Annotated in this window: 46 protein-coding genes and 8 pseudogenes (2 of these 54 running past the window's edge); 17 read left to right on the top strand and 37 right to left on the bottom strand. The window is 68.3% G+C overall.

The window, feature by feature from the left end:
* A protein-coding gene (locus IOD14_RS21985; RefSeq protein WP_212671265.1) for an alanine racemase crosses the window boundary here: on the top strand, positions 1–368 show its 3' end. The gene continues 739 nt to the left of window position 1, outside the view; the window shows 368 of its 1107 coding nt (coding positions 740–1107); the start codon falls outside the window, past its left edge; it ends in the stop codon at positions 366–368.
* 1501 nt (positions 369–1869) lie between these two features.
* Positions 1870–2508, top strand: coding sequence for an HAD-IA family hydrolase (locus IOD14_RS21980; protein WP_212671264.1), 639 nt, complete (start codon positions 1870–1872; stop codon positions 2506–2508).
* A 92-nt stretch (positions 2509–2600) separates the two neighbouring features.
* On the opposite strand, the gene IOD14_RS44920 is transcribed toward IOD14_RS21980, so the two are convergent.
* The 12 genes and pseudogenes from IOD14_RS44920 to IOD14_RS21930 form a co-directional block, all read right to left on the bottom strand.
* A complete protein-coding gene (locus IOD14_RS44920; RefSeq protein WP_349252436.1) occupies positions 2601–2846 on the bottom strand; it encodes a GNAT family N-acetyltransferase in 246 nt (81 codons plus the stop codon).
* Between the two features lie 46 nt (positions 2847–2892).
* Positions 2893–3102 (bottom strand): GNAT family N-acetyltransferase, encoded by a 210-nt coding sequence (locus IOD14_RS44915; RefSeq protein WP_349252435.1) that lies wholly within the window; start codon positions 3100–3102, stop codon positions 2893–2895.
* A 118-nt stretch (positions 3103–3220) separates the two neighbouring features.
* Positions 3221–3615: pseudogene (locus IOD14_RS21970) on the bottom strand (TetR/AcrR family transcriptional regulator); the annotation flags it as partial.
* Positions 3616–3718: 103 nt separating this feature from the next.
* Positions 3719–5071 (bottom strand): NAD-dependent succinate-semialdehyde dehydrogenase, encoded by a 1353-nt coding sequence (locus tag IOD14_RS21965; RefSeq protein ID WP_212671263.1) that lies wholly within the window; start codon positions 5069–5071, stop codon positions 3719–3721.
* Complete coding sequence (locus IOD14_RS44790; protein WP_282959525.1) at positions 5072–5206, bottom strand: hypothetical protein; 135 nt, start codon at positions 5204–5206, stop codon at positions 5072–5074.
* A gap of 235 nt (positions 5207–5441) precedes the next feature.
* Positions 5442–6209, bottom strand: coding sequence for an amino acid ABC transporter ATP-binding protein (locus IOD14_RS21960; RefSeq protein ID WP_249126014.1), 768 nt, complete (start codon positions 6207–6209; stop codon positions 5442–5444).
* Positions 6206–7159, bottom strand: coding sequence for an amino acid ABC transporter permease (locus IOD14_RS21955; protein WP_212671262.1), 954 nt, complete (start codon positions 7157–7159; stop codon positions 6206–6208). The genes IOD14_RS21960 and IOD14_RS21955 overlap by 4 nt, the downstream gene beginning before the upstream one ends.
* 7 nt (positions 7160–7166) lie before the next feature.
* On the bottom strand, positions 7167–8123 hold the full coding sequence (locus IOD14_RS21950) for an ABC transporter substrate-binding protein (protein ID WP_212671261.1): 957 nt from the start codon (positions 8121–8123) through the stop codon (positions 7167–7169).
* 196 nt (positions 8124–8319) lie between these two features.
* Positions 8320–9054 carry an SDR family NAD(P)-dependent oxidoreductase gene (locus tag IOD14_RS21945; protein WP_212671260.1) on the bottom strand — a complete coding sequence of 245 codons (735 nt, stop codon included), beginning with the start codon at positions 9052–9054 and terminating at the stop codon, positions 8320–8322.
* 1508 nt (positions 9055–10562) lie between these two features.
* Positions 10563–10652 (bottom strand): annotated as a pseudogene (locus tag IOD14_RS44450) (FAD-dependent monooxygenase); the annotation flags it as partial.
* Between the two features lie 145 nt (positions 10653–10797).
* On the bottom strand, positions 10798–11202 hold the full coding sequence (locus tag IOD14_RS21935) for a TIGR03618 family F420-dependent PPOX class oxidoreductase (RefSeq protein ID WP_212671259.1): 405 nt from the start codon (positions 11200–11202) through the stop codon (positions 10798–10800).
* Positions 11199–11891: an NAD(P)H-binding protein gene (locus IOD14_RS21930; RefSeq protein ID WP_212671258.1), complete on the bottom strand. Its 693-nt coding sequence runs from the start codon at positions 11889–11891 to the stop codon at positions 11199–11201. The genes IOD14_RS21935 and IOD14_RS21930 overlap by 4 nt, the downstream gene beginning before the upstream one ends.
* Positions 11892–11967: 76 nt before the next feature.
* On the opposite strand from IOD14_RS21930, the gene IOD14_RS21925 reads away from it, so the two are divergent.
* A complete protein-coding gene (locus IOD14_RS21925; RefSeq protein WP_212671257.1) occupies positions 11968–12624 on the top strand; it encodes a TetR/AcrR family transcriptional regulator in 657 nt (218 codons plus the stop codon).
* A gap of 799 nt (positions 12625–13423) precedes the next feature.
* Here the strand turns inward: IOD14_RS21925 and IOD14_RS21920 are convergent.
* Together IOD14_RS21920 and IOD14_RS44445 are read right to left on the bottom strand one after the other, a co-directional pair.
* On the bottom strand, positions 13424–14551 hold the full coding sequence (locus IOD14_RS21920; RefSeq protein ID WP_212671256.1) for an amidohydrolase family protein: 1128 nt from the start codon (positions 14549–14551) through the stop codon (positions 13424–13426).
* 348 nt (positions 14552–14899) lie between these two features.
* A pseudogene (locus IOD14_RS44445) lies at positions 14900–15232 on the bottom strand (transposase); the annotation flags it as partial.
* A gap of 224 nt (positions 15233–15456) precedes the next feature.
* Between IOD14_RS44445 and IOD14_RS21915 the strand changes: the two are divergent.
* From IOD14_RS21915 to IOD14_RS21905, 3 genes and pseudogenes are all read left to right on the top strand, one after another.
* A pseudogene (locus tag IOD14_RS21915) lies at positions 15457–15766 on the top strand (transposase); the annotation flags it as partial.
* 128 nt (positions 15767–15894) lie between these two features.
* Positions 15895–16578, top strand: coding sequence for a response regulator transcription factor (locus IOD14_RS21910; RefSeq protein ID WP_282959524.1), 684 nt, complete (start codon positions 15895–15897; stop codon positions 16576–16578).
* Positions 16575–18026 (top strand): HAMP domain-containing sensor histidine kinase, encoded by a 1452-nt coding sequence (locus IOD14_RS21905; protein WP_212671254.1) that lies wholly within the window; start codon positions 16575–16577, stop codon positions 18024–18026. Before IOD14_RS21910 ends, IOD14_RS21905 begins: the two co-directional genes overlap by 4 nt.
* A 391-nt stretch (positions 18027–18417) precedes the next feature.
* Here the strand turns inward: IOD14_RS21905 and IOD14_RS21900 are convergent, their stop codons facing one another.
* A complete protein-coding gene (locus IOD14_RS21900) occupies positions 18418–20568 on the bottom strand; it encodes an MMPL family transporter (protein ID WP_212671253.1) in 2151 nt (716 codons plus the stop codon).
* 686 nt (positions 20569–21254) lie between these two features.
* Between IOD14_RS21900 and IOD14_RS21895 the strand changes: the two genes are divergently transcribed.
* Positions 21255–21842: a TetR/AcrR family transcriptional regulator gene (locus IOD14_RS21895; protein WP_123986534.1), complete on the top strand. Its 588-nt coding sequence runs from the start codon at positions 21255–21257 to the stop codon at positions 21840–21842.
* A gap of 239 nt (positions 21843–22081) precedes the next feature.
* Here IOD14_RS21895 and IOD14_RS21890 read toward each other — a convergent pair whose 3' ends face one another.
* Entirely contained in the window at positions 22082–22273 is a 192-nt protein-coding gene (locus IOD14_RS21890; RefSeq protein WP_123986533.1) for a hypothetical protein, read from the bottom strand.
* A 113-nt stretch (positions 22274–22386) separates the two neighbouring features.
* On the opposite strand from IOD14_RS21890, the gene IOD14_RS21885 reads away from it, so the two are divergent.
* Positions 22387–23013, top strand: a complete 627-nt coding sequence (locus IOD14_RS21885) for a TetR/AcrR family transcriptional regulator (protein ID WP_123986532.1) — start codon at positions 22387–22389, stop codon at positions 23011–23013.
* Between the two features lie 265 nt (positions 23014–23278).
* Here IOD14_RS21885 and IOD14_RS21880 read toward each other — a convergent pair whose 3' ends face one another.
* From IOD14_RS21880 to IOD14_RS21865, 4 genes are all read right to left on the bottom strand, one after another.
* Complete coding sequence (locus IOD14_RS21880) at positions 23279–24589, bottom strand: DUF3533 domain-containing protein (RefSeq protein WP_212671252.1); 1311 nt, start codon at positions 24587–24589, stop codon at positions 23279–23281.
* Positions 24590–24710: 121 nt separating this feature from the next.
* Positions 24711–25205: a hypothetical protein gene (locus tag IOD14_RS21875; protein ID WP_212673538.1), complete on the bottom strand. Its 495-nt coding sequence runs from the start codon at positions 25203–25205 to the stop codon at positions 24711–24713.
* Between the two features lie 449 nt (positions 25206–25654).
* Positions 25655–25927 carry a transposase gene (locus IOD14_RS44780; protein ID WP_280846405.1) on the bottom strand — a complete coding sequence of 91 codons (273 nt, stop codon included), beginning with the start codon at positions 25925–25927 and terminating at the stop codon, positions 25655–25657.
* 495 nt (positions 25928–26422) lie between these two features.
* Complete coding sequence (locus IOD14_RS21865; protein WP_123986530.1) at positions 26423–27310, bottom strand: LysR family transcriptional regulator; 888 nt, start codon at positions 27308–27310, stop codon at positions 26423–26425.
* 162 nt (positions 27311–27472) lie between these two features.
* On the opposite strand from IOD14_RS21865, the gene IOD14_RS21860 reads away from it, so the two are divergent.
* A complete protein-coding gene (locus IOD14_RS21860) occupies positions 27473–28357 on the top strand; it encodes an alpha/beta fold hydrolase (protein ID WP_212671251.1) in 885 nt (294 codons plus the stop codon).
* A gap of 262 nt (positions 28358–28619) precedes the next feature.
* Positions 28620–29120: pseudogene (locus IOD14_RS21855) on the top strand (hypothetical protein); the annotation flags it as partial.
* Here IOD14_RS21855 and IOD14_RS21850 read toward each other — a convergent pair.
* The 3 genes from IOD14_RS21850 to IOD14_RS21840 all read right to left on the bottom strand — a co-directional run bounded on the left by IOD14_RS21850 (position 29077) and on the right by IOD14_RS21840 (position 31828).
* The gene (locus IOD14_RS21850; protein WP_123986527.1) at positions 29077–29982 is read right to left on the bottom strand and encodes a LysR family transcriptional regulator; all 906 of its coding nucleotides are present in this window, start codon (positions 29980–29982) and stop codon (positions 29077–29079) included. The pseudogene IOD14_RS21855 and the gene IOD14_RS21850 sit on opposite strands and share 44 nt — an antisense overlap.
* 92 nt (positions 29983–30074) lie before the next feature.
* Positions 30075–31010, bottom strand: coding sequence for a dihydrodipicolinate synthase family protein (locus tag IOD14_RS21845; RefSeq protein WP_212671250.1), 936 nt, complete (start codon positions 31008–31010; stop codon positions 30075–30077).
* 32 nt (positions 31011–31042) lie between these two features.
* Positions 31043–31828, bottom strand: coding sequence for an SDR family oxidoreductase (locus tag IOD14_RS21840; RefSeq protein ID WP_212671249.1), 786 nt, complete (start codon positions 31826–31828; stop codon positions 31043–31045).
* Between the two features lie 250 nt (positions 31829–32078).
* Between IOD14_RS21840 and IOD14_RS21835 the strand changes: the two genes are divergently transcribed.
* On the top strand, positions 32079–33179 hold the full coding sequence (locus tag IOD14_RS21835; RefSeq protein ID WP_123986524.1) for a zinc-binding dehydrogenase: 1101 nt from the start codon (positions 32079–32081) through the stop codon (positions 33177–33179).
* Positions 33172–34347: a DUF3500 domain-containing protein gene (locus IOD14_RS21830; protein WP_280846401.1), complete on the top strand. Its 1176-nt coding sequence runs from the start codon at positions 33172–33174 to the stop codon at positions 34345–34347. Before IOD14_RS21835 ends, IOD14_RS21830 begins: the two co-directional genes overlap by 8 nt.
* 114 nt (positions 34348–34461) lie before the next feature.
* Here IOD14_RS21830 and IOD14_RS21825 read toward each other — a convergent pair whose 3' ends face one another.
* The 5 genes from IOD14_RS21825 to IOD14_RS21805 form a co-directional block, all read right to left on the bottom strand.
* Positions 34462–35016, bottom strand: coding sequence for a TetR/AcrR family transcriptional regulator C-terminal domain-containing protein (locus IOD14_RS21825; protein WP_212671248.1), 555 nt, complete (start codon positions 35014–35016; stop codon positions 34462–34464).
* A gap of 127 nt (positions 35017–35143) precedes the next feature.
* Positions 35144–36469: an amidohydrolase family protein gene (locus IOD14_RS21820; protein ID WP_212671247.1), complete on the bottom strand. Its 1326-nt coding sequence runs from the start codon at positions 36467–36469 to the stop codon at positions 35144–35146.
* The gene (locus IOD14_RS21815) at positions 36466–38064 is read right to left on the bottom strand and encodes an FAD-dependent oxidoreductase (protein ID WP_212671246.1); all 1599 of its coding nucleotides are present in this window, start codon (positions 38062–38064) and stop codon (positions 36466–36468) included. The genes IOD14_RS21820 and IOD14_RS21815 overlap by 4 nt, the downstream gene beginning before the upstream one ends.
* On the bottom strand, positions 38061–38966 hold the full coding sequence (locus IOD14_RS21810) for an alpha/beta hydrolase (protein WP_212671245.1): 906 nt from the start codon (positions 38964–38966) through the stop codon (positions 38061–38063). The genes IOD14_RS21815 and IOD14_RS21810 overlap by 4 nt, the downstream gene beginning before the upstream one ends.
* A gap of 19 nt (positions 38967–38985) precedes the next feature.
* Positions 38986–39819, bottom strand: coding sequence for an alpha/beta hydrolase (locus tag IOD14_RS21805; RefSeq protein WP_212671244.1), 834 nt, complete (start codon positions 39817–39819; stop codon positions 38986–38988).
* Between the two features lie 83 nt (positions 39820–39902).
* Here IOD14_RS21805 and IOD14_RS44910 point away from each other — a divergent pair.
* Both IOD14_RS44910 and IOD14_RS44905 read left to right on the top strand, forming a co-directional pair.
* A pseudogene (locus IOD14_RS44910) lies at positions 39903–40037 on the top strand (hypothetical protein); the annotation flags it as partial.
* A gap of 154 nt (positions 40038–40191) precedes the next feature.
* A complete protein-coding gene (locus IOD14_RS44905) occupies positions 40192–40572 on the top strand; it encodes a TetR/AcrR family transcriptional regulator C-terminal domain-containing protein (protein ID WP_349252434.1) in 381 nt (126 codons plus the stop codon).
* A gap of 319 nt (positions 40573–40891) precedes the next feature.
* Here the strand turns inward: IOD14_RS44905 and IOD14_RS21795 are convergent.
* The 6 genes and pseudogenes from IOD14_RS21795 to IOD14_RS21770 form a co-directional block, all read right to left on the bottom strand.
* Positions 40892–41491, bottom strand: a pseudogene (locus IOD14_RS21795) (alpha-L-arabinofuranosidase); the annotation flags it as partial.
* Positions 41492–41577: 86 nt separating this feature from the next.
* The gene (locus tag IOD14_RS21790; protein WP_212671243.1) at positions 41578–42465 is read right to left on the bottom strand and encodes a carbohydrate ABC transporter permease; all 888 of its coding nucleotides are present in this window, start codon (positions 42463–42465) and stop codon (positions 41578–41580) included.
* The gene (locus IOD14_RS21785; RefSeq protein ID WP_212671242.1) at positions 42462–43442 is read right to left on the bottom strand and encodes a sugar ABC transporter permease; all 981 of its coding nucleotides are present in this window, start codon (positions 43440–43442) and stop codon (positions 42462–42464) included. The genes IOD14_RS21790 and IOD14_RS21785 overlap by 4 nt, the downstream gene beginning before the upstream one ends.
* A 100-nt stretch (positions 43443–43542) precedes the next feature.
* Positions 43543–44850, bottom strand: coding sequence for an extracellular solute-binding protein (locus tag IOD14_RS21780; protein WP_212671241.1), 1308 nt, complete (start codon positions 44848–44850; stop codon positions 43543–43545).
* Positions 44851–44916: 66 nt separating this feature from the next.
* Complete coding sequence (locus IOD14_RS21775) at positions 44917–47883, bottom strand: glycoside hydrolase family 2 TIM barrel-domain containing protein (protein WP_212671240.1); 2967 nt, start codon at positions 47881–47883, stop codon at positions 44917–44919.
* 91 nt (positions 47884–47974) lie between these two features.
* Complete coding sequence (locus IOD14_RS21770) at positions 47975–48985, bottom strand: LacI family DNA-binding transcriptional regulator (protein ID WP_348540917.1); 1011 nt, start codon at positions 48983–48985, stop codon at positions 47975–47977.
* A 450-nt stretch (positions 48986–49435) separates the two neighbouring features.
* On the opposite strand from IOD14_RS21770, the gene IOD14_RS21765 reads away from it, so the two are divergent.
* Both IOD14_RS21765 and IOD14_RS21760 read left to right on the top strand, forming a co-directional pair.
* Positions 49436–52240, top strand: a complete 2805-nt coding sequence (locus IOD14_RS21765) for a DNRLRE domain-containing protein (RefSeq protein ID WP_212671238.1) — start codon at positions 49436–49438, stop codon at positions 52238–52240.
* 177 nt (positions 52241–52417) lie between these two features.
* Entirely contained in the window at positions 52418–55315 is a 2898-nt protein-coding gene (locus tag IOD14_RS21760; RefSeq protein ID WP_212671237.1) for an RICIN domain-containing protein, read from the top strand.
* 265 nt (positions 55316–55580) lie between these two features.
* Here the strand turns inward: IOD14_RS21760 and IOD14_RS21755 are convergent, their stop codons facing one another.
* Positions 55581–56315 (bottom strand): glycoside hydrolase family 16 protein, encoded by a 735-nt coding sequence (locus IOD14_RS21755; RefSeq protein ID WP_212671236.1) that lies wholly within the window; start codon positions 56313–56315, stop codon positions 55581–55583.
* Positions 56316–56690: 375 nt separating this feature from the next.
* Positions 56691–56921, bottom strand: a complete 231-nt coding sequence (locus IOD14_RS21750) for a hypothetical protein (RefSeq protein WP_212673537.1) — start codon at positions 56919–56921, stop codon at positions 56691–56693.
* On the opposite strand from IOD14_RS21750, the gene IOD14_RS44440 reads away from it, so the two are divergent.
* The gene (locus IOD14_RS44440; protein WP_282959523.1) at positions 56912–57151 is read left to right on the top strand and encodes an ATP-binding cassette domain-containing protein; all 240 of its coding nucleotides are present in this window, start codon (positions 56912–56914) and stop codon (positions 57149–57151) included. The genes IOD14_RS21750 and IOD14_RS44440 overlap by 10 nt on opposite strands.
* On the opposite strand, the pseudogene IOD14_RS21740 reads toward IOD14_RS44440, so the two are convergent.
* Positions 57135–57671: pseudogene (locus tag IOD14_RS21740) on the bottom strand (IS256 family transposase); its annotated part runs 665 nt beyond the window's last position; the annotation flags it as partial. The gene IOD14_RS44440 and the pseudogene IOD14_RS21740 overlap by 17 nt on opposite strands.

The following is a 57671-nucleotide window of genomic DNA, read 5'->3' as shown; positions in this document are numbered from 1 at the left end:
ACACCCGGCTCGGCGCCTGCACGGACGACCAGATCGCACTGTTCGTCGCTGCCACCGTGGTCAGCGACTGGGTCCCCGACCAACTCATCCTCGATGCGGGCACCAAGGCCCTCAGCCGCGAAGGCAGTCCCGAACTCGGCTACGGAGGCGTCGCCGGCACGAAGGCCGTCCTGTCCAAGCTCAACGAGTACCACGGTTTCCTCCCGCTGACAGGCGGTGACTTCCGCCCCAGCGTGGGCACCGTCATACCGGTCGTGCCGAACCACGTATGCCCGGTCGTCATAAATTTCGAGGAACTGATCGTCACCGACAGCACGGGCACATCGCTGCAGCGGTGGCCGGTCGACGCCCGCGGATTCCTCAACTGACCGGCCAGGGACGGCACCCCAGAAAGCAAGGACAACAACGGCAACAGCCGCACCGAGATACTTGAAACACCGGGACGGTAGAGGATGACCAGGACAACGGTTGGGCAGGGCCGCGGGCCACTGAATCCTCGCACCGCCGCCGCGGTGGACGGGGTGGCAGCAGCGGCGGTATCTGACCGCGTCATCGGCCAGGATCTCGGTTACCAAGCCACCTTGCCGAATGCACTGGAGCACGCTACGGGTAGCCAGCCGGACCTGGCTGAGCCGACTGCGAATCTCACCCGCTCGTCAGGCGGCGGGCCGAAGCTCGGGGCAGACTTCCACGCGGTCTTCACCGCAGAGCAGGTCACGCCCTGCCATCCACTCCGGACCCGTCCCGCGCTGGCCTCGCTCGGGCGGCAACGGCCCCGAGCGGCGGCGGAGTTGTGTGGTCGGGGCAGCGCCTCGGAGCCGCGTACCACGAGGATTGAGCCCTGGTGATGCGGTAGGCCCACCGCCGCCATGGCGGAACACCTGTCGTTCCTCCTGGAAGGAGCGCCGGCGCGGGCTGGCCTGGAGGGCGCGGGATCAGCCGCGATGTCACCTCCAGCGCGGCGATGGTGCCCGTCTTCGGGATCGCCGGGCTGCTGCTGATGCCGGTGCTGTTGGCCACCGGTGCCCCGCTCCTGGCCTCCTGGTCCAACGCGGCCGTCGGCACTTACATGGCTCTGGTCCCCATGTTCGCCGGCTGCATCCTGGTTCGGCTGGGGGCGGGCGCCCGTGCCGGCCAGCACCGTGACCACCCTCTCGCTGCTGGAACCTGCCGTCGCGGCCGTCCTGGCTGTCCTCGTCGTCGGTGAACGTCTGCCCTGCTGGAGTGGGCCGGCATCGGCCTGGTCGTCGGCTGCCTCGCCGTACTCACCGTGCCGACCCGCACCACAGCGAGATCCCGGTAACTCCCAGAGGGTCGGCCACAACCGCCCAAGGGGACGCCGTCTCCGTGGCCGGGCCCGGCGTATCACCCTGACCCAGGCACTCTGAGGATCGAGCGCTATGTCGACGAGCGCCGCCTCACGCGCCGCTGGATGACCGGCGCAACTCTGGTCCTGTCCGGGCCCGGGTTCCTCGGGCCGCCCGGGCGGCAACTCCTCAAGATGCCCGGCGAGCAGACGGCGGTGGGCTGCCCAGGGCATCAGGGCGTAGGTGAGCCCGGCCATCAGGCCGAGTCCCACACCGAACACGGTCTCGCCTGGGGAGCGGGCGCCAGGGCCGGAATGGGAACCGACGGCTTCGGCCGCGCACAGCAGGACCGTCCTCCTCAACCTCCTCCTTGTGCCGACGCACCATGGCACAGTCGTGCCGATTGGCTCAGTAGGTACTTTTGAACATCCCGTTCATGATCAGCGGATGCGTCATCCAATAGAGTTGTGCGTGGGCCGTGACTGGAGCTGAGGTGGAATGACGCCGGGGAGCGGTCTGAGACGGCACGCCTGGCCGCCGCGGCCGCCGGAAGGATGAGGCCGTGAAGAAATACATACTTTTCGATCATGATGGCGTCCTGGTCGACACCGAGTTCTGGTACTTCAAATCCGCGGAACGCGCCCTGGCGGAGGCCGGTTTCACGCTGGACAAGGATCAGTACCTCCGGGACATGGCCCGGGGATCAGGCTCCTGGGTTCAAGCCAAGGAGGCTGGCATCGAAGGCCGGACCCTCAGCCGGGTTCGCGAGGCCCGCAATGGCTACTACCAGGAGTACCTGCGGGCCGAGGCCATCGAGATCGACGGCGTCGTCGACACTCTCGCCGAACTGTCGGCTTACGTCCGCATGGCCATCGTGACGACCGCGAAACGAGCCGACTTCGACATCATCCATGAAAAGCGCCAGATCAGGCAGTTCATGGACTTCGTCATTGTTCGCGAGGACTACGAACTCGCCAAGCCGCACCCGGAACCGTACCTGGCCGGGCTGAAACGGTTCGGCGCCGCCAGGGAAGAGGCCCTGGTCGTGGAGGATTCGGCCAGAGGACTGGCTTCGGCTGTGGCGGCCGGTATCGACTGCGCTGTTGTCCATAACGAGTTCACAAAAGACAACGACTTTTCCCAGGCAAGCTACCGGATCGACAGCCTGAGCGAATTGAAGGGCATCCTCCAGTTAAGCTGACGGCCTTGGCGCGCCTCACCCGCAAAAGCCCCCGAACGAGCCAGTGGGCGAAGAAGCCACGTTGACTTGCGAGAACCAGAGACATACGTGCTTCACAGTGAGGTCGGCTTGTCCATCGAGTACACCGTGACTGGATTCCCGAAGAGCTCGTCCTGACGCAGCGAGGCAAAGCCGAGCCGTTCCGCCACGCGCACCGAGGCGGTGTTCCCGGGACGGATCAAGGAGATGAAGTAGGGCTCGTCCAAGGTCACGAACCCCCAGTCCAGACATGCGCGGGCTGCCTCGGTCGCATAGCCGTGGCCCCATGTCTCGGCCTTGAGGGTCCAGCCAAGTTCCACCTCATGAAAGTTCTCCCAGTAGTTCAACCCGACCCGGCCGATGAACTCACCAGTCAGTGGACTTCAGCTTGACGGCACACAGTCCATGCCCCCGTTCGGCCCACTGCTGCTCGACTGAGGCCAGCCGGTCCAACGCCTGCTGGTGTGAGTAGGCGCCGACGAACCGGTTCACCCGCTCATCGGCATGGAGTGCAATGAACGCGTCGACATCCTCAACCCGAAGAGGGCGCAGCAAGAGCCGTTCAGTCTCGATCACCCGACCAGCCTAGCGACGCGGCCATCGGCACACTCCGGCATCCGGCCTCCGGCAACAGCCCGAACTCATCAGCTCGAAGAAGAAAAACACCTACTCAGCCCGTCTTGCCTCGGCCCTGTGCCCGCCCTTCGTCACCGGCAGGCGGCTCGGCGGCGGCGTTCAGCAGGCCGCGGCCCCGGAGAGCGTGCTCGTGGGCGAAGGTCGCGTGGTCGGCGTACCCGTCGAAGACGGCCAGCACGCCTTCGCGCCTGTCCTGCACCCCTTCCGCCCGCCTCCGATACAGGCCCAGCCACTCCTCATGCCGTGCGCCGAGGCAGGCCATCACCAACTCGGCCTTGGAGGGGAAGATGTTGCTCAGGCCCATCTTCGCCACGCCTGCCTCGGCGGTGAGCGTGTCGATCCCCGTCACCGCCACACGTCCGCGTAGAAGCGCCGGGCTGCGACGGCGAGCAGCTTTTCGCGCGCCGTCCCCCGCTGCCTGGGACGCTCCGCCGTCGTTCCGGGTTCGCTCATGACCCTGCCCCTTACAGCCAGAAGTGCGCCTGCTGCATCAGCCCCCTCTCTCAGTCCCACAAGCCCCTGAGCAGCGATAGAGAGGTGTCGGCCCCGACATGGGTCACGCGGTGGGGCGCAGTTGGAGGTTGTAATAGCGGATCTCCTCGTATTCCTCGAGTCCTTCGCTGCTGCCCTCGCGCCCGAGGCCGGACTGCTTGAGACCGCCGAACGGCGCGGCCGCGTTCGAGGGGACGCCCTGGTTGATGCCTACCAGGCCGGTGGCCAGTTGGTCGGCCACGTTGAAGGCGCGGTCGACGTTCTCGGTGAAGACGTAGCCCGCCAGGCCGTGCTCGGTGTCGTTGGCGCGGGCGATGGCCTCGTCCTGGTGGGAGAAGCGCTGGATGGCGGCGATGGGCCCGAAGATCTCGGATCGGGCAAGGTCGGCGTCCGACGGTACGTGGTCCAGCAGCGTCGGCTCGAAGAACGTCCCGGGGTGGCTGGGAGCCGAGCCACCGGTGAGCAGATGTGCACCGCGGCGAGTGGCGTCCTCGACCAGGCCGGTGAGCCTGGTCACGGCGTTGTGGTCGATCACGGGGCCGAGCCCCACGCCGGGTGCTAGTCCGTTGCCGACATTCAAGGCTACGAGCCGGTCGGTCAGGGCGTCGACGAAGGCGTCGGCGATGCCGTCCTGGACGAGGATGCGGTTGGCGGCGATGCAGGACTGGCCGCCGTTGCGCATCTTGGCGGCGAACGCCCCGTCAACGGCCCGCTCCAGGTCGGCGTTGTCGAAGACCAGCAGCGGGGCGTTGCCGCCCAGCTCCATGGAGCTCTTCAGGACGTTGTCCGCCGCCAGACGCAGAAGGACCTTGCCGACCGCGGTCGAGCCGGTGAAGGACACCTTGCGCACCCGCGGATCGGCCAGCACGGCGCTGCTGAAGGCGGGGGCCTCGGTGGTGGTGACGACCTGCACCAGGTTCTCGGGGACGCCGGCCGCGAGGGCGAGCTGGACCGCGAAGATCGTGGTCAGAGGCGTGTTGGGCGCGGGTTTGATGACGACGGGGCAGCCGGCGGCCAGCGCCGGGGCGATCTTGCGGGTGGCCATGGCGAGGGGGAAGTTCCACGGGGTGATCAGGACCGACAGCCCCACCGGTGCGCGTCGCGTGATCAGCTGGGCCCCGCCGGCCGGGGCGTCGCGAAAGTTCCCGGCCGGGCGTACGGCCTCCTCGGCGTACCAGCGGACGAAGTCGGCGCCGTAGGAGACTTCCGCTCTGGCTTCGGCGAGCAGCTTGCCCATCTCGCGGGTGATGAGCAGGGCGATCATCTCCGCGTTGCCGAGGATCAGGTCGTACCACGCGTGCAGGATGTCGGCGCGGTGCCGGGCGGTGGTGGCAGCCCACGACTGGCCGGCCTCGTCGGCATGGGCGACGGTCTCCAAAGCATGCTGGACGCCGAGGTCGGGAACCTGCGCGATCACCTAGCCGGTCGCCGGATCATGGACGTCGAAGGTGCGGGTCACGCCAGGCACGGCGAGGTCGAGATTGGCCAGAACCTTGTCCGAATCGGCCAGGCCGTTCGGTTCGGCGTCGGGGAGGGTGCGCATGGTGGTCACTCGGCTTCCTGGGCGGAGAGGACGGTGTCGATGGCTGCCATGAGACGCCGGATCTCGTCGTGGAGGAGATGAAAGCGGTCGGCCCGGTCGCCGCCCGCGACCTGGGCATGGACCACTGGTCACAGCATCGGCGTCACCCGGTCACGGTCCACCAGCTCGCGGAAGGCGAAGGCTTGACCGGGGCAGGAGCCGGGCCGGGCGTGCTGCCGAACCGCTGCCGCAGGTCCGTGTCCTGCTACAGCACCCTTTCGAGGAACGCCTGGGTACGTTTCTCACGGGGGTTGCCCAGGACTTCGCGTGCGTCGCCGCGTTCGACGGCGATGCCTTCGTCCATGAACAGCACTTCGTCGGCGACCTCGCGGGCGAAGCCCATCTCGTGGGTGACGAGCAGCATGGTCATTCCGTTGCCGGCGAGGTCGCGCATGACGGCGAGTACTTCGCCCACGCGTTCCGGGTCCAGTGCGCTGGTGGGTTCGTCGAACAGCATGATGGTGGGTTCCATCGCCAGCGCGCGGGCGATGGCCACCCGCTGCTGTTGGCCGCCGGAGAGCTGGGCGGGGTACTTGTGGCCGCACCCCTCAAGGCCCACCTTGGCCAGCAGCTCCTGTGCCCGCTCCCGGCAGGAGGCGCGGTCCTTCTTCTGCACCAGCACCGGTCCGGACATGACATTGCTTTCGGCGGTCATGTTGGGGAACAGATTGAACTGCTGGAACACCATGCCGATACGGGCGCGCTGCTCGGCCAGCCGCTTGGGGCGGACCGCGTGGTAGGCGTCGTCCTTCTCGACGTAGCCGAAGTCCTCCCCGTTGACCCGCAGGACACCGCGGTCGACGGTCTCCAGGCCGTTGATACACCGCAGCAGTGTTGATTTGCCTGATCCGCTGGGCCCGATGATGCAGGAGATCTCCCCGGCCGCGACGGTCAGGTCGATGTCGTGCAGGACCTGGTGACGTCCGTAGCTCTTGCACAGCTTGCGTGCGACGATCGATCCGTCGGCGTTCACAGCAGGGACTCCCTCGTGGTGGGAACTGGCTGGCCCGCCCCGGGCTCGGCCGAGCCGGCGGCCGGGGTCAGCTGCGCCCGGGTGGAGCGGGAGAAACGGCGCTCGATCATGGACTGCGGCACGCTCAGCACCAGCGTCATGATCAGGTACCAGAGGCTGGCCACGATCAGCAGCGGAATGGTCTGGTAGTTGCGGGCGTAGATCGCTTGTGCGCTCTGCAGCAGGTCGGCGACGCCGAGCACGCTCACCAGCGAGGTCTCCTTGAGCATGCCGATCACCTGGTTGCCGGTGGCCGGGATGATCGCCGGCATGGTCTGCGGGATGATCACGTGCCGGAGCTTGGTGAACCCCGACATGCCCAGGGATTCCGCGGCCTCGTGCTGTCCGCGGCTGACCGAGGCGAACCCGCCGCGGATGATCTCGGACATGTACGCGGCCTGGTTCAGCGTCAGCCCCACGACGGCCGCGGTCATCGGCGTCATGATCGCGTTCACGTTCACCGGTGTGGAGATGTCGGTGAAGGGGATGCCGATCGAGATGTTCGGGTACAGCGCCGCGATGTTGAACCAGAAGACCAGCTGCACGAGCACCGGGGTGCCGCGGAAGAAGGTGATGTAGAGCTGGGCGAGCCCGGAGACGGGTCGCTGGTGCGACATGCGCATCACCGCCAGCACCAGCCCCAGCAGCGTGCCCAGAGCCATGCTGGCCACGGTGAGAAGCAGTGTGATCAGCAGGCCGTTGAGGATGGTCTCGGTGGCGAAGTAGCTGAACACCACCGGCCATCGATAGTTCTCGTTGGTCACCGCGGTCCATACCAGGCCGGCGACGATCGCGATCGCGACGGCCCAGGCGACAAAGTCGCGCGGACGTTTCGGCGTGATCCGCTTCTTTTCTTCGGCCAGTAGTTGTGGCACCGGTCGGCTCCTGGTCGTCGTCTCGAGCACGTCCATGGGTATCTCAGTCCTGCGGGACGGCCATGGCCGCAGTCTTGATCCCGAGGTCATCGAAACCCCAGCGGCCCAGCGCCTCGGCGTACTTGGGGCTGTCGATGATCGACTGGATGGACGCCTGCACCGCGGGGGTCAGCGGCGAGTCCTTCTTCAGCGCGACGGCCACGGTCTTGGTGGCTACCAGGGGCTTGAGGACGTCGAATGTCTTCGGCTGCTGCGTGGCCGCCCACTGAAGCCCGGTGAAGTCGTACATCACCGCGTCGATCCGCTTGGAGACCAGCTGGGTGAGTGCGTCGTTCACGCTGGGCAGGGTCACCGCCTTGATGGCGGGCTTGCCCTTGCTCGTACAGTCCTGCTTGGACAGCTGGGGCAGCCACTGCAGCTCCGCGGTGCTGCCGGACTGGACAGCGACGCGGTGCCCGCACAGCGTGTGGGTGGTCAGCTTCTGCGGATTTCCGTAGGGGACGGACACTCCGGTCCCGGCCTTGAAGTAGTCGACCATGTCGAGCACCTTCAGCCGGTCCTTCGTGGCGCCCATGGTGGAGGCGGTGAAGTCGTACCGGCCGGCCTGCAGTCCGGTGATGATGGTGTCGAACTTGATGTTGTTGATCTGCAACTTCAGGCCGAGCTTGGCGGCGATCAGCCGGGCCATGTCCGGGTTGAACCCGATCGGGGTCTTGTTGTCCGATGCCATGAACGTGGTGGGCGGGCTGGTCAGGTCCATGGCCGCCGAGAGCGTGCCCTTGGCCTTCACCGCGGCCGGCAGCAGCTTCACCGCCTTCGCATCCGGCTTCACACCGACCGAGATGTCGTCCGTGTGTTCGGCCGACGAGCCGGATCCGCCGCCCTGCGCCGTGCTCTTCGCCCCCACGTTCTGGGCGGTGCCGCCCGACCCGCACGCGGCGAGCGCGAGGGCCAGGGCCGACGTGATGATCGTGACGCTCACGTTTCTGCTGACTCGCATGGGTCTGCTCCTTGCTCATAGGGAAGGGCGCTGGGAGCGCACAGATCCCGGATGGGTGGTGTTTCGAATTGGCTGGGAATGGTCAGGAACCCGTCGGACTGGGCGCTCGGCCCCGTGGGGTGCCGGATGGCATCCGCTCATCGCGTCGACCGGACCCGCGGTTCGCGACCTTCACCTACGACGGAAGCGTGGGTGCTCAGAAGGCGGTGTATCCGCCGTCAACCGGGAGAACCGCTCCGGTGATGTACGACGACTCTGATGACGCGAAGAAGAGGACCGCGTCGGCGACCTCTTCAGGGGTGGCGAGGCGTTGCAACGGGATCTGATCCTCGCGCTCGCGGCGGTAGGCCTCGGGATCGGCGCTGCGCTGGATCGCTGCTTCGATGATCGGGGTGGCGGTCAGGCCGGGAGCGACGACGTTGACGCGGATGTTGCGGGGGGCCCATTCGATCGCTGTGCCCTTGGCGAGCATGATGAGACCGCCCTTGGCGGCGGAGTACAGGACTTCCCCGGGCTTGCCGACCATGCCGAGCCGTGAACTGACACAGACGAACGAGCCACCTGCGGACGGCATCAGCGGCGCGAAGTGCTTCATCACCAGGAACGCGCTGAGCAGGTTGCTGTCGAGCACATTCTTCGCGTCGTCGGTGGCCATCTCGACGAGCGGACTGCTGGCCTGCAGGCCGTGGTTGAGGACGACGACGTCGACGTTGCCGAGGGACTTGGCGGCCCGCTCGGCCAAGTCCTCGACGAACGCCTCGTCATTGAGGTCTCCAGGGACGTAAAGGTCGTCGGGCTCAACGCTGTCGAGCTGCTCCCTGCGACCGGTGAGCAGCAGCCGCGCGCCCTCACGGCGGAAGTGGGAACTCACCGCCTGCCCGATGCCACTGCTGGCGCCGGTCACCAGGGCCGCGACGTTCTTGAGTCTCATGTCAGGTATTCCTTCACAGGGGGCGGTCGATTCGCGCTCGGCCAGGGGGAGTCGTCCCGGGGCCAGTCAGCCGAGTAATGCGCGGGTGTCGACCGGCCACCGCTGCAGCGACGGGCAGGTCCTCGAAATCGAGGACGCCGGGCATACGCGGTTTTGCACCACCGGCACCACCCGCACCACGGTGGCGACGCCGAGGAGCAACTCGCCGATCTGCAGAGGGAGGAGTCTCGTCCAGGAACGCATGCTCCCGCGTCGAGGATGACCTGATCGGGGACCCAATCGCTGCCCACGGTGGTAGTGACCAGCAGCGCGACTCATACGTATCTCGATCATCTCTGCCAGGCTTTCCTTCTGAGCAACAGGATGGGCGGAATGCCGCGTGGTGGCTCAAACCAACCGCCAGATAGTCGTTTGTCGACCATCGGACGACCTGCTCTCGCTGCCGCGTGGTGGAAAGATAGCCGTCAGATAGTCGTTTGTCGACCATCTTGGTAGTCGTCCCTGCTGACCTGCGCTTGTTCTGCGAGTTGGGCGGCTGCCCGGGGCCTGGATGGGATGGCTTGGTGCGATGGCCGGGGGCCACGGTCGCGGACGCTGCGGGGCCAAGGCGGGGGAGGGCCAGGGCAGGGGAGGGTCAGGGCGGGGGAAAGGCGCCCTCGGGCGCCGTCACGGCCCCGACTGGCGATGCCGTCCTGTCCGTACCGGAGGCCGCCGTTGCGCCATCCCTTGCCCGTCCCGGAATTGATCCCGTTTGCAAGTTTCGGCGCTGCTCAGGCCCTGATCCATGAGTCGGAACATACTCCTCCCGCGCACGGTAAATGGGTGCTGCAACGACTCCTGGAATCCAGCGGTCCAGGTGACGCCTTGCCGTGCGGAGGCGTATCCGGGCGGCAGCGGTGATCCTGGGTGAGCCCTTCCGGTCCGGGCGCCGGACGTGGAGCGGGCGCCCGGACCTCGGGTGGGCGACGTGCCAGGGGCTGCCGTTGAGGCCTGCGGTTGTCTCGCAGGGTCAGGACCCGCAGGCCTGAGCGGCCGCCGTGTCGGCACGCGCGGACACGGTGGCCCCTCAGGCCTGCGGAGTGATGCCGGTCAGACGGTGAGCCGGTGCCGGTGGCATTGCGGTGGAGTACGACGAAGTCGGCACCCGCGTCGACGGCTACGATGGCGCCGCCCGCCACGGCGATCACCGCCAGCACGGAGCGTGAGCCGGTCTTGGCGAGGTGGCCCTGCGGGTCGGTCTCGGCCTTGCCGACGTGCTTGTTCGGCAGCGGCTTGCGGCCGCCCTGCGGCTTGGCATCACGCGGTCGGTCGAAGCGGACCTGGTCTTGAGGATGACGAACTCGTCGTAGCCGTCGTAGCCGGAGCAGACGCCCGGGCGCTTCGGCACGGACGCAGTGCGCCCGCCACTTTCACGTCACCTTGCTTAGAAGATGGTGGCCTCGCCGGTGAGACGGCGGGCCATGAGGTCGGTCATGGCGAGGTAGATCATGGCTTCGGAGCGGGCAGGGAGTGTTCATGCCCTGGCCGCCGGCGGGGCTGTGGACATGGCCGGCGTCGCCAGCCAGCACCAGGCGGCCGACGCGGCAGCGGTCGGCGACTCGATGCTGTCACCGCCGGACTCACCCTGCCCTGGAGCTCGGGCGCGGTCGAGGGGCATGTCAACCGGCGGCGGGATCTTGGCTCTTGAACAGATCGTGCGCGATGCCCCTGATGGCGGTGTCACTTCGATTCCAGGACGGGGATTCAGAGATTGAGGCTCAGGACACGGTCGACGGCGATCTCGACGACGACCAGGTCCAGTGGGGCGGGCGGGGCCACGCGGTAGCGGACGGTGTAGCGGCGGACCGCTTCGGCCAAGCGCGCCGGGTCGTCGGTGACGGCGGCCCGGCCTTCGAGGGTGACCCAGCGGAAGTCGTCCGCCTGGCAGAGCGCGACATGGGCCGTCGGGCCGCCCGCCACGATGTTCCGGGCCTTGCGTGCTCCCGCCCGGGTGGTCACCCGGAGCAGGCCGGTGGCCGCGTCGAAGGTGAAGCGGACAGGGGTGACGTGCGGTGTGCCGTCGGGGCGGAGGGTGGTGAGGGTGGCCGTGTGGGGGCGAGTGAGGAACGCCCGTGTGGCGGCCGGGAGTTCGACGGTCACCCGGCTCACTTCTTCTTCACGCCTTCGTTCCAGATCAGCTTGGCGATGTTCGGCTTCACGGCTGTGGTGATGACTCCCATGGCCGTACGGACGTACCGCCGCTCCTCCAGCTCGCGCAGCATGCTCGCGGCGAGGTCGGCACGGGCGGTGAAGACGCCGTCGGCGCTGGTCTCGGCGGTGTCGTAATCCGTGACGACGGAGTGCTCGAAGAGGCCCGAGGGCCGGACAAGGGTCCAGTCGAGGTCCGTCTGACGGATCACGGCCTCCATGCGGCGCATGTCCTCGTGGAGGGTGCGGCCGAGGCGCCGGTTCACCAGCGGGTCGAGCACGTGGTTGAAGAAGTGCGCGCCGGTGGGACGCCAGTTCGGGTCGGCGATGCTGGAGCTGACGGCGAGCAGCCGCTTGATGCCGTGGCGGGCCATGGCCCCGGTGATGGCCGTGGCGCTCGCCGAGTACGTGGTGATGGTCTTCTTGCTGAAGCGCGCGCCCAGTGCGGAGAGGACGGCGTCCGTTCCGCCGATCGCGGCGTCGACAGCGGCCGGGTCGGTGGCGTCGGCGACGGCGACAGCGAGGCCGGGCCGCGTGGGGAGGGAGCCAGGGCGGCGGGTCACGGCGACGACCTCGTGGCCGGCGGCGAGGGCCTGGTCGGTGAGGTGACGGCCGGTCGGTCCGTTGGCGCCGAAGACTGCGATACGCATGGCGTCGGGTCATCCCTTCATGTGGTTACCGGAACGCCCTTGACTGTGCCGATCACGAAAAGCAGGCTCAACGCTGATGAATAACGCTGCCCCTGCCCCCGCCCGCACCCGAGGCCGCCCCCGTGGCAACCCGCCGACCCGCGCATCGATCGTCTCGGCGGCCCGGGCGCTGTTCCTGGAGCGCGGCTACCGGGGCACCACTCTGCGCGCGGTGGCCGGGGCCGCCGGGGTCGACCCGGCGCTGATCGCGTACCACTTCGGCTCGAAGAAAAGCCTGTTCGCGGACGTGATGCAGTTCCAGTGCGCCAATGCGCTGGCGGTGGAGGACGTCCTCGGCGGCGACCCGGCCACCCTCCCCGATCGTCTGATCGACGCGGTGACGGACCTGTGGGAGGACGCCGACTTCGTTCAGCTCACCACCCAGGGCGAAGAGGCTGCCGAGGTGATCCGCGAATACCTTGAACGCGAGCTGCTGGCCCGGCTTGTTGAATTTCTCGGTGGCCGGGACGCAACCGCCCGAGCCACGGCCGTGGTGACGATCCTGGGCGGCCTCATCTACACCCGCTACCTCAACCCCCTCCCCACGCCCGCTGCCCTCACCCCATCCGAGACACGCCACATCCTCACCCCGGCGCTGCGCGCGGCACTGACCCCCAGGCCGCGCACCGCGGCAACCACCAGGGCGGGCCGTCGAGGCTCGCCAACCTCCGATGGAGGCGCCGTCCGGCCTTGACCACCTCAGCACCTGCGGTGTGGCTACCCCTGTAGTAGCGATGCAGGGAGCGAGATCCTGCTACTGCGCCCCGGCACGGCTGCCTCACCTGCCGGCGCCAGAGCCTCGCCGAGGCAGGCGGCCTCGACACCGAGCCCGCCCTGGACGCCGGGTACGGCACCGGCACCCGCCACCGGGCAATGACCGCCGTCGGCTCCGACCTTCACCTGGTCGCGCAGGGACGACTTCGCAACGACGTCTGCCGCCGGTGCGGCTGGCCAGCGGTCGTGGCGCGGACGGCATCTGCCGGGGCTGCCGCATCGCCCTGCGCCTGAGCGAGGATGATGAATGGATGCGCGCCGAGCCCGAGGGGCGCGCACTCCCGTCCGGACGGCCGCTCCAACTGGCTCTGCACATCGACGGCGTACGGCTGTCCAGCTTCCCGCTCCACCACAGCCGTCGGGGCGGCGGGTCCGAGAGCGTGTACCTCGGCGGGTGCGCGCCCCGGTGCCGGCCTCATTGAATGATCCGTGGGTCTGTATCGAGGAAGTCCCCGGGCAGCTGGGAATGTTCGCGCCGTGGCTGCAGTCCTTGTCGCGCGAGCATGGGCGCCGGCTCCGCGGTCGACGACACATCGCGGGTCTGCCGCCCCTTCTGGCAGTCCTTCAGGAGAGTGCGATCGGCCGTTGTATGAAGACCGCGTGATGCGGCAGCCGCACATCGCATGCTTTGGCTGTACTCTCGCCTTACAGCCAAAGCATTCTCCACTTCTGCCGACGCTGGCGCGTCTCCTCACGCGCATCTGGCCCGTCGGGACGTGTCAGACTTTAATTCCGAACAGTTTTTCCGCATTTCGGAACGCGATTTTTTCCTTGGCTTCGCGCGGCAAAGCGACTCCCCGGAACCAGTCGGTTTGAGTTTTCATATTGGCAAACGGGTAGTCGGTTGCAAACATTACTCGATCCACGCTTATGTGCTTCAGTAGGAGATCGAGCAGTTCAGTCTGGGGGAACGCGCTGGTTGTGAACCAGAAATTGTCATGGAAATACTGCTCGAACGGCTTGTCCAGGCTCTTCTCGGTCACTTCGCTCATCTTCTCCACGACGCGATTGTAGAAGAACGGAAGGCCCTCTCCCATGTGGCCGATGATAATCTGGAGCTTGGGATGCCTGTCGAATACTCCAGAGGTGATCATTCGGAGGATCTGAGTGACGACTTCCTGGTGCCATCCATAGGCGGAGATGCTGAGAACCTGGTCCTGGAACTCCTTCTGATATTCCGGCCGCATGTTGCTGTAGTAGATCTCGAAAACCTCGTCAGGCGGCAGGCCCGGATGGATGTATATCGGCACATCAAGGGCTTCGGCGCGCGCCAGCAGGGGCTCAAAGTCGGGATGGTCGAGAAATTTCTTCCCGATGATTCCGTTGGTCAAGCATCCCAGGAAGCCATCTTCCCGAACTGTGCGTTCCAGTTCGTCTGCCGAGGCTTCCGGGTTCTGCAGAGGCAAGGTTGCAAAGGCCTTGAACCGCCCCGGATAGGTCGCCATCGGTCCATCGACGAGCAGTTTGTTGAGACGATACGCAAAGTCGATGCCCTTCTGGCCTTTGACGTTCTGCACGCCTGGCGTATGTGCGGAGAGGATTTGAACGTTGAGGCCCGCCTCGTCCATTGCGCCGATGCGGCGCGGGCCGAGCTCGGCAAGACCAGTATCCTCGAGGAACAGCCTGTCGTTCAGCACCATCAACTCATGTGTGGAAAAGGTCTCTTCCGTGCCGATGAAGGGCAGGTCCTGGTCTCGCAGTGAAAAGTCCGTAGTTTCGTTCGCTGTCGCGCGGGAGGCAATGGCATGCGTGGACAAGCCGGCGCCAACGCCAAGTGCTGCCGTGCCGGCCAGAAAGCCGCGGCGTCCCGTCGTGAGGCGCTTCAGAGGGTTCGCGTTCGACTCCATGTCGCTTTCTCCTCAGGTGTTTGTGTGGTGCGGTATCCGTGCGGCATCCGTCTGCAAGACACGACGGGTTATCTCGCTTATCTGGATGCCTACTTCCTACCGAGCGAACCTGAGACGACTGTTAATGCGGTGCTCAGGCCGGTTGGCCGAACCGTGTGCCCAGAGCACGCACCCGCGTGGTGGCGAGGTCCTGCCCGATAGGCAAGGCCCAGGCGACACAGCCGTCGGGCCGGATCAGCAAGGCCTCGACGTCCACCCGGTCCGTGCGAGCGGTGAAGGTGTTGATCCGTCAGGTCCACGCGGCCGCGGCGTCTCGGACCTCCGCGCGGTCGACGGGGCCCAGCAGGAGTCCGCAGTCAGGTCCAGGCGACGCGAAGTGAGAAAACACAGGTCGACCGCAACGTCGTCGCCGTGAACCGGCTGAAGGTCACATCGCATGCGCGCCTGATCCGCTCCGCAATGACGAAGGCATGCTTCGTGTCCGTCTTCCCATCGCCGTGCGGCCGGGGATGTAGAGGACCTTTTGCTCGTGGTCGGTCAGCAGCGCGGTCATCAGGGCAGCCCCGCCGGCGTTGAGGTCGATCGCCCATGTCACCGGCTCACCGCCGCTCAACTCCAGCGCATGCTGATCAGTTTGAGCAATGCATTCTCGTCGTTGACCACAGGCTGCGGCAGCTCCCGCGTGCCATATCAGCCCACAGTTTGGGCACGGCCGCTTTCGAAGTCGTTCCTCTATCTGTCGCAAGACGACCCCGCCAGCGTGTCCCTACCAAGCGGTCTTTGCCGTGCATCCCAATGAGTGGCCGGGTCGGCGTGGGATGCCGGGCGGCCATCAGCCACACCCAGCATCCCTGGGTCCTCCGCTGCTACGAGTGGGCCGGAATCAGCCCCGGAAACAACGTGAGGAGACACGACCCTCACCCGGCCGGTACTTCAAGCCCCAGCGCCTACACACAGACAAGGCCTACGACCCCGTCGACCTGCGTAGATGGCTCCGATGGAAGCGGATCGGAGTTCGCATCGCCCGGAAGGGCATGTAATCGAGCGAGCGATGAGGGCGTCTGAGGTGGGTGATCGAGCGCACGATGTCATGGCTGTCCGGATACCGCAGACTCAGTCCCCGCTACGAGCGCCAGCCCCACAACTACAGTGGCATTTCTCGGACTTGCTGCCGCCTTCTGCTGCTACAAGCGCCTCGTCCGCCTCACCACGTAGGACACGATCTTGGGCATCCGTGAGAGCGCGGCCTGCGGGCACCACACCGGCGACGCTCTAATGCTGGCCTCAGGTTGATCGGAGACAATGAGCGGCAAAAGTATCGACTGGAGGGGGGGCGGGCCCGCGTGCGGATCATGATCGCGGATGACGAGGCGGCCATCCGTGAGTCGCTGGAGCGGGTGCTCCAGGTCGAGGGTTACGAAACCAGCACCGTCGCCAACGGTTTCGCCGTGCTCGACGGGGTCGGTGGCGACGCGCCGGATCTGCTGCTCCTCGACGTGATGATGCCCCGCCTCGGCGGGCTGGAGACCTGTCGGCGGTTACGGGCCGCGGGTCGTGATCTGCCGGTGCTGATGCTGACCGCCCGTGACCAGGTCTCCGACCGGGTCGCGGGGCTGGACGCGGGCGCCGACGACTACCTGCCCAAGCCGTTCGCCACCGAGGAGTTGCTGGCCCGGGTGCGGGCCCTGCTGCGCCGGCGCACGTCGACCGACGAGGAGTCGCAGATCCTGTCGTTCGCCGACGTCCGCCTCGATCCCGACAGGTTCGAGGCGTGGCGGGGCGCGCGGCCGCTGCGCCTGACCCGGACCGAGTTCTCCCTCCTGCAGGTTCTCGTGAGCAACGCGACCCGGGTCGTGACCCGCGACGCGCTGTTCGGGGCGATCTGGGGCTTCGGCATGAGCTCCACCGCCAACAACCTCCAGGTGTACGTCAGTTACCTGCGCCGCAAGATGGAGGCGGAGGGTGAGCCACGATTGATCTACACGCTGCGCGGCCTGGGATACACGTTGCGGGAGACTCCTCCGTGAGCAGGCCCGCCGGCCGGGAACCGCGTCGGCTGACCCGATGGTGGCGCCAACGGTCCCTGCGGGCCAGGCTGACGGTGATCGCGGCGACGGCCATCGCCGTCAGCGTGTTCATGGCCTTCCAGGTGGCCAGCCAGCTGATGGGCTGGGAGCTGCAGAAGACCTCCGAGAATCAGCTGCGCGCCGACTCCCGCGTCCTGGCGGCGAACGCGGAGCGCGCCGGTCTGGCGCAGGTCCAGCTACCGCCGTATCCCGGATCCGGTCAGCTGGTGCGGATCATCCTGCCCGACGGTTCGATCCGGACTCCGGCCGGCCAACCCGCGCTGCCCCCGGTCAGCGAGCACGCCAGGCGCGTGGCGCAGGGCGCGTCGGCCGACCTGATGGAGTCGAACGACAGCGACGAGGACGGCTACGCCATCTACACCCTGCGGGCGGGCGACGGCGCGGTGCAGGTGGCCCGCGTCGTCGACGACAGCCCGATCAACCGGTTCGGGTTCGGCATGCTGCTGATCGGGCTGCTCTGCGTGGTCGGCGGCGCTCTTGTCGGGCGGACCGTGGCGCGGACCGGGCTGGCGCCGATCGACCGGCTGACCGCCGCCGCGGTACGTGTCGCGCACACCCGGGATCTCGACGCCGACATCCCGGATGAGGGCGGTGGGGAGATCCGGCGGCTGATCCAGTCGATCAACGACATGCTCGCCGCGCTCCGGGACTCCCGGCAGGCCCAGCGGCTGCTCGCCGAGGACGCCGCCCATGAGCTCAAGACCCCGCTCACCAGCCTGCGCCTCAACGTCGAGCTGCTGATCCGGCTCGATCGGCGCGGCACCCTGGACAGCGCACTGCCGGCGGAGAGCCGGACCCGGCTGCTCAACGATCTCGGCGCCCAGGTGACCGAGTTGAGCACCCTTGTCGCCGAGCTGACCGACCTGGCACGTGGTGACGTCAGCGACGAGAGCACCGAGGTGCTCGACCTCGCCGACGTGGTGGCGGCCGCCGCGATCCGGGCGCGTTCCCGCGTGCCCGACATCGAGGTCGCACTTGACGTGACCTCTGTGTGGGTGAGCGGGCGTCCCGCTGCGCTCGAGAGGGCGGTGCTCAACCTCATCGACAATGCCGGCAAGTGGTCCCCTGCGGACCAGCCGGTCCAGGTCCGGGTCCGTGCAGAGGGCGGGTCGGCGGTGCTCGAGGTCGACGACGCCGGGCCGGGCATCGACGCGGCCGACGTACCGCGGGTGTTCGACCGGTTCTACCGTGCCGACAGCGCCCGGGCGTTGCCGGGGTCCGGTCTGGGGCTGTCGATTGTGCAGCGAGTCGTCGACGCCCACGGCGGCCGGGCCACCGTCGCCCGCTCCGCACGCGGTGGCGCGCTGCTCCGGGTCGACCTTCCGGCCGCGGCCCCGCCCGCCCCGATCGCGCGGCTCACCGCAGGGGAGGACACCGCGGTGCGCTGACCCGCCCCGGTGGCGTGGCCGTAGGACAAGGGACGGCGGCAGTCCTCGAGCAAGGCACCGTGCGGCTCACCGTCGGGGCAGGACACCGTGATGCGCCGGCCCCGGCCACACGGCGCAAGGCCAAAGGGCGGCGGATGTCGGGCCATGGTCCCGCGCGGCCCACCACCGGGCAGGACATGGTGCGCCGACCCCAGTCCCGGCGCCCGGCGCAGGACCAAATCGCGGGCGGCCGTCGGGCAATGGCCCCGCGCGGCTCACCACCGGGCAGGACATGGTGCGCCGACCCCGGCCCGGCGCACGGTGTAGAACCAAAGGGCGGCGATCGTCGGGCCCATGAAGAAATCCGGGACGGGCCTGGGGCCCGTCCCGGATCTCGTCCGTGCCGCCGCGCTCACCGTTGCAGCGCTGGCTCCTCCTCGTCGGTGAGCGGCTGTTGACCGTCCGGCAGTTCCACCGCTGGACGGGACAGCCGGCTCGGCCACCACATCCGCCGGCCGATCAGCAAGGTGAGGGCGGGCACCAGGACCGACCGCACCAGCAGGGCGTCGAGCAGCACGCCGAAGGCGACCAGGAACCCGACCTCGATCAGCATCACCAGCGGAAGTGTGGCGAGGACCGCGAACGTGGCCGCCAGGACCAGGCCTGCCGAGGTGATGACGCCACCGGTGGCCGAGAGGGCTTTGAGCATGCCCCCTCTGGTGCCGAGACGTCCGGTCTCCTCCCGGGCCCGGCTGGTCAGGAAGATGTTGTAGTCGACGCCGAGTGCGACCAGGAACAGGAATGCCAGCAACGGCACTGAATAGTCGATGCCCTTGAACCCGAGGATCGTGTCGAAGACGAACACGCTGCCGCCGAAGGCTGCGGCGAATGAGACGATCACGGTGGCCATCAGGATCAGTGGGGCCGCGATCGCGCGCAGCAGCAGCCCGAGGATGATCAGGACGACGGCGAGCACCAGCGGGATCACCAGCTTCTCGTCGCGCCTGGTGGTCACCTCTGTGTCGAGGTTCTCCGCGCTCGGCCCGCCGACGATCGCCTCCGCCCCGCTCACCCCGTGCACGGCGGTGCGCACCCGCTTGATCGTGTCGTACTCCGCGACGGTGTCCGGCGCGTCCTTCGGGAACACGGAGATGTTGGCCCAGCCGCCGCTGGTCTGCTCCGGGACGGCCAGGGCCACACCGCGGGTGTCCTTGACGATGTCGAGCACCCGCTTCTGGTGCGTCGGCCGAGTGAAGATCGTCATCGGCTGGCCGCCGAGCTCCGGGAAGTGCTGACGGAGAACGGTGAAGCCGGTGACCGACTCCGGTGCGGACAGGAACTGGTCCTGCTCCCGCAGGGCGCCGGTGTTGCCCGCCAGCCCGAGGGCGAGCACGCCGAGGACTCCGAGCGAGCCGAGCGTCGCCAGCCACCGGCGGCGGCTGATGGCGGTGCCGAGCCGTCCCCACAGCCCCGGCTTCTCCTCCACGGCCGTACTGAACCGCGGGATGGCCGGCCAGAAGATCCGCCTGCCGAGCACCACGAGCACCGCCGGGAACAGCGTCAGCATGGCCACCAGCGCGCACAGGATGCCGGCCGCACCGATCGGGCCCAACCCGCTGGTGCTGTTCAGGTCCGCGACCAGCAGGCAGAGCAGGCCGGCGACCACGGTGGCCGCGGACGCGACGATGGCCGGCGCCGCGCCGCGCAGCGCGTGGACCATCGCGACGCGGACGTTCTCATGGTGGTGCAGTGCCTCCCGATATCGAGCGATGAGCAACAGCGCGTAGTCCGTGCCGACGCCGAACACCAGGATCGTCAGCAGCGCCGAGTTCTGGTCGTTCACCACGATGCCGAAGCCCTTGACGAGCAGGTAGACGGTCGCCATCGAGGTCAGTGCGGCCGCGCCAACGGCCACCAGCGGGATGATCCACAACACCGGGCTGCGGTAGGTGAGGATGAGCAGGAGCGTGACGACGACGATGGTGGTCAGGAGGACCTGCACGTCGATGCCGTCGAAGACGGCATCCATGTCGCCGTCGATCGCGCCCGGGCCGGTCACGTCGAGTTCCAGGCCGGAGGGACGGTCCTTCGCGGCGTCACGCAACGGGCCGACGATGGCCTCCGGTGCGCCGTAGGTCGTGCTCACCTCGAGGGTGAACATCATCGCCTTGCCGTCGGTGGAGGGGCTCGTCGGGGAGCCCTCGTCGTCCTCGTCGGCCGCCGCCGTCGCCTTCGGCGGGTACCGCTTGGCAAGGGTGTTGTAGTGGCGCTCGACCGTCGCGCGATCGGCGTCGGTCATGCCGCCGGCGCGGTGGTACACGAAGACGAACGTGTTGTTGTCACCGCCGGGGAGACTGTCGTCCAGCACCGCCACCTTGGTGGACTCGGCACTGGCCGGCAGGGTGTCTACGGCGCTGTCGGTGGTGACCGAGCTCAACTTTCCGCTCAGCGGCACCATGCCCACTGCCAGCACCAGCCACAGGCCAATCACTAACCAGGGCACCCATCGGCCTGCCAACCGACCGGCCGGCGCTTCCCCGGACGGCGCTGTGTTGACTGCCATCACTAGCCTCCTACATACGGGTTGCATCGCTTATCTGGATGCGTACTTCGTACCGAGCGAACCTGAGGCGACTGTTAATACGGTGCTCAGGCCGGTTGGCCGAACCATGTGCCCAGGGCACGCCACGCACCAGCGTGGTGGCGTCGAGGTCCTGCCCGGTGGGCAAGGCCCAGGCGACACAGCCGTCGTCGGGTCGGATGATCAACGCGTCGACGTCCACCCGGTTCGTGCGGGCGGTGACGGTGTTGACCCGTCAGGTTCACGCGGCCGCGGTGTCGCGGACCTCCGCGCGGTCGACGCGGTCGAGCAGGAGCCCACGCCCCTCACGCAGCGGGTCCGCAGACGTCGTCACCGCGGTGACGACGTTGGGTTCGGGCCGTCCAGCGTCAACTTCATGTCCGGGCACAGGGTGCCGACGAGCCGGTGGTCGTTGCCCAGGTCGTACCGGGCGTCCATGCTCGGTTGCCGTGTCCCCTGACGCCTAAGGCTGCCGCGGGTCCTCCGGGGGCGCGCCCGCTCGGGCAGTGCCGGGAGGGGTCGCGGCAGCGCTCCGTGCGACCGGGATGGACTTGAAGTTGTTGCTGTTGCCGGGGTCGGTGCGGAGATGACCGTATGGCTCGCTTGGATCAACGAAGGGCGGCGTTGCCGTTTCGGTCACTTGTTGACCGAAACGGTAACCTTTGGTCATGAAGCCAACCGTGAGGCCCACCAGCGAGGAGATCGATCGTGCCTTGATCGACGTGGCGGCCTTAGTCTTTGCGCGGCACGGGTTCGCTCAGGGCCCCGTGCAGGCGATCGCTGACGGTGCCGGCTACTCCAAGGCGGCTGTGCTGAAGCGCTTTGGCTCGAAGGAGCGGATCCAGGACGCCGTGGTGGCTCGCGCGGAGGAACATGCCGCACGAGTGGCGGCTGCGGGTGAGGGCCTCCCGGTCGGGCTCGAGCGGGACGCCGTCCTGCTCGGTGCGCTGGTCGAGCTGATCGAGGAGTGGCCGGGGACTGGTGCGCTCATGGCCGGCGCGTTCTGGCTGACGCGAGAGCCCGAGATCATGCAGCGCCTCTCCGGGGCGCAGCGCATGTTGATGGAAGCCTTCGATCCCGATGTCTGGACTGATGAGGAACGGCATGTGCGGGTGGTGTCCGCGATCGGTGCTGTGACCGTCACGATGATGGCGAACCGTGAGGCCAGGTGGACCGAGCGCACCGATGTGGTGATTGCCGCGGGCCTTGGCGCACTGGGCCACAGGGGCAACGGTGATGCCGGCGCGGGGGATTGAGGCACTGCGGCGGGGCAGCCGGCGCTGCAGTACGGAACAACGGGCCCGGCAACCAGTGCGCAGCGCCGGCTGAGGCAATGCTGCGTCACTTGTACAGTGCGGCCGGGGCAAGGTGCCCGACGTGGCTCGAGGAGCCACTCGTCATGGCTTGCTCTGCAATGGCCAGCGTCCATGCCCCCATCTTTTTCTGTGGCAGCGCCGGTGCGTCATGACCGCACCAGCCTGGCAGTGACGACGGCTCAGGATCCCGGCTCGAAGGACTCCTTCGTCAAGAGGGTGGACTTGAGGTGCACAAGGTCGGCCTCGGGTTGGCCGGGGCGCCGCAGAGGAACACAGGCGGTATCGGAGCGGTCGCTGACCTCGGGCGAGCGGTCGTCGATGGGCTGATCGAAGGGGGCGCCGCCGTTCCGTGCCCAACCGGCGATCTCCATACTGGATACGATGTTGCTGTTATGGTGCTGGCCGAGGAGGTGGACGTTCAGTGGCAGCAGCTGGTCCTACGCGAGCGACCACGGCATCGGCTCGGCGCCCGGGGCGTCCGCCCGTGCCGCTGGAGCGCATCGTCTCTACCGCACTGCAGATCGTGGACGATGAAGGGGCCGACGCTCTCTCGATGCGGACGCTGGCCCAGCGCCTGGGCTCGGGCACGGCGACGCTGTACCGGCATTTCGACAACCGGGCAGCGCTGGTCGCCCATGTCGTGGACCGCATGTTCGGCGCCGTGGAACTGAACGGCGACGAACTCCTCGCGATGGGCTGGCAGCAAGCGCTGCGGACGGTCGCGCACACCATGTTCGAGGCCCTGGCCCGGCACCGGAACGCTGCGCGCCTGATGGTCGAAGAGATTCCCCTGGGGCCGAACGCCATGGCGCTGCGGGAGCACTGTGTCGCGGCGCTGCTCGACAGCGGTTTCCCGCCGCGACTGGCCGCGCACGCCTTTGCCACCCTCTCCCGCTACGTCCTCGGATTCGCCATACAGGTCAACGGTCATGGCGGCGGCGGGCAACTCGACGACGCACAACTGTCCGCCGTCTTTCAGAGCGTCGATCCCGCCTTGTTCCCGGCAACGGTCACCGTCGCCGGGTCGATGCCCGTTCCGATCGAGGACGAGTTCTCCTTCGGACTCGAACTCCTTCTCAGCGGGCTTGCCCACCTGCGCGACGACGCCTGACCAGCCAGGACGATGCGAACCTGAGGCCGCCCGCCCACGGAGTCATCTCGGTTGGCATGGAGCGAGGCTGTCAGGGACTCGTGATCGACCCGCCGGCCCCGGCCAAGGGTGAATGCGTCAGCCGAACCGGTCTACCGGTGCCCGCACGAGGAAAGCCGTCTGCCCCGGGCACTCAACGATGCAGTGCCCGGGGCAGACGAGTTGAACAGCCGCTCGTGGTGAGCCTACGAGGATGCTGTGGAACATCCCCAGCGGAGGCTGTCCGTCACTGACCGGCGACGGCAGGTGCGCTGTGCTTCCTGGTCAGCCCCTTGAGGTCGTAGGCACGAGTACCCAGGGTCCCGACGAGGAGGCCGAGGGCAAGCGCGATCACGGAGGCCAACACGGCACGCGCCAGCCCCGAATCCCAGGTGGCTCCGAAGTACAGGATCGAGCGCGTACCCAGATAGATCTGGTGCATGGGCTCGAACGAGCTGAGGAAGCGGAAGAAGGGGGGCATGGCTTCCAACGGTGTCGTACCCCCGGAGCTGGGGATCGACAGCACGACGAAGAGGAAGAGGTTGACCACCATGCCCAGACCGCCCAGCAGGGCGAGAATCGCCTGAGCAACCACTGCGACGGCCAAGATGCTCAGCACGCTGAACAGCCACAGCTCCCTTGGATGGTCCAGCGGCATGCCGATCCAGTCCGCGATCCCCAGATAGACACTGCTGACGAGCACCGCGATACCCGCCATGATTCCCCACTTCAAAACAAGGGTGGCCAGGCGGCTGCGACCCGAGTGGTTTTCGATGCGGTAGAGCGGACCGATCTCCGACGGAGTGAAACCGAGCTGGGAGTCGATGAGATTCGTGGCGATCAGGGAGCCCGTGAACCCGGCCAGCGCCAGCAGGAGGGCGTAGTAGAAGGCCGAGAGGCCGCCGCCGGTCCCGTCGGGAACCTCCTTGAACGGCGTGACATGCACCAGCATCGGCTCGGACAGAACGATGCGTGCCGTTCCTGTGACGGACTGGCTGCCGGATGCCGCCTTGTCCCCGGCCTGTGTCGCAGTGGCGAGCAGTTGCTTGCCCACGGTCTGGTTCGCCTCGGCCAGCGCCTGAGAAGCGAAGGAATTGACGACGGACGCGCTGGAAGTGTTCGCGAGGGGATTGGTGTGCACGTCGACCGCGGGCTGCTGTGCGGCCCCACCGGTCGCCGCGCTCGCCGTGAGAGCCACCAGCTTCTTGCTCAGGTCAGAGGGCAGAACGATCGCGCCGTAGAGCCTCCCCTTGCCCATGTCCTCCTTCGCTGCGGCGAGGCTGACGAAGCGTAGATCGAACTTGTCGTCATCGACCCCCTTGCGCAGGCCGTCGGAGATCTGCTTGCCGACGTTGATGCGCTGCCCGGATGGGCTGGTGGCTCCGGTATCGGCGTTGACGACCGCTACGGGAAAGCCGTTGAGCTCTTTGGAGGAGTTGACCGTTGACCCCAGATACAACGCTGCCAGGGCAGCCATGACCACGGTGACGATGACTGCCGGGGCCAGCCACAACCGCGGCCCCAGCCTGTTTCCTGAGGGCTCGTTGTCGTTCGGCATGGTTGCACATCCTCCTGGAGGGACCATTTCGGTTACGCTGTAACCAGAATGGTCACCCTTCATCGTGAAGTCAAATGCAAAGGTGAGCGGCGAGGGGACAGGAGGAGATAGCGGTAGTTCGTTAGACCGGGCGCAGGGTGATGGGCGGGGTGAGCCAGGTGCGGACGGCACGTAAGGCCCTGGGCCGGCAAGGCGGTTGGGGCTGGTGAAGTGCGGCGCGTCCCCCTCTCTGGCCGGTCGGCGGGCACGGATCCGGCACACTGGCATCCAACGGTCCGGGTGGGGTGAACCACTGGTCCCAGCAGAAGGAAAACGCGCTGTTCACCAGGGTCTGGTGACGGCGGATCGCGTGGTCGGAGCGGACCTGGAAGTCGGCCCAGCCGAGCTCATCGTTGATCTGCTTGTAGCTCTGCTCGATCCACGGCCGCAGCCCGTACAGCCGGACGATCTCGGTGAGATCGGCGGGCTGGTGCGCACTGGTGGCAGCGTGCGGGGCGTCGGAGTGGGGCAGGTTGGTGGCCAGGTACCAGGTGGCCTTCCGGCAGGAGGCCCGGGTCGGTGGTGGCCACGACCAGGCGGCAGGGGCTGTCGCGGCCGTAGCCACCCAGGCGGGCATCGGCGGCCCACCAGGTCTCGGTGCGCCCCCTCGCGGAAGCGGCGTTCCACCGGCCTCCAGTCGCCTGGATCGTCGGGGTCGGTCCCGGCCGGCGCGTGCAGCGTCGATCGGGGTGTGTGGCTGGTCCGCTCGGGCCCAGGTGCCGCGGTGCGGGCGGAGTGCCACCAGGTAGGGCAGGCCGGCCTCGTGCAGCGTCGAGTACCAGTCGTAACTGACGGAGTAGGCGCAGTCGTCCACCACGGCCCGGCAGGGAAAGCCTGCCTCCTTGCCTTGGGCCGCGAGGATCGCGGACAGCTGCGGTTCGGTGCGGAAGCCGGGGTCGCCTCGTCCGCGCGGGAAGTGGTGTGCGGGGGTGCAGGGCCGGGGAGCGGCGGATAGTGGACCCGCCCGTCGGCCCATACCGTGGTCACGGTGACCACGCGGTCGTCGGTCGTGCCCCACCGCCCCAGTCACTGCCGTCCCGCGTGCGCGGCGGCCGCGCCGTTCTTGCGGTCGCCGGAGTCGTCGATCACGATGACGCCGCCTTCGTGCGCAGCGGTTTCCGGCCGCTCGCGCAGGAGCTTCAGCCGCCGGTCGTTGATCCTCCCGGCATCCCAGGCCGACTCGGACAGGAAGAACTGCAGCCGCTGTACCGTCGGCGGCCCCGCACCGGCCACCGGCTCCGCCCCGGCCGGACATGTGATCGTCTTGTTCCGATCCCGCAGCGCGAGCAGCCCGGTCAAGTACTGGCGAAATCAACGGCGTTGGGCCAGCGAGACGAACAGATCGTCAAAACAGGCCGCCATTTCCTCCAACGGCCCCGGCATCAGCGGTCACAGACGTCGCTCGGTCACCTCACCCCCGAAACCCGGCACTCCACCGCTGTACGAACGCCCCGCTCGGGCGTCAACCCGACCTACCGCCCGGGTTGACGAACTACCGGCAAGTCAACGTCCCACGCTGGATGTTGCAACCGCGCGTATGGCAGTGTCCGCGGCAGACACTGCTGCGACCTTCTGCATTGAAGCCCACGCCGCAGAGCGGGGGTAGCCGATCAGGGCCTCGCCCGCACAGACGATCACCGTGATACGGCGTCGCACCCAGTCCACACTGTTGTGGCGGCGACCTGCTTCCCTGCGTGCATGGCCGCGTCCCTTCAGTCGCGGCCTTCGGTCTTCGGAGGGGTGCTTGCTCCAGTACGGTCGATCACATCGGCCGAGGGAAACCGGCTCGCGTCGTCAACACCGCGCGGCGGCGGCCACCCGGTCCCGGAACCATCGATGGGCCGGGTCGTACACCCACCGCGGAGACCACGCCATCGCGATGACGAAGGGCCGGGCAAGAGATGCGGGGACCCGGGCGGGGCGCGTACCCGTCGACCCGCACCACGCGTCTGCCAGCCGTTGGGGCACGAGTGCGGTGAGATCCGCACCCGCCACCAGCGGGAACAGTTCCACGAAGCTCTCCACCCGCACGGCGATCGACGCGGCGATGCCCTCCCTCTCCAGCAGCTGGCCCGGTGACCATGGCATCAACGGCGCGTCGTAGCAGACGGCCCACCGTGCCTGCTCGAGATCGTCGTCCTCGGACTGCCGCGTCGCGCTGACGATGCGCACCCACTGGTCCTCGTAGAGGTCGAGTGACGGCGTCCCGTCCGGGAGCGCGACCCGGGGCACGATCACGGCATCATGCCTGTCGATCTCCTCGACGATCCCCGCCCGCATGTCGTTCGTGAGCAGATCCAGGCGGATACGTGCACCGGAGTCGTGCGCCGTGACTTCGCGCACCAGTGGCGTGGCGAGCGCGCTGCATTCGGCGTCGGAGAGGAGCAGGGAGAACTCACGGTCGAGCGACCCCGGTTGGAGGCCGGCGTTGGCCGCGAAGACGCCGTCGACTTCCGCGGCCAGCAGTGAGACCCGATCGCGCAGGCGCTCGGCCAGCAGCGTGAGCTGGGTTCCCTGGCCGGGGACTCGGACCAGCAGTTCATCGCCGAAGTGCCTTCGCAGTCGCTTGAGCGCCGCGCTGCAGGCCGGTTGGGAGAGGCCGATACGGTGCGCCGCGGCCGTCACGCTCCGCTCCTGGAGCAGCGCGTTCAGCGGCACGAGCAGATTCAGATCGAGACCCATCGCGTTCCATTTTCATCCATGTCGTGAATGAAACCCATAATAAAGTTCCACTGTACAGATGTCGTGGTCGCGATGAGACTGGAACAGCGGCTGGACGGCCCTGGTGAGGACGCCCGGCCGAGACGGATCGAGCATCGTGAGCGAGTCAGAGAGGACACGCGCATGCACCATTCCTTGGACATCCCGGTGGGGGAGATCACCCTTCGCGGCAGGCTCTACCTTCCCGAGGACGCGACAGGGCCGGTGCCCGTCGTGATCGCCCACGAAGGCATCGGGAGCGTCGCGGAGATCGGCTTCCCGTACGCGCATCTGTTCACGGACGCGGGTCTCGGCGTCGCCTTCTACGACCACCGCGGACTCGGCCACAGCGACGGCGAACCCCGCCAGCAGATCGACCCGTGGCAGTTCGCCCGCGACATGCGGCATGTCATCACGCATCTCAGCCTGCGTGACGACGTCGATCCGGCGAGGATCGCTGTCTGGGGGTTCAGCCTGGGCGGCATGGTCGGCATGTTCGCCGCCGCGACCGACACCCGCCCAGCCGCTGTCGTCTCCGTCGTACCGCCGGTCAGCGGATGGTCGGCCCGCAAGCTGTTCCCGCCGGCCGAGCTCGCCGCCCTGGATGCCGCCATCGTCGCTGATCGCCTCGGTCAGAGTCGCGGCGAGCCCCCGGTCGTCCTGCAGACCAGCGGACACCGTACGCCGGACGGCCCTCCCGTGATGTTCACGGACCCGGAAGGCCTCGAGTTCATCAAGCGATTCGACGGCGTGCGCAGCTGGCGCAACGAACTGACGCTGTCGTCGCTGGACCATGTGTTCGAGATGGAGGTCACCGCGTACGCGGAGCGCATCACGGCGCCGGTTTTGATGGTGCTCGCCGATGGCGACACCGTTGCCCCGGTCGAGGACGCACGCGAGATGTTCAAGCGGATCACGGCCCCCAAGGAACTCGTCGAGTATCCCGGGCAGCACTACGGCATCCTGGTCGACCATTTCGAGGAGATCGTCTCGCGCACCACGTCCTGGCTGGCGAAGACCCTCGTGTGATGACCTTCGCACTCCACCCACATGCGGAGGCCGAGCGGCTGCGTTGGTCCGGTGGCCAACAGCCGGATGGCCAGGCTCTGTTGGCGGGCGTTCTGGTCTCGGACGGCGAGCCCGCCGTGTTCGTTGGGGGTGTAGAACACCTCAAGCCCCCGTGCTGCCATTCCCCGTCGTAGACGCGAGTCCGCTCCTCCGCATCGACCGCCAGGCCCGACGGCGTGGGCAGAACGTAGATGTCCCCCCGCCTCGCCACCATGGGGGCCGTGTCCGCGCCGCCGACATGGACGCGATGCGGCAGGTCGAGGGCATCGGCACCGAAAAGGCGCCCGCCCGCGTCGCCGAACACGCCGGCCTCGCCCCGCTCATCGACAAACTCGTCGCGGCCGGGGTGAACATGACCGAGCCCGGTGCCGTCCCGCCGATGCCCACGGACAGCGGCACCTCTGCCGCCTGCGACGCGGAGGCCGAAGGCGCGGCAGGCGGGCTGCCGCCGGGGATGACGGTCGTCGTCACCGGCGCGAAGACCGGTGTTCTGGAGAAGCTCAGCCGCAGCCAGCTGAACGATCTGATCGAACGCGTCGGATTCAAGCGGGCCAAAGCGGAAGCACAGGGCATCCGCCTGGCCACCCCGGACGAATTCGCTGCCCTGGTCGCTGACTTCACCGGCTGCCCCCGAGGGGTGTGCCGCAGTTCGTCGGCGAGCGCAGTTGGGCATCATGCCGCTAGAAGCGGAGTGCCCCTTCGGGCAGATCCCGTTCAGCAGTGAGCGGCAGCTCCAAAGAGGTGAGCATGTCCCGGTACCGCTCGGCCAGTTGGGAGGGGAGCTTTCTGCTGAACACCACCAGCTCCCGGAAACAGCCGGGCCCGATCCGCCGGGCGTGCCTCGACCAGCGCAGCGGCACCGCGTTCTCCGGTGTCACCGTCACGCCGATCCCCTCGACCGCGAACAGGAGCGCTGCGGAGACCTGGCCCGTGCGTGCGACGGCGCGCGGCGTGAACCCGAGGTGCCCTGCCAGGCGGTCCACCACTTCGCTCATGCCCTGTTCCTGCTCGTAGAGCACCCAGTCGGCAGCGGCCAGTTCGGCCGGATCGGCCGCTGTCCCCGCCGGGTGTTCGGCCGAGCCGGTCACCACCATCTCCTCGTATCCCAGAGAGATGACGGGCCCCTCCCACGGGTCGGGCCGTGGACCGACCGCGATGTCGCCCTGGCCACTGCGCATGGCCTCTTCGAGGTCCCGGCGGTGGGAGTAGTCGTGCAGTCTCAGCACAGTGGAGGGGTACGTCGAGTGCCAGCGCGCCGCGGACGGCGGCAGGATCCCCGAGGCGACGGACCGTACGGTCAGGACGTGGACATCGCCCTGACGGCCCTCCACCACCTCGCGCACCGAGTCCTGGGCGTCCTGAACCGCACGGACGACATCCTGCGCGCGGGGCAGGAAGACACGGCCCGCGGGAGTCAGCGTCACCCCTTGCCGGCCGCGCTCCAGCAGGACCGCGCCCAGCTCCTTCTCCAGGGCCCCGATCTGCTGGGAGAGCGAAGGCTGCGTGACATAGAGCCGCGCAGCCGCTCCGCTGAAGGAGCCCGCCTCCCAGACCGCGAGGAAGTACTCCAGCTGACGTAGCTGCATGTGATCAAGTTACTCGGCCGAGCGTTGCCCATCGTGCTGTGACCACAAATCAGGCGTCTTTCAGGATCAGTCGGCGGGGCGTTGTCTGTGCGTCATGCCATGAGTGCGACCCTGCTGTCCTTGCGGGTGAGCCGGGACAGCAAGTAGTCGACCTCGGTGCGGGCGCGCGCCGACAGCGCAGCCCCGGGCTTGCGCTGGGTGTCGGAGGCCAGTATTCCGCGGCGCTTCATGACGTACTTGCGCACGGCCAGGCCGATGCCCGGCTGCTGTTCGTAGCGCAGCAGGGGCAGGTGGGCATCGAAGATGTCATGGGCGGCATCACGATCGCCGGCGGCGGTGTGGCGTACGACGTCGACGAGGAGTTCGGGCACGCAGTAGCCCGTCATCGCTCCGTCGGCTCCGCGTTCGGTCTCGAAGTCCAGGAAGAGGCCGCCGTTTCCGCACAGGATCGACAGGCGGGGCATCGCTCCGTCGGCTTCGAGTTGCCGGAGTGCGCTGATCTTCTCCAAGCCCGGCCAGTCCTCGTGCTTGAGCATCACGCACCCGGGCGCGGCGTTCGCGATGCGGGCGATGACGGCAGGGGACATGACGACGGAGAACGACAGCGGATAGTCCTGGATCACGAACGGCACGTCCGCGCCGATGGCGCCCGCCGCTCCCTCGTAGTAGCTCACGATCTGGTCGTCGGTACGCAGCGTGTTCGGCGGGGCGATCATGACGCCGTGGGCGCCGGCTGACATGACGTCGACCGCGAGAGCCCGCATGGCGGCGTAGCCGGGTGCGGAGACGCCCACGATGATCGGCAGATCGGTGCGCTTGATGACGTGCTGGACGATGCGCACGCCCTCCTCGTGGGACAGCTTGGGTGCTTCGCCCATCTGGCCCAGGAGGGTCAGTCCGGTGACGCCGGCGTCTGTGTAGAAGTCGACGAGTCGGCTGAGTGAGTCGAAATCGATTGCGCCTTCCTTGTCGAAGGGTGTTGGTGCGATGGCGAAAACACCTTTGGTGTTGCGGTCCAGGGGTGCCATTGTTCTGCCTCCTCAGAAGTCCGATGTCTTTTTCAGAGGCTGGCGATGAGTCCGCCGTCGACGCGAACGACCGAGCCTGTGATGTAAGAGGCCTGGGCGCTTGCGAGGAAGGCGACGGTGGCGGCGTATTCCCGCGGTTCGCCGTAGCGGCCCGCAGGGATCGACGCGACGCTCTCGGCGGACGTCTCCGCGACGGACTTGCCCTCCCGATCGGCCTTGGCCTGGTCGAGGAACTTGATCCGCTCGGTGCCGATCCGTCCCGGAACGACCACGTTGCAGGTGACACCCTCGGCCGCGACTTCCCGGGCCAGCGTCTTGGACCAGCCGAGCAGGCTGCCCCGCAAGGCGTTCGACAGCCCAAGGTCGGGGATGGGGGCGATCACCCCCGAGCTGGCGCTGGTGATGATCCTGCCCCAGCCGCGGCTGCGCATCAGCGGCGCGACCCTGTCCGTGATCGCGATGACGGACAGCACCATGGACTGGAAGTGCTTCAGCCAGAGTTCAGGGTCCTGCCCCGCGACCGGCGAGGGCGGCGGCCCTCCCGTGTTGTTGACCAGGATGTCCACGGGACCGAGCGCCCCTTCGACCGTCGCGATGTGCTGGTCGATCGCGCCCAGGTCGGCGAGGTCCCATTCCAGGGGTACGGCTTTCCCGCCCGCGTCGGTCACCGCCTCGGCGGTGCGCTCGGCGGCCTGTGGGCTGATGTCCGCGACGGCGACAGCGGCGCCTTCCGCGGCGAGAGCCTTGGCGATCGCGCCGCCGAGACCCCCACCTCCGCCCAGTACGAGCGCGGTCTTGCCCGAAATTCCCAGATCCACAGCTTCGCTCCTTGGGCGGTGGCCCCGTTCCCCGGCCGTACGGCCGACGGCTACGTCCGTCGTTTCCACATGACACTTTCACGAGGTTGTGGTGGGTCTCCAATAGGAATTCCTCGCGACATGCATAAGGGATGCCTATGCGCCGCGCATAGGGAATAGGCGCTGCCGGCGTGCAAGATGAGGTGGGAAATAGGGCCGTTTCGGCCCGTCGATTCCCGACGCATGTTCATGGCCGTAACTGGAGGCCCCTATGTCCTTGCCGGAGACCATGCAGGCCGCGGTCCTTGCCGACCCCGGCGCCCTCGCCGTCACGACGCTGCCCGTGCCGCAGGTGGGACCGGAAGACGTTCTGGTACACGTCCGCAGGGCGTCCCTGTGCGGAACGGACTTGAAGATCCGCAGTCGGCACTTCTTCAAGGACGGCGGCCCGGCCGCGGGCGAGTTCGTACCCGGCCACGAGTACGCCGGCGTCGTCGCCGCGGTGGGCAGTGCCGTGGACGAGCTCCGGGTCGGCGACCGGGTGGTGACGGAAGCCCACCGCGGCTGCATGCGCTGCGCCAACTGCCTGGCCGGGGCCTACACGGACTGCCTCAACTACGGCCTGCGGCACACCGGGCACCGCGTTCAGGGGATGACCGTCAACGGGGGCTTCGCGGAGTACGCGCTCAACCACGTGGCGACTCTCCACCGGTTGCCGGACACCGTGGACTTCGACGCCGCGGTCGTCCTCACCACCGTGGGTACCGTGATGCACGCCTTCGACGTGCTCGACACCCTGCTCGTCGGGTCCACGGTCGCTGTGATCGGCCCCGGACCGATAGGTCTGCTCGCGGTACAGGTCGCACGTGAACTCGGGGCCAGGACCGTAACCCTGGCCGGCACGCGGGAAGCAAGGCTCGCCCTCGGCAAGTCCTTCGGCGCGGACCTGGTCGTCAACTCCCGGGAGGAGGACGCCGTAGCGGCGGTTCGGGAGGCGACCGACGGGATCGGCGCCGACATCGTCCTGGAGTGCTCCGGCGCGCCGAGTGCGGTGGACGACGCGCTGCGCATGGCCAAGCGGTCCGGGAAGGTCGTCCTCGTCGGCTTCTTCGAAGAGCCCGTACAGGCCGACCTCAACCACGCCGTGATGAACGGCATCTCGATCCGGACGGTCCGCGGCGAGGGCACCGGTTCGGTGGCCCGCGCCGTGGGCCTGGCCGCCCGGGGCCGGCTGCGAACCGCGGAACTGGTCACCCACCATTTCGGACTGCCCGACGTCGCCGAGGCGTTCGACACCTACGCCGAGCGCCGGGGCAACGCCATCAAGGTCATGCTGGACATCTCCGAGGACCCGGAGTCCACCGGTGACTGACCGAGAGGGGACCGCGCCCGACGCCCTGGCAGCCGGACGGGAGAAGGCGGCGGCCGCCATGGCCGATGCTGCCACCGCCTGGCTGAACAGCCTGAGCGAGGACCAACTCCCGCTCGCCGCCTACGACTCCCCGCTCCACCCGGATGCGGAGGCGGAGCGGCTGCGCTGGTTCTACACCCCCACCGAACACGGCGGGCTCGCCGTCCGGGACCAGAACGCCCGCCAACAGAGCCTGGCCATGCGGCTGGTGGCCACCGGACTGTCCGTCCCGGGCTACGCCACGGTCACCACCGTGATGGGACTGGAGAACGTCCTGGACCAGCTGGAAGGGTGGCGGGTCCACTGGGGCCGGCAGCGCGGACGGGACCCCGGCCTGTACTGGCTGAGGATCTTCGGCCGCCCCGGCGACCGTGTCTGGGCATGGCGGTTCGGCGGCCATCACATCTCCCTGAACAACCTCGTCGTCGCCGGACGGCTCGTCTCCACGACCCCCTGCTTCATCGGTGCCGACCCGGCCACGACCGAGCTGATCGGAGGCACCCTGCGGCCCTTGCAAGGCCCTGAGGAGACGGCCCGTCAACTGGTCCAAAGTCTGGACACGGGCCAACTCCTCAGCGCCCTGCTCCACCCGTCCGCGGTCTCGGACATCGTCTCCGGCAACCGCCCGCGCGTCGAACACGGCGACACGATGATGCACATGCAGGACCTGTGGCGCGGCCGGTTCGCCGACCCTGAGCTGGACCGGCTCGTCGACGACATCGACCGCCGGGCGGAAGCGGGCAGCGGATACACAGAGAACGATCACGCACGCGTGGCCATCACGATTCCTCCCAAAGGCATCAGCGGTCGCGACCTGAACAAGGAGCAGCGGGACCTGTTGCGCCGACTCGTCACTCTCTACACCGGACGGGCACCCGAGTTCCTCGCAGACGCCTACGACGCCCACTACGCCTCTGACACCGTCCTCGACGCGGTGCATTTCGGCTGGGCGGGCAGCACGGACGCCGGGGAACCGCACTACTACCGGGTGCAGGACCCTCGCGTCCTCATCGAGTACGACAACACACAGCGGTACGCCAACCACGCCCACTCGGTGTGGCGTGACCTGACCTCCGACTTCGGACTGGACGTACTCGCCGAACACCGCGCACACATCGCACACGAGTAGGGCGTACTCGGGGAGCGCCGTACTCACCCGTACCGCCGGTCCACCCCCCCCCGAAAGAACCAGCACCATGACCACCCTGCTGATCGTCGACGACGAGTCTTCTGCTGTGTCGGGTCAGGTACGGGCGGCAAGCCTGGCTTCGACGCCGTCGAGAAGTGACTGCAGTCCGAAGGACACATACGGGCGAGGGGTGGCTGCGAGGGCGGCGCCGATCGCGAATGTGACGACGCTCTGGGCGGCTTGTTCGGCATCCCGCCTGGTGAGGCCGGATGCCTCGCAGACCGCGAGCAGGTGCTCGTCATGACGGTCCCTGGCCGGGCCGTCGAGGGGCTGGATGGTCATGGCGGCCAGCAGCCAGGGGTGCCTGAGAAGCATCGAACGCAGGTTGTCGGCCATGGCCAGGAGGACCGGACGCCATTCGACGCCGTGGAGAGCGGGGAGAGGTGTCTGCCCCCAGACGGTGTCAGCGGCCAGCAGGAGCAGATCCTGTCTGCTCCTGACGTGCCAGTAGAGTGCCGCCGCGGTGATGCCGAGACGGCTGCCGAGTTTTCGCATGCTCAGACTCTCGATGCCGCCCTCGTCCAGAAGGGCGATGGCCGCCTGGATGATCTGCTCCTGGTGCAGGGCGTCGCGGGGCATCCCCGCAGTAGGCGGCATGGGGCTGCTCACGGGACCTTCTTGCTGGGGGAACGAGGCCGCGGTGTGCGGCTCTGAGGGCGCGTGGCCATCGCGCCGACGAGGACGGGGTGTCGTGCGCGTCGGCGCGCGGTTCATGCGTGGGGGCCGTTGCGGTAGGTCAGCCGGGAGAGCTCGCGGGCCCGATGCTGCGCAGCAGCCGCTCTCCGGACTCGCGCAGCCGGTCCTTGACCTCGTCGAGGCCGGATGCGAGCAGGGCGTGATCGCGTTTGCGCCAGGTGCCGGCGACCATCACGGCTTCGATGTTGGCGATGTCGGCGTGCAGGACCGTGGCGATGGGGTCGTGCGCCGGCCAGAGGTTGAGCGCCCGGGCGTCGACGGCGACGAGGTCGGCCTGCATGCCCACCTCGATCCGGCCCACCTTGTCTGCAAGGCCCAGTGCCTTCGCCCCTTCGACCGTGGCCCAGGCAAGCGCCTGTTTGCTGGTGACAGACGGTGTGTTGGCGTAGATGCCGGTCGTCTGCCGGTGGTGGGTGTGGTCCAGGCCGCGCTGGTGGGCCAGAGCGATCCGGGCGGCGGTGAGGAGCTTGCCGGGTACGGCGGTGTCGATGTCGGTGCCCAGGGAGGGTGCCGCGCCCAGGCTCAGCAGGGATCCGGTGATGGGTGTGCCGTGACCCTGGCCCAGTTCGTTCTCCGGGGTGGTGGTGAAGGTGACGCCCGCCTCGACCAGCGTCTTCACCCAGTCCTCGGGCAGGTCGGCTCCGTGCACGACGTTGGTCAGGGGGCTGAACAGCCTGGCGTTGCGCACGGCTTCCCAGCCGGGTGAGGGTTCGCCGCCGCTCTGGTGCATCGAGACGACGAGGCCGCGTTCCGCGCCGGCTCGGAAGTCGGCCACCGAGGTCTCGGCGGAGGAGTACTGTGGCCCCTGGAGTGCCATGCCCAGGGTGAGGAGGCCGTGGTCGCGGACGGGGCCGTCGAGCAGCCGGTCGATCTCGGCGAGCGGGTGGGGGATCTCCGGCGAGCGGTAGGGCGTGCCGTGCAGGAATACGGCGCGGATCCCGGCCTGGACCAGTCCCTCGACGGCCGCGTCGGCGTGCTCGGGGGACAGGGCGTTGTGACACCAGTCGCCGAGTGTGGTCGTACCGCAGTTGAGCTGGTTCAGGGCGCCGGCGAGATTGCTGATGTGCATGTCGGCCGGGGTGTAGTGCCCGACGCACTCGCCGTGCAGGTGGGTGAGGTACTCCATCAGCGTCCAGTCGGCGCCCACGGAGCGCAGCGCGGTCTGCCAGGTGTGCAGATGGGCATTGACCAGGCCGGGGATGACGATGCGGCCGGAGAAGTCGACGACCTCGGCGTCGGGCGCCTCGATGTTCTCGCCAACGGCTGCGATGGTCTTGCCGTCGACGAGGATGTCGACACGCTCGGCGTCCGGCCGGTCCGGCGTCATCGTGATGACGTGCGCTCCGCGCAGCAGTATGCGGCTCATTCAGTGGCCCCCGAACCGGGGGAGGTGTGGCTCTGCTGGGACATGGTGCGGCTCCTTGCCTGCGGCGTCATTGCCCGCACGGCGGCTTGTGTGGTGGTGAGGAAATCCCGAGTGGCGATGTGTGCGATGTAGCCGTCGGGACGGATCAGCAGCAGCGTGTCGCCGGTCAGGCCGTAGGCACTCCGCAGCATGTTCTTGGGGTCGGAGAAGGCGCGGCCGTCGCCCGCGGCCGATCCGACGGTGATCCGCTTCAGCCGGGCGCCCGTCGTCGGCCAGTCGAGGAGTTCGAGGTCCCGGGCGGCGTCGGGGCCGTAGGCGATGGCGGTGAAGTGCGGTCCCTGGAAGAGGGTGAACAGGCGGGTCTCGGCGCCGTCGGCGCCCAGCAGTCGGGCGTCCGGGGCGCGGTCGCCCACGTGCAGCGTGCCGGTGTCGCTCCTGTCGCCGTCGGCGGGGGCGAGCGGGCCCCCGTAGTAGGTGAGGGCGAGCTGCTGCTCGTCCTTGCCGCGCTTCATGCTGGAGGGGTCGAGCCTGGCGAGGCCGCCCCACTTCTCCGTGGACAGTCCCAAAACCCCGGCGGCGATCGGCTGCCGCTCGGCCTGGTAGGTGTCCAGCAGGGCCGGGTCGGCTCCGGCGAGGACCTGGCCGAGCTTCCAGCCGAGGTTGTAGCCGTCCTGCATACCGGTGTTCAGGCCCTGGGCACCGGCCGGGGTGTGGACGTGCGCCGCGTCGCCGACGAGGAAGACACGTCCGCGGCCGTAGTGCTCCGCAAGACGGATGTTGGGCCGGAACACGGAGGTCCAGTGGATCTCGTGCAGCTGGATGTGCCGGTTGCGGGTGTGGGAGTGGATCCGGTCGATGATGGAGCCGATCTCCTGGGGCGGCTTCTCGTCGGGCGTGAGCCGGATCATCCACTGGAACATGTCGCTGTGGGGGAGCGGGCAGGCGCCGATGAGCTTGCCGCCGAGTCCGGGCCACATGTGCCACCGGTTGCGGGCCAGGCCGCTGACGGAGGCATCCACGATCAGCACGCGCTCGGCCTCGTCCGTCGTCCCGACGAAACCGATGTCGAGCTGCTTGCGCACCACGCTGGAGCCGCCGTCGGCCCCCACGGCATAGCGGGCGACGATCTCCTCGACCCCGTCCGCGCCCACCACCTTGGCGGCCACCGTGTCCTCGTCCTGCGTCAGCTCGGTCAGTTCCTTGCCGAACTCGACCTCGCGGCCGAGCTCACCGAGCCGGGCGTGCAGGGCGCGGTCCGTGCGGAACTGCGGGATCAGCCAGGTGTTCGGGTACGGGACGTCCGGGGTCGCCTCTTTGTGGGGGAACATCTTCCACGGCACACCGATGGGTCCTGCATGGATCCCGAGCTTGGGATAGACGTCGCCGCCGGCCAGCACGTCGTCGAGAGCGCCGAGGTCTTCGAGGACTTCGAGGCTGCGGGGCTGGATGCCCTTGGCGCGCGAGCCGTCGAAAGCGTGGGGGGACCTGTCGACGATCCGGACATCGAGTCCGCGGCGTACGAGGTCGATCGCCAGGGCGGAGCCCGAGGGGCCGGCACCGATGATCAGTACGTCGATGGCCTGCGGGCTGTTCATGAGTCGAGCCTTTCGGTGCGTGCGGACACGAACGGGACGAGCTGATCGGCGACGTCGCGAGGCCGTTCGAATGGGGCCATGTGCCCGCATTTGCTAATTACATGATGTTTCTGAGGCTTCAGCAGAGTGCGTGCTGTGTCGAACTGCGCCAGCGGCGTGACGTCGTCCTCGTCGCCCCACAGCAGCAGCGTCGGAATGCCCAGGGCTCCCGTCCGCCGGAAGAGGTCGTCACGGCCGGTGACAGGCAGGTGCTGCAGGGTGTCGAAGACCGCATACAACGAGCCCTCGAAGCGGAGGGTGCCGAGGACCATCTCGGTCAGTTCCGCGCCGAGTTCTGGGTCGCGGACGTTGTGCCCGAGGTGCCCCTGGAGCAGCTGAAGGCCGCGTCGGCGGGCGACCACTCCGGCCAGCAGATCACTGCGCAGCAGCCGGTCGGGGGAGGCCAACTGCGGTTTCGCGAGACCGGCGGGGCCGACGATGGTGAGAGTGGACACCGACGAGCGGTACTGGGCGGCGTACGTCATGCTGACCAGCGCGCCCATGGAGGTGCCGACCAGGTGCAGGGGCCGCGCCGTCAGGCCGAGCCGGTCCGTCAGCTCGGCCAACTGCCGCGTGAACAGCGTCTCGTCGTATCGCGCCTGTACCCGGTCGGAGTAGCCGCGGCCGTAGGCGCTGCAGGTCAGAGTGCGCAGCCCGCGGGCGTGCAGCTCGCTGACGAGGCCGTCCCAGTAGAACAGCGGGATGGTCAGACCGCCCGCCATCAGGACCACATCCCCGTCCTCGGGCCCCGTCAACTCGTAGTGGGTGACGCCGTCTGACAGCTCGATGAAACTGCCGCGCAGCGCCTTGCGCGAGTCGGCGGTGAGCTTGCGGTCCTCGCCCGAGGCGACGAAGTACTTCATGGAACGGGCCTCCTTGCCCTCAGTTCGCGGGGGTGTCGGCGCAGGAGCCGAGGAACTTGGCGATCGCGTCCGCGACCCACTGCGGTTCCTCCTCCGGCAGCAGATGTCCGCCGTGGGGGTGGATGTGCTCCTGGGCGCCGGGGATGTCGTGGGCGAAGTGCTGGCCGTCGATGCTCGCGCTGCGCAGCACCAGCGTGGGCACCGTGATGCGGGGGATCTGCGCGCTGCGGTCCGGCTGGTCGGTGTTGCAGAAGTCGACGAAGGCCGAGCGGTTACCGGGGCGGCTCATGAGCTGATAAGCGCGGTCCACCATGGCGTCGTCCACGATCTGCGAATGTGGCCCGACGGCCTCGCGCAGGTTGCGTTCGAGTGCTCCGCGCGGCATCACCCGCCTCAGCAGGGGCCGCACCAGTGGGTTGCGGGTCAGGCGCATCCCCGCGGGCACCGTCTTCTCCGGGTAGCCGGTGGCATTGACCAGTACCAGGCCGGTCAGCCGCTTCGGATGATCCAGCGCGACGTTCCAGGCGATGTTGCCGCCCAGGGAATTGCCGGCCAACGCGTAGCGCGGCACGCCCAGCGCCTCCATGAAGCCCGCCACCGACGCGGCGTAGGCCGGAACGCGGTAATCGCGGTCCTTGCGAGGGCCCGTCAGTCCGAACGCCGGCAGGTCGGGACGGATGACATCGAACGAATCCCACAGCAGATCCGCCACGCGGTCGAAGTGCTGCAGGGATGAGGCACTGCCGTGCAGCAGCACGAGTGCCGGGCCGTTCCCAGCACGCTTGTAGTGGATCCGCAGACCGTCCACCTCGACGAACCGGGAATCGGGCTGGGGCTCAGACCAGGTACTCATAATGGCTACACTGTTACCGATAAGATGGTTGTGTCAAGAGGAAGCCCCCGCGTGTTACGGCCACGGTGGTCCTGAGTGAGGAGATGGATCAGTTGGTGCGCCGCGCTGCCGGTCGTCCGCCGGTCCCACCGGACCGGATCGTCGCCATGGCGCTGCAGATCGTCGACGAGGAGGGCACGGAGGCGCTGTCGATGAGGGCCCTGGCCGAGCACCTGGATTCGAGTACGGCGACGCTGTACCGGCATTTCGGCAACAGGGCAGAGCTCGTGGCGCAGGTCGTGGACCACATGTTCGGCCTTGCCGAGCTGGAAGATCTGGAACTGGCCCCGGCGAGCCGGCGGCAGTCAGTCTCTGAGGGCGACCGCACACGCCATGTTCCGCGCCTCGGGCCGGCACGGGAATGCCGCCCGGCTGCTGACCGAGCAGATCCCCCTCGGCCCCGACGCGATGGCGCTGCGGGAGTGCTGTGTCGCGGTCCTGCTCAAGGCGGGGTTCGAGGTCTCACCGGCCACGCGCGCGTATGTGACGCCGGCGCGCTGCGTATTCGGCCTGGCGATACAGCTCGACCATGAGAACGGCGCCGGTGGGCCGCGCAACGAGGAGTCGGTCGCTGCCCTGCGGGGCGTGGATCCGGCACGGTTCCCCGCTGTCCACTCGACCGCGGAGGCGTTGCCGGTGCCTGTCGAAGAGGTCTTCTCCTTCGGGCTGGAGCTCATCCTCACGGGTCTGGGGGACTTCCGCGATGGCGTCTGACCAGAGCAACAGCCGCGTCGAGCGTCAGGTCGTGCCAGTGGCCGCGTCCGTCGAGCGCGACCTTGTCCATCTCGGGAGTGCGGCCGGAGCGTGCCTCGCGCACTGGGCGACCAGGCACATCCCGGCCTGACGATGAGCCACGGGCGTCCGGTGATCTTGATGCAGGCGGACTGAGACGTGCCTGGCTTCGCCGGGGGCGCCAGGCTGGGCTATTCGCTTGGCTCTGCCCGTCCTCACGTCGATCCTGGTGACCGCTGGATCGGGATGCCGACAGCCGTGTCCACGACCGGCGGTACACGCACCACAGGTGCGCCGATGGACGCCGGAGACCACCGAAATGGCGGGCTGTCGAGTGGAGGCCGGTGCCGACGTACGCATCCTTGTCGACGAGCGTGACGGAAGGAGTCGAGGTCGCCGTCGAGCTCCTGGTAGGAGATGTGGTCGTAGGTGTGCTCCAGCACCGTGCGCTCCCAGTCACCGAAGGTCGGCATCCAGCAGCCGGAGGAGCCGCAGACCACGAGTTCGAGGTCCTCGGCGGCCACTTTCTTCGCGCCGGCGGTGCGGGCGCCGAGCCAGCTGTAGTCGACGGCCGTCAGGAAGCCGGTCTGCCGGCGTCCGTCCATCTTGTTGCCGAGGCACCACATACGCATGTTGCGCGGCTCCGGCGTGCCGTTGGCGACACGCAGGTCAGAAAGTGCCGTACCGGAAGGATGGTTGGCGTACACCAGCGAATGCCAGGCGAGGGCGCGGCGCACGGCGCGCTTGTCGCGAGGGCCGACCGAGTCCTCCCAGCGGAAGCCGGAGACCAAGTTGCCGCCGGGTTCGCGCTCAGGTGTTCCGGCTCGTAGAGCCCCGTGTACACGCAGCGGCCGAGGTGTTCGACGAACGAGCCGAAGGCGCGGCGCCGGACAGGAGCGATGACGGCCTGCTTGTCGAGGGTGACGTGGGCGCGGGGCGATGCCGTGGTCCTTTGCGGATCAGGATGAGCGTGGGGCAGCGAACGCGCTACTTGACGGAGCCTGCGGTCAGGCCCTTGCGCCAGAACCGCTGGAGACTGACGAAGGCGACGAGCAGAGGGATCAGCGACAGGAACGCACCGGTGATCGGCAGCAGCGGCGGCACTCCGTTGGCGAACTCCGAGCGCCACTGCACCAGTCCCACCGTGACGGGCTGCAGCGAGGGGGTGTTGAGCATGAGCGAGGGCAGCAGGTAGTTGTTCCAGATGCCGACGAACTGGAACAGGAAGACGGTCACCAGTGCCGGGGACATCAGCGGCAGGGCGATCCGGAAGAAGGTGCGCTGTTCGCCTGCTCCGTCGAGCCGTGCAGCCTCGAGGAGTTCGTCCGGGACGGACGCCGCGGCGAAGATCCGGCACAGGTAGACGCCGAACGGGCTGACACAGCTGGGCAGCAGCACCGACCAGTAGGAGTTGGTGATGTCCAGCTTGGCCATGAGCAGGAACAACGGCAGGGCGAACATCGGCGCCGGGATGAGTACCGAGGCGAGGATGACGTTGAACGCGCTTTCGCGGCCGCGGAAGGTGAACTTGGACAGCGCGTAGCCGGCCATCGCGGACAGCAGGGTGCCGACGGCGGCGCCGACGAGGCTGTACAGCGCGCTGTTGGCGAGCCAGGTGGAGAAGATGCCGCCCTCGAACGTGAACACGTTCTTGACGTTGGTGACCAGGTCGAAGTGGGAGAACCACAGTGGCGTACCGGTGTAGAGGTAGCCCGAGGCCTTGGTCGAGGAGACGAACAGCCACCACAGAGGGATCAGCGTGTACAGGGCCATCAGGCCCAGCACGCCGTTGACGACGGCCTTGCTCGCGATGTCGGTGCCGCGACGGGCCGGTCGGGTCGGGCGGATCGGCCGGTCGGCCCGGATCACGCTCATGCCATCGCTCCCTTGCGCTGGTTGTACTTGAGGAATCCGAACGAGAGCACGAGGGTGATCAGCGCGAGCACGACGGACTCGGCGGCGGCCAGGTTCTGGCCGCCCACGTCCATGCCCAGGGTCGTGTTCATGATCGGGGTGAACTTCGGGTCGACACCCGGGATGCGCGCGCCGACCAGCACCGCCGGCTCGGTGTACATCTGCGCTGTCCCGATGATGGAGAAGACCGTGGTCAGCACCAGCGCGGGACGTACCAGCGGGATCTTCACCGCCCACGCCAGGCGCCATCCGGTGCAGCCGTCGAGCGCGGCGGCCTCCGTCACCTCGGCGGGGATCGTCTGCAGCGCGGAGTAGATGATCAGCATGTTGTAGCCGGTCCAGCCCCACGTGATCATGTTCCCGATCGAGACCGGAACCCACGACGGCGAGAGGAAGTCGGTGTGGATCCCGAGGTGGGACAGCGGTCCGGTGAACGGCGAGAGGTCTTTCACCAGGAGGAAGGACCACATCACCGCGGCGATCGCACCCGGCAGCGCGTAGGGCAGGAAGAACGTGAGCCGATAGGTCTTCCGCAGCCGGGCCGAGCGGGAGTCCAGCAGGAGCGCGAGCAGGAGAGCGAGGCCGAGCATGACCGGGACCTGGACGCAGCCCAGCAGTACGACCCGGACGATCGACGCCATGAAGTCGTGATCGCGGAAGGCGTCGGCGTAGTTGGACAGCCCTGCGAACTCCGTGGACTGCGCACCGCCGAACAGCCCCGCGCGGTGGACGGTGAAGAAGCTCTGGTAGATCGCGTAACAGATCGGCGCGACCATCATGGACAGGAAGAGCACCGCGAACGGCGCCAGGAAACCCGACGCGGTCAACGCGCTGCGGCGGCCGGTGCGCCGCGGCCGACCGGCGGGGGAGACGCGGCGGGTGACCGCGGGCACCGGCCGCGGCGGTGACGCGGTCCGGGTGCTGCTGGGACTGCTCATGGAAACCTCGCTGGGCGGTTCGTCGTCAGGGAACAGGTCCCCGCGGCGCCGGACACGGGCGGCCGCGGGAATCCTTGGGGGCGGCTGGAGTTCCGCCGGCTCAGCCGTTGGTCACCGACAGTCCGAGCTTCTTGATCGCGGCGACCGTAGAGGCCTGGACCTTGGTGACCGCGTCCGGCAGGGTGCCCTGACCGATGGCACCGGTGAAGTCCGTCTCGACCTGCTGGAAGGTCGGGCCGTTGGTCCAGGTGCTGGGCACCTGCGCGGCGGAGGCCTTGTACACGTCACCGACCTTCTGGCCGCCGAAGTACGGGTCTCCCCCTGTGAGCGACGGGTCGTCCTGTCCGGCCTTCGAAGCGGGGTACAGCCCGCCTTCGATGCCCAACTTCACGGCCTGCGGGTCACTGGACAGAAAATCGGCGAACTGCACTGCTTCCTTGGGCGTCTTGCACCCGGTCATCACCGAGGTGGCCGAGCCGCCGCTGCTGGCGCTCTTGCCGTCGCCGGCCTCCCAGGTCGGCATCGGGGCGACCCTCCACTTGCCGGACAGGTTCTGCAGGTCCGACTTCAGACCGCCGGCGGCCCAGGCCGCGCCGACGAACGTCAGCACCGTGCCGGCTTCGGAGGCCTTGTTGAACTGCGGGTCCCAGGCGCTGCCGGTCTTCGACACCAGACCCTTGTCCTTCAGGTCCTGCCAGTAGGAGGCGACCTTGCGGGTGCCGGGGTTGTCGATGCTGACGGTCCAGCTGTCGCCCTTGGTCGAGTACCAGGACTGACCGGTCTGCAGGGTGAAGGCCGCCAAACCGTCGCCGCCGCCGAGCTCGGGCCCGAGCTTCACACCGGAGTCGGCGGCGGTCACCTTCTCGGCGTCGGCCTTGTACTCGGCCCAGGTGGCCGGCGGCTTGCTGATGCCGTACTTGGCGAACAGGTCCTTGCGGTAGAAGAGGACCATCGGGCCGACGTCCACCGGAACCCCGTAGATCTTGCCGCCGACGCTGGAGGAGGAGACGGCCGACGGGACGTACTTGTCCATGCCGCCGCTCGCGTACTGCGTGATGTCCATGACCGAGTTCTTCACGAGCATCGACGGGAGGTTCTGGTACTCGATCTGGGCCAGGCACGGGCCCTTGCCGGCGGTGAGCGCGTTGCTGATCTGGGTGTAGCCCCCCTTGGGGCCCGACGGGATCTTCTTGAAGGTGATCTTGGTGTTCGGGTGGGAGGCGTTCCACTGGTCGACGATCTTCTCGTAGCCGGCCCAGCCCCAGAACTCCATGCTCACCGGCCCGCCCCCGCCCGATGCCCCGGCTGAGTCGTTCTTGTCGCTGCTGCACGCGCCGGCGCCGAACGCGATGACCGTCGCAGTGGCGAGCGCCAGGAGTCTGCGGGTGCGTATGGTGGTGCTGTCCATGTGAGGGAACCCTTCGTGACGGGGACTGACTTGCTGGACTGTCGGTGGGCGGGCGGCCAGGCCCGCCTACCGACCGGTGCTGAACTCCACGCTGAACACCGTCGGGACCGCGGCCAGGACGTCCGATGCCGACGGGCCCGGGCCGCAGGCCGCGCTGCCGAGGCCGTGGTGCGCGTGGTCGAGGTGGAGATGGAGTCGGCCGTCGCCGACCAGGTCGTGCTGGTGGGAAGCGGCAGCCAGGGCCGCGGTGCTCCAAGGACGCACGGTCAGGTCGATGACCGGATCGCCCGTGATGAGCAGGGTGCCGTCCGAGGTGGTGAACCGGGTGCGGCGGACTTGGTGGCGGTTGCCGTTCTCCTGCGGGCGGACATGGGGGGTCTGCATCGCCGAGACAGTCGACCGGTGGCGGCCAACGCGAGCGGCGGTACGGGAGTCGCGGTACGCCTCGCCGGGACCGAGGCCGAACCACTCGACCTCGGCGTCGGTCCCGGGCAGCGACATCGCGATCCCCAGCCGGGGCAGCGGCACTGACCACGCGCCGTCAGGGGTGACGGCGCATTCCAGCCGGAGCCGGACCTGACCCGCGTCCGGACCGTCGCAGGCCGTCCAGCGGTAGACCACGCCGAGCGCGGAGGAGGACCCGACGGCGGCGAGCCGGGCGCTGACCGTGAGCCCTTGTGCGTCGGGCTCGACGCTCAGGACGTCGTGACGCATCCGGTGCAGTCCCGCGGCGAGCCAGGCGGTGATCTGCGGCTCGCCGAAGGCGTTGAGCAGGTCGTTGTCGATCGGGGCACGCCAGATGTCCAGCCTGGGTCCGTCGAGCTCCAGGTCGCCGAGCCGGATCAGCACCCCGCTGCGGGCGTCGAACGTCGCGGGGCCCAGGGTGATGACCCCGTCGTGGGCGGTCGTCGGCGCCGGCGTGGAGGGGACCGGCGAGGCGGTGGGAGCCACGACCAGCCCCTGCGCCCAGGCGATCTCGTGGCCGGCCCGGGCCCAGGTCTCGTCGGCGGCGAGCACCGCGGTGACGGTCAGCCAGACCTCGTCGCCGGAGCCGTTCTTGCGCACCGAATCGAAGGCTGCGGCGAGGTCGGCGGGCCATTCGACGGCTGTCGTGGCGCCCGGTGCGGTCGCGGGCACGGTCAGGCGGCCGGAGCCGGCCAGCTCGCCGCCGTCCTCGACGGTCCACTGGAAGTCCAGGTAGCCGGTGTCGCGGACGTGGTGCAGGTTGTGCACGCTGATCCGCCGTGCCGCCGGGTCGACGTGGATCCGGACCGGTTCGATGACCTTCTTGTACTCGACCAGGCCCGGCGACGGCGTGCGGTCGGGGAAGAGCAGGCCGTCGGCGACGAAATTGCCGTCGTGGACCTCCTCGCCGAAGTCGCCGCCGTAGGCGTAGAACGAGCGGGGCTCCTCCTGCCCGGTGAGCCGGGCGATCCCGTGGTCGATCCACTCCCAGATGAATCCACCGGCCAGCCGCGGATGTGCCTCGATGACCTGCTGGTACTCGGACAGCCCGCCCGGTCCGGTGCCCATGGCGTGTCCGTACTCGCACAGCACGAACGGCAGGGCGCGGCGGTGTGCGTCGTCGGCCGGATCAGCCGTCGGGGCCTCCTGGCCGCGTCCCACTGCGGACAGCTCGTCCACACCGACGTACATGCGGGAGTACAGGTCGACGTACGCGCAGCTCGCGAAGTCGCCCTCGTAGTGGATCAGGCGGCTGTCGTCGCGCTCCCGGATCCACGCGGCCGCGGCGGCCAGGTTGGCCCCGGTGCCGGACTCGTTGCCCAGCGACCAGACGATGACCGAGGGGTGGTTCTTGTCGCGTTCCACCAGCCGCGCGGCCCGGTCCAGGTAGGCCTCGCGCCACGCGGGGTCGTCGCTGGGGTTGCGCCGCCAGCCGCCGGGTTCGAAGCCGTGCGTCTCGAGGTCGCCCTCGCAGAACACCCACAGGCCGTGCTCGTCGCACAGGTCGAGGAAACGGTGGTCGGGCGGGTAGTGGCTGGTGCGCACCGCGTTGATGTTGTGCTGCTTCATGAGCAGCACATCGGTCAGCATGGTGTCCTCGGTCAGGGTCCGCCCCGTCAGCGGATGCCATTCGTGGCGGTTGACGCCTCGCAGCGAGATCGGCCTGCCGTTGGCGGTCAGGACGCCGTCCACGACGGCCACGGTGCGGAAGCCGATGCGCAGCGGTATGCGCTCGCCGGCGTCGGAGACCAGTTCCCCCGAGTACAGGCGCGGCCGCTCGTCCGACCAGGGCTCGATGCCGTCGATCAGGTGCGGGCCGGCCGGGTCGGCGGCGGATATGCCGAGCTCGGGCACCGACAGGGACACTGCGGTGGGGGCGGTGACGTCGACGGCCAGGGTGCCCTGCCCCGTCGTGTGGTCGTAGGCGGTGTGGACGAAGAAGTCCTCGACACCGCGCGCGGCCACGGACACCGACCGGAAGATCCCGGACAGCCACCACATGTCCTGGTCTTCCAGGTAGCTGCCGGACGACCACTGGTGCACGCGGACCGTGAGTACGTTCCGGCCGGGGCGCAGACCGGCGGAGACGTCGAACTCGGTGGTCAGGCGGCTGCCCTTGCCGTCGCCGAGCCGGATTCCGTTGAGCCACACCGCGAACGCGGAGTCGACGCCCTCGAAGCGGAGCACCGCTTGCGATGCAGGGAACCCGTCCGGGACGTCGAACTCGCGGCGGTACTCGCCGGTCGGGTTCTGCCGGGGCACCCGCGGCGGGTCGACCGGGAACGGGTACAGGATGTTGGTGTAGGCCGGGGCACCGTGGCGCGGCTCGCCGGGCAGGCCGGTCATCTGCCAGCAGGACGGTACGGCGAGCAGGTCCCAGGCGGTGTCGTCGAAGTCCGGCGCGGCGAAGTCCCCGGTGAGGTCGTCCAGCCCCGACGCCAGTCGGAATCTCCAGTCGCCGTCGAGCGCGATCGTGGGCAGGTCGGAAGCGAACGCGGCGCGCGGCCGCAGCCGTCCGGTGCCCGGCGACCGGTCTTCGACGTAGGCGTTGGGGTCGAGGCCGTTCATCAGCAAAGGTGCTTCCTCTCGAAATGCCCCGTGGTGGCGGGAGATGGCTGGGAAGGACTGCGCCGGCGGCTACGGGGTGTGCCGTGTCAGGTCAGGCGGTGCCGGGCGCCGAGCGGTCGCCCCGGGCGGGGCCGCTGCTGTCCCGGATGGTCAGGGTCGGGCGCAGCAGCGACACGACGTTGGTCGGCGGCCGACCGGAGTCGACGGCTCGCAGCAGGAGTTCGACGGCCTGCTGGGCCATCTCGCGCTTGGGGAAGGTGACCGTGGTCAGTGCCGGTCGGATCCGCCCGACCTGGGCGATGTCGTCGAAGCCGACGACGCTGACGTCGTCGGGGATCCGCCGCCCGGACCGGACCACCGCTTCTATGGCACCGACGGCCAGGACGTCGTGGGTGGCGAAGATCGCCGTCAGCTCCGGATCCGCCTCCAGCGCCGCGCAGGCCGCGGCGAAACCGCCGGCGGCGTCGTCGCTGGTGCAGGCGAACACCTTGCGGTCGTCCAGCCCGTCGGCGGCGAACGCCCGGCGCAACCCCACGATGCGCGGCGTGTGCGCGGGGAGGTCGGCGACCACAGCGACGTTCCGGTGGCCGAGATCCCGCAGGTGAGACCCGGCCAGGAACCCGGCGTGCTGGTAGTCGATGGACACCACCGGGAGTGTGGTCGGCGGGTCGCCCTCCCAGGCGAACAGCGCGACCGGGAAGCTGGCCGCGGCGAGCATCGGCAGCTGCTGTTCGACGCCGTTGTCCCCGGCGACCAGCAGTGCGTCCACCGAGCGGGCCGTGAGGTTCTCCAGGTGGGCCCGGGTGTAGTCGGGATCGTCGCGCGTCGTGGCGAGCAGCAGGTTGTATCCGTGGCCGACCAGGAGGTTCTCCACCTCCTCGACCACCTCCGAATAGAACGCGTTGGCCACCGACGGCACGAACAGCCCCACCGTCGACGTGCTGCCGGTGCGCAGCGAGCGTGCCACCAGGTTCGGCTTGTAGCCGAGTTCGGCGATCGCCTTGTTCACCTTCGCCAGCGTCTCCGGCCGTACCTTCTTGCCGGACACCACGTTGGAGACCGTCTGCTTGGTGACCCCCGCCCTCGCGGCCACATCCGCCATTGTCACCACGTAGTCTCCCCGAAACATTTATCGATCCACGAAAGTGGCGTCACTGTAGGACGACTCTCGCGGCAGGGCAAGACTTCGCGCCATGGCAGTGATCCAGCCGTTACGGAGCAAGGCGATTGGCGTCATGGGCAGGTCGTGACTGTTTTCGCGACTTGACGTGCGCGGAGCATTGACGGCTCCGGAAATGCGGCAGTAACGTCCCCGCCACGCCCGATTCCATGGATCGGTCAACGTGATGGTGTTGTCACCCGGGCCAACCTCGCGCAACAACACTCGATGTCACCTCGCGCCCCGCGCCTGTGCGTCGGGGTGGTCCTCTCGCCCGCGACGGCCCCAACGGCCCCGGTCCGGCCGCAGCATCGCGAATGCTCCGCGCCGTCTTCAGCAGACGGCGAGCGCCTGAACAGACCTGGAAAGGTCTCGTCCGGAGGAGAGACAGGCATGAACCGACCGGCCGGCGGCGACGCCGACCCGAACCCCGTCCCGGCGCGACGCAGATCGCGCGTGAAGCGCTTCATCGCGGCCGCTGCCGGCGCCACCATCGCGGCGGCGAGCCTCATGCTCACCGGCACCGTCCCCGCACACGCCGCCACCACCGTCCACACGTACGCACCGACGGGAGTGGGCGGCGGTACGACGACGTCCCCGGACGTGGCGTCCACCAAGTACCAGGTGCAGGTCGCCGGCACGCCCGTCCAGGCTGTCCAGTACGCGCAGAACGGCCACAACTTCGACATCGCGCGCTTCGCGTCGGACTCCCGGACACCGACGATCACGGTCACGCTGCCCAGCACCACGATCGACACGGTGAACATCTACCCGGCGCGCTACTACCCCTCCAGCAGCGTCTCGGTGAGCGCGGACAAGCACACCCTGACGTTCCGGCTGTCAGCCGACGCCGGATTGAACCAAGCGATCGTGATGGTCAACGGCGACTCGACCAACGCCACGGGACAGCCCTACCTGGCGGTCGTCAACGACCCTCTGGAAGACCCGGCGCGGCGCCCGAACACCACGAGCGCACCGGACGGTTCCGGCGTCAATCTGCAGACCGGTGTCCTCAACTTCCAGGAGTTCGCCGCGAAGTACCTCGCGGCGCACCCCAACAGCGCGGCTCAGAAGGCTCCCGCCGCGACGACGAGCTCCATGGCCGGCAAGACCGTCAACGGCACTGCCATACCCGCCGGTCAGAAGACCTCGGCCGGGAGCCTGGTGAGCGCGAGCAGCGTCAACGTGCGGTACCCGAATGTCCGGGCCATGGCCGCGGGCGACGTCACGTACGCCCTGCGGGCCGCCATCGACACCATCAAGGCCAACCCCACGGCACTCAACACGCTCTACTTCCCCAACGGCACGTACGTATGGTCCGGTCTCCTGGTCAACGGTCTGGACGGCAGCAAGCTCAAGGGCGGCAAGCTGAAGATCTACACCGACGAAGGGGCCCTGCTGAAGAACCGCATCCAGGCGTACATGGAGGCGTTCGAGCCGGCGGTCGGGATCATCAACTCGAGCGACATCGAACTCGACGGCCGCGGCGTCTTCGACGGCAGCGGCGTGGCGAACTACAACGCCCGCAGCATCGGTGACTCCCACGACGCCTACCGCAGCCAGCACCAGGGCGGCGTCATGGTCATGCACTCGTCGGACATCACGTTCAACGACACCTACGTGCGCGACGCGAAGCAGTGGAACTACGAGACCCACACGGCCAACAGGGTGACGTTCAACAACATCAAGGCCCTCACCCCGTACCGCCAGCCGTGGATCGACGGGACGGACTTCGCGAGCGGCCAGGACATCACCGCCAACGGCGTCTTCACCCTCGGCAACGACGACGCGTTCGCCTCCGGCCACTACAACCCCAGCGACGGATTCGCCCCGCTGGCCCCCGGCGTGTGGAACAACTTCCAGCTCGGCACCTCCAGCGCCGACGTCCAGGGCTATGTCAACGCGGTCGGCGCCCACGACACCGTCGCCGACGAGCTCGGGTTCGACAACTACCACTGGGACGCCGCGGACTCGAAGAACATCTCGGTCAGCAACACGCTGAACTGGTCCGTCGCCGCCGGCAACGCGATCCGGATCGGATGGAACGCGTACGGATACCGGCTCACCAACTACACGTTCGACAACTTCAACTCCGTATCGCCGTGGGCAGGCGGCATCTTCACGCACAACAGCCCCAACCCGTACGCGCGCTTCCAGAGCATCGTGGTGAAGAACAGCTCGATCGACAACTCCCGCTTCACCAAGGGACCGGTGGGGATCAACGGCGGCAACGGATCCACCCAGACCGTCACCGCCGAGCAGCAGGCGATCTACGGGTTGGCCCCCAACCCCGACGGGTCGGGCACCGCGTACTCGTACACCAGGGCTCCGATCGGCACACTCACACTCGACAACGTGTGGTTCTCGAAGCAGAGCACGAGCAGTTCGATCACCGGTGTCACGAACGCGACGCTGAAGAACCTTCGCGTCGGGGGTCAACTCGTCAGGTACACCAGCCAGTTCCCGCTGACGACGAGCGGGGTCGGTACGCTGACCAACACCTACACGGACGCGAACGGCCAGACCCGGAACGTCAAGGCCGGTGCCCTCACCAACGGTGACACCTGGGTGGGCGCGTGGACCGGCGACCAGACCAAGAACAACTCCTCGGACCTGACCCTCATCACCCGCAACACCGGGGTCGGCCTGATGGGGGAGCAGTACACCACAGGATCCGGGGACGGAAAGCTCTCCTACCTCCAGTTCCCCCTCAGCGGCCTCACCAGGGCACCGAGCCAGGCGACACTCCATCTCACCTACGTCGGCCACCGCTATGCTTCGGTCCCGTCGACCGACACCGACCAGCTGCTCGTGCATCCCGTCAGCGACACCACCTGCACCGGCGGCGGCACGTCCTGCCCGGTCAACACCATGACCTGGCAGAACCGGCCGAGCTTCACCGCCACGACTTCCTCCGTCGCCAAGTCGGCCACCTTCACCCTCGGTTCGACCCTCGTCCCCGAGGGCGGCGGGACCCACCAGGGCAACGCCATCGACGGCCGCGACATCACCGTCGACATCACCTCCTTCGTCCAGAACGCCTACGCGGCCAACCAGCCCACGCTCCTGCTCGCCGTCGGCACCGCGGGGGGCACCAACCACGAGCTGCGCTTCGTCAGTTCGGAAGGCGCCACCGGCTCCGGGAAGCTCACCAACGGGACCGCCGAGATGGCGCCCGGGGTGACCGTGACCCCGTAGCCACTCGAGGCCGGTCCGTCCCCGCGGGGCGGGCCGGCCTCAGCCGTCCGGTTTCCGCCGTCGACGGCAGAAACAGCCACCACAGGTCTGACAAAGCGCTGTTGTCCACCACCGCACCCGCACCGGTGGCACCCCTGTGCCCAGTTGCCCTCACCGTCCGACAACGGAGTCGCCCCCATGTCGCTGCCCGAGCTTCCCCTCAACCGCCGGCGCTTCCTCACCACGGCCGCCCTCGCCGCCGGTGCCGCGGCCCTGCCCGGCTTCGTCTTCGCCGACCGGGCCGCCGCGGCCGTACCGCCCCAGGCCACCCTGCCCGACCGCGGCATCTGGGACAACGCCACCGCCGCCGCCTGGACCGACGGGTTCCTGAGCGGAAACGGCGAGTACGGGACCGTCTACTACGGGGACCCGACCCTCGAGAAAATGATCTTCAATCATCATCGGTTCGTGCTGCCCAACGGCACCCGGAACGTCATGCCGCCGGTGATCTCCGGCAAGCTGGAGGCAGCCCGGGACCAGGCGTTGGCCGGTGACTACTCCGCTGCCTCCACCACCTTCGCCAACGGCTGGAGCCTGCGCTGGACCCAGACCTACCACCCCGGCTACGAACTCCAGCTCAGCACCCCGGGCATGACCACCGTCAACGACTTCGCCCGCATCACCGACTTCCGCACCGGAGAGCTCACCCACACCTGGACCGACCAGTACGGCACCTGGAAGCGCCAGGTCTTCGTCTCCCGCGCCGACCAGGTCATCGTCCACGAACTGCTGCCCGCCACCGGCCGCACCGTGGACACCACCATCAGCGTCAACACCGCTCTCACGGGCGTGCCGACCAAAGTGACCTTCTCCACCACCGCCACCGTCACCAGCGGCGACGGTTACCTGAACATGCGCGGCACCTACCCCTCCGGCGGTGCCTACGGCTACGAGGGCGTCACCCGCGTCGTGGTCTCCGGCAGCGGCTCCTCCGTCACCGCCGACGGGCAGACCCTGGTGGTCGCCAAGGCCACCAAGGTGCTGCTGCTGACCAAGCTCGGCCGGTACGAGACCTCCACCGGCTGGAACAGCCAGCCCCTGCAGACCGCCCTCGCCGCGCTGACGGCCGACTACGCCATCCTCCTGGGCAGACACGCCCCGAAGCACCAGGCCATGTACGACCGCTCCAGCATCGACCTGAACGTCTCCGCCGCCGACCGCCAACTTGCCACCAGCGAGCTCATAGCCCGCCAGAACCGCACCACGTCCACCATCGACGTCGCACTGCTGGAGCGGATGTACGACTCCGGCCGCTATCTCTTCATCAGCTCCAGCGGTGTTCTGCCACCACGCCTGACCGGCATCTGGACGGGCACCTGGAACGGCTCCTGGGCCGACGACTTCACCACCGACGCCAACGTCAACCTGCAGGTCGCCGGCGGCAACATCCTCGACCTCACCGACGCCATGCAGGGCTACTTGAACCTGGTCCTCGGGCAGTTGCAGCACTGGCGTGACAACGCCACCAACCTCTACGGCGCCCGCGGCTTCCTCGCCCCGACCCGGACCGACGGCGAGTACGGGCACATGCTGCACTTCAACAACACCAGCTTCCCCGGCGAGGCCTGGACCGGCGGCGCCGACTGGCTGCTCTACCCGCTTCTGGAGTACTACCAGGTCACCGGCGACAGCGCCTTCCTGAAGAACAAGCTCGGCCCGGCGCTGATGGAACTGGCCCTGTTCTACGAGGACTTCCTCACCCGCACCGACGCCGGCGGCAAGGCCGTCTTCGTCCCCTCCTACTCCATGGAGAACAGCCCGCTCAGCACCGGCCAGGCGTTCGCCATCAACGCCACCGGCGACATCATGGCCGGCCGGCACGCCCTTCAGGCAGCGATCGACGCCGCCAACGAACTCGGCCTGGAACAGGGCAGCGGCAAGGGTGTGGCCCGCTGGACCGCCCTGCTCGCCAAGCTGCCCGACTACACCGTCAACAGCGACGGGGCGCTCGCCGAGTGGTCCTGGCCGGGCCTGACCGACCGCTACAACCACCGGCACGTCCAGCACCTGTACGGCGCCTGGCCGCTGCACGAGATCAACCCGGAAGAGAAGCCCGACCTCGTCAAGTACGCGGCCAAGGCGCTGGACAAGAGAGTCGACCCGAACTATGCCGCTCACGGCAGCCTCCACCGGGCACTGGCCCGCGCCCGCCTGAAGGACGGCCCCGGCGTCTACGCCAACCTGCTGAAGATCTACGGCAAGAACATGGTGTGGCGGTCCCTGATGACCTCCCACAACCCGGACCTGACCACCTACAACTGCGACGCCGCCAACGCCATCCCCGCCGTACTCGGTGAAGCACTCGTCTACACCCGCCCCGGTGTCCTCGAGATCCTCCCCGCCCTCCCCGACCAGCTCACCAAGGGCACCATCAGCGGCGTCCGCGGCCGCAACCGCATCACCGTCCAATCCCTGACCTGGGACACGGTGGCCCGCACGGCCACCGTCACGCTCACCTCCGACATCGACCAGAACATCACCTTCATCTGCCGGCGAGGCATCACATCCATCAGCACCGGCGCGACGGTCACCACGTCGTCGCTGGGCAACCACGCCCGCAGGGTGTCGCTGACCGCGGGAACGAGCACCACGATCACGATCGGCCTGCTGACCGGCCTCTTCAAGCTGGTCAACCGCAAGAGCGGCAAGGTCATGGACGTCTCCGGCTCCTCCACCGCCGACGGCGGGGCCGTCATCCAGTACAGGTCGACCGGCGGCGCGAACCAGCAGTGGAAGCTGCTCCCCGACCACGACGGCTCGTTCCGCCTGTCCAACGTCAACAGCGGCAAGGTACTCGAGGTCCCGGGCAGCTCCACCAGCAACGGCACAGCCCTGGACCAGTGGTCGGACGCCAACAGCACCAACCAGTGGTGGAAGCTCGTTCCGGCGGCCACCAGCGGCTACTACCGCCTCGTCAACATCAAGAGCGGTCTGTGCGCGGACGTGCAGAGCGGATCCACCGCCGACGGCGCCAAGATCATCCAGTGGCCCGCCAACGGCGGCTCCAACCAGGAGTGGCAGCCAGTGGGCCTGTGACGGCCGGGCTCACCGTGTCCAACAGCGCTTGGACCGCGGTCGTGTTCGTGCAGTTGTGGGCGCAGGGAGTCGTCCCGCTGCGAGCCATGCATTTCCTTGACGACGCCTGCGAGCGGCAGGTGCTGCGGGAGACCGGCCCTACCTGTCAATTCCGGCATACCCGTGGGGCGTGACGTCGGGTGGGATGTCGAAGACGACGATGCCGTTGACGGCGAGCGTGCCCCCTGGAAGCCGTCAACCAGCCAGGGGGCACGACGGGTTCACCTCATGGGTTGTACGGCGTGTGGGTGATGGAGGAGACCTTGAGGTAGCGGGCGCCGTCAGTGGTGGCCCAGGTGGAGGAGTCCGGGTTGCCGGGCCAGTCACCGCCGACCGCGATGTTCGCGATGAAGCGCAGTCCCGTCCCGGCCGGGGTCCGGTACCAGGTGGTGCCCGTGATGTTGCCGTCCACGGCGAAGTCGATGTGGTCCGGGAACCAGCTGAACGAGTAGGTGTGGTACGAGTTCGTCCAGCCGGAGGAGTTCGTCCTCGAGAACTGCTGCTGGGCGTTGTTGATGTCGTGGGACGTTTGGTAGACGACACCCGGGTTCTGTCCCACGATCTCGGCGGCGTCGAACTCGGGCAGCCACGGATCCAGGGCTGCCGCCCACACCGCCGGCAACAGCCCCCGCCCGTTGGGCATGTTGGCGGTGAAGCTGTACGTGCCGTACCCGTACCGCGCCGTCGACTCCACACGGCCTGAGTAGTAGGCCCCGCCCCCGGCGTTGTATGCCTTGATCACCAGCGTGTTGCCCTCGTACCAGACGCAGTCCGGCCGGTACGTCTGCAGCTCGTTGTTGGCGGTCCACCTGGCGTTGATCTTGTTCCAGGAGTTGACGGTCACCGGGCTACCCCAGGATGCGGCCCGTGCGGTCTGCGCACCCAGCATCAGCGCGGGAGGCACGGCCAGCGCGGCACCGAGTATGCGTCTGCGGCTCGGCCTGCTTGATGGAGGGGTCATCGCTGCTCCATTGCTTGGATGAACTAAGGGGGGTTGGGAGCGGTCCCACGCTCCACTTGTCGCTGGACTGTAGGATTCCGTTTGACCTTTGACAAGATGTGCCGCATAGATCGATGCATTCCTTTGCTAGTTGAACGATGGAGGCGGACAACCTCCACTGGTCCGTTCGCCTTCCAGGGCGAGGGCATCTTTGGGTGTCGCAGGTTCGAATCCCGCCAACTGACGAGATTCACCGGTGGGTGATCCAGGTCCTCTCCGTCGAGTCCGGGAAGGCCCCGCGTGGGGGCACCGATGGCGACGCGGTCGTGGCCACCATGGCGTTCGTGCGGGCCCCTCCACCTCGGCGGGCGTCCACCGCGGTACAGGAACCCCGGTTCAGCCGGCGGCCTCGGCGTGGTCGGGTCGGCGCAGGCCGTGGAGGTTGCGGTAGGCGACCCTGGCGGGTGGAGTCCAGCCGTCCAGCGAGGCGTGGTCGGGGCGGTGGACCTCGACGCCGAGGGGTCGGCAGACGTCGAGGGGGTCGCGGGCGTCCGGGCCCCACAGGCCGCCCCGCCGCCCCGGCGCGGACGCGGCCCCGCACCCCGCACGAGGGCGAGGTGGTGGCACGCGCCCGGGGACTGCGGAAATCGTTCGGCCCGGAAACCGCCCTGGACGGGGTGGACCTCGATGTGCACCCCGGTGAGGTGGTGGCCGTCATCGGCCCCTCGGGCTCGGGCAGGACCACCCTCGTCCGCACGCTCAACCACCTGGAACAGCCCGACCAGGGCAGTGTGGAGATCGACGGCCGGCTCATGGGCGGCAAGGACCGTGAACTCGCCTGGGGTCGAGGGACATGACCGCCACGTAGACGCACTTCAACGCGGCCTGCTCGTTGGGGAAATGCCCGCAGGCTTTCACCGCTCGCCGAATCCGCGCGTTGACCGACTCGATCGCGTTGGTGGTGCAGACGATGCGGCGGATCTCGGTGTCGAACCGCAGGAACAGAGTGAACTCCTCCCAGGCGTTCTCCCACGGCTTCAGGATCGCCGGATACTTCCAGCCCCAGGAACGGGCGAACTCGGCGAACCGGTCCAGGGCGGCCTCCTCGGTCGGCGCTGTGTTGACGGGTTTGAGAAGACGCACGCGATCCTGTCCCAGTCCTGGTGGGCGGCATAGAGGAAGGAGGTCCGCAGCAGATGCAGGACGCAGGTCTGCACGATCGTCCAGGGCCAGACCGTCTCCACCGCTTCAGGCAGGCCTTCAGCCCGTCGCGGACCAGCATGAGGTCGTCGCTGACGCCGCGGTTCTTGATCTCGGTGAGGATGCGCATCCAGTGCTTGGCGCCCTTGCCGCCGTCGCCGGCCCACAGCCCCAGGA

Source organism: Streptomyces sp. A2-16 (assembly GCF_018128905.1).
Lineage (GTDB): Bacteria > Actinomycetota > Actinomycetes > Streptomycetales > Streptomycetaceae > Streptomyces.
The sequence above is the reverse complement of the archived record's forward strand: the minus strand, read 5'-3'. Positions and strand labels throughout refer to the sequence as shown.

Bases quoted from the DNA above. Each gene is read 5' to 3' on its own strand.
- IOD14_RS21950 (WP_212671261.1), bottom strand. From the start codon at position 8,123: ATGCGAGTCAGCAGAAACGTGAGCGTCACGATCATCACGTCGGCCCTG.
- IOD14_RS21835 (WP_123986524.1), top strand. From the start codon at position 32,079: ATGTCCTTGCCGGAGACCATGCAGGCCGCGGTCCTTGCCGACCCCGGC.
- IOD14_RS21810 (WP_212671245.1), bottom strand. From the start codon at position 38,966: ATGAAGTACTTCGTCGCCTCGGGCGAGGACCGCAAGCTCACCGCCGAC.
- IOD14_RS21860 (WP_212671251.1), top strand. From the start codon at position 27,473: ATGCACCATTCCTTGGACATCCCGGTGGGGGAGATCACCCTTCGCGGC.
- IOD14_RS21920 (WP_212671256.1), bottom strand. From the start codon at position 14,551: ATGGAGTCGAACGCGAACCCTCTGAAGCGCCTCACGACGGGACGCCGC.
- IOD14_RS21880 (WP_212671252.1), bottom strand. From the start codon at position 24,589: ATGCCGAACGACAACGAGCCCTCAGGAAACAGGCTGGGGCCGCGGTTG.
- IOD14_RS21815 (WP_212671246.1), bottom strand. From the start codon at position 38,064: ATGAACAGCCCGCAGGCCATCGACGTACTGATCATCGGTGCCGGCCCC.
- IOD14_RS21895 (WP_123986534.1), top strand. From the start codon at position 21,255: ATGAAGCCAACCGTGAGGCCCACCAGCGAGGAGATCGATCGTGCCTTG.
- IOD14_RS21805 (WP_212671244.1), bottom strand. From the start codon at position 39,819: ATGAGTACCTGGTCTGAGCCCCAGCCCGATTCCCGGTTCGTCGAGGTG.
- IOD14_RS21775 (WP_212671240.1), bottom strand. From the start codon at position 47,883: ATGAACGGCCTCGACCCCAACGCCTACGTCGAAGACCGGTCGCCGGGC.
- IOD14_RS21900 (WP_212671253.1), bottom strand. From the start codon at position 20,568: ATGGCAGTCAACACAGCGCCGTCCGGGGAAGCGCCGGCCGGTCGGTTG.
- IOD14_RS21845 (WP_212671250.1), bottom strand. From the start codon at position 31,010: ATGGCACCCCTGGACCGCAACACCAAAGGTGTTTTCGCCATCGCACCA.
- IOD14_RS21890 (WP_123986533.1), bottom strand. From the start codon at position 22,273: ATGGAGATCGCCGGTTGGGCACGGAACGGCGGCGCCCCCTTCGATCAG.
- IOD14_RS21875 (WP_212673538.1), bottom strand. From the start codon at position 25,205: ATGCCCGCCTGGGTGGCTACGGCCGCGACAGCCCCTGCCGCCTGGTCG.
- IOD14_RS21850 (WP_123986527.1), bottom strand. From the start codon at position 29,982: ATGCAGCTACGTCAGCTGGAGTACTTCCTCGCGGTCTGGGAGGCGGGC.
- IOD14_RS21955 (WP_212671262.1), bottom strand. From the start codon at position 7,159: ATGGACGTGCTCGAGACGACGACCAGGAGCCGACCGGTGCCACAACTA.
- IOD14_RS21770 (WP_348540917.1), bottom strand. From the start codon at position 48,985: ATGGCGGATGTGGCCGCGAGGGCGGGGGTCACCAAGCAGACGGTCTCC.
- IOD14_RS21780 (WP_212671241.1), bottom strand. From the start codon at position 44,850: ATGGACAGCACCACCATACGCACCCGCAGACTCCTGGCGCTCGCCACT.
- IOD14_RS21790 (WP_212671243.1), bottom strand. From the start codon at position 42,465: ATGAGCGTGATCCGGGCCGACCGGCCGATCCGCCCGACCCGACCGGCC.
- IOD14_RS21760 (WP_212671237.1), top strand. From the start codon at position 52,418: ATGTCGCTGCCCGAGCTTCCCCTCAACCGCCGGCGCTTCCTCACCACG.
- IOD14_RS21765 (WP_212671238.1), top strand. From the start codon at position 49,436: ATGAACCGACCGGCCGGCGGCGACGCCGACCCGAACCCCGTCCCGGCG.
- IOD14_RS21865 (WP_123986530.1), bottom strand. From the start codon at position 27,310: ATGGGTCTCGATCTGAATCTGCTCGTGCCGCTGAACGCGCTGCTCCAG.
- IOD14_RS21945 (WP_212671260.1), bottom strand. From the start codon at position 9,054: ATGAGACTCAAGAACGTCGCGGCCCTGGTGACCGGCGCCAGCAGTGGC.
- IOD14_RS21785 (WP_212671242.1), bottom strand. From the start codon at position 43,442: ATGAGCAGTCCCAGCAGCACCCGGACCGCGTCACCGCCGCGGCCGGTG.
- IOD14_RS21755 (WP_212671236.1), bottom strand. From the start codon at position 56,315: ATGACCCCTCCATCAAGCAGGCCGAGCCGCAGACGCATACTCGGTGCC.
- IOD14_RS44905 (WP_349252434.1), top strand. From the start codon at position 40,192: ATGTTCCGCGCCTCGGGCCGGCACGGGAATGCCGCCCGGCTGCTGACC.
- IOD14_RS21925 (WP_212671257.1), top strand. From the start codon at position 11,968: ATGAATAACGCTGCCCCTGCCCCCGCCCGCACCCGAGGCCGCCCCCGT.
- IOD14_RS21820 (WP_212671247.1), bottom strand. From the start codon at position 36,469: ATGAGCCGCATACTGCTGCGCGGAGCGCACGTCATCACGATGACGCCG.
- IOD14_RS21930 (WP_212671258.1), bottom strand. From the start codon at position 11,891: ATGCGTATCGCAGTCTTCGGCGCCAACGGACCGACCGGCCGTCACCTC.